Source organism: Maribacter sp. 1_MG-2023 (assembly GCF_030547005.1).
GTDB lineage: Bacteria > Bacteroidota > Bacteroidia > Flavobacteriales > Flavobacteriaceae > Maribacter.
On the sequence record NZ_JAUOPN010000022.1, the window covers coordinates 1 to 48,394 of the forward strand.

39 protein-coding genes and 1 tRNA gene are annotated in these 48,394 nt (G+C 34.8%); 21 read left to right on the top strand and 19 right to left on the bottom strand.

The features are described 5' to 3' along the window. Positions 1-261: 261 nt before the first annotated feature. From Q4500_RS17530 to Q4500_RS17540, 3 genes are all read right to left on the bottom strand, one after another. Positions 262-2,253 carry a putative porin gene (locus Q4500_RS17530; RefSeq protein ID WP_303600875.1) on the bottom strand — a complete coding sequence of 664 codons (1,992 nt, stop codon included), beginning with the start codon at positions 2,251-2,253 and terminating at the stop codon, positions 262-264. 1,172 nt (positions 2,254-3,425) lie between these two features. Next, positions 3,426-4,844 carry a hypothetical protein gene (locus Q4500_RS17535; protein WP_303600876.1) on the bottom strand — a complete coding sequence of 473 codons (1,419 nt, stop codon included), beginning with the start codon at positions 4,842-4,844 and terminating at the stop codon, positions 3,426-3,428. 15 nt (positions 4,845-4,859) lie between these two features. Continuing rightward, complete coding sequence (locus Q4500_RS17540) at positions 4,860-7,673, bottom strand: TonB-dependent receptor (protein ID WP_303600877.1); 2,814 nt, start codon at positions 7,671-7,673, stop codon at positions 4,860-4,862. Between the two features lie 207 nt (positions 7,674-7,880). Between Q4500_RS17540 and Q4500_RS17545 the strand changes: the two genes are divergently transcribed. The 3 genes from Q4500_RS17545 to Q4500_RS17555 all read left to right on the top strand — a co-directional run bounded on the left by Q4500_RS17545 (position 7,881) and on the right by Q4500_RS17555 (position 11,769). Next, positions 7,881-8,462 (top strand): ribonuclease HII, encoded by a 582-nt coding sequence (locus Q4500_RS17545; RefSeq protein ID WP_303600878.1) that lies wholly within the window; start codon positions 7,881-7,883, stop codon positions 8,460-8,462. 42 nt (positions 8,463-8,504) lie between these two features. After that, on the top strand, positions 8,505-10,958 hold the full coding sequence (locus tag Q4500_RS17550) for a ribonuclease HII (RefSeq protein ID WP_303600879.1): 2,454 nt from the start codon (positions 8,505-8,507) through the stop codon (positions 10,956-10,958). A 118-nt stretch (positions 10,959-11,076) separates the two neighbouring features. Next, on the top strand, positions 11,077-11,769 hold the full coding sequence (locus Q4500_RS17555; RefSeq protein ID WP_303600880.1) for a hypothetical protein: 693 nt from the start codon (positions 11,077-11,079) through the stop codon (positions 11,767-11,769). A gap of 33 nt (positions 11,770-11,802) precedes the next feature. Here Q4500_RS17555 and lipB read toward each other — a convergent pair whose 3' ends face one another. Genes lipB through Q4500_RS17570 form a run of 3 tightly spaced genes read right to left on the bottom strand, consistent with a single transcriptional unit; the run spans position 11,803 to position 13,447 of the window. Beyond that, on the bottom strand, positions 11,803-12,516 hold the full coding sequence (gene lipB, locus Q4500_RS17560) for a lipoyl(octanoyl) transferase LipB (protein ID WP_303600881.1): 714 nt from the start codon (positions 12,514-12,516) through the stop codon (positions 11,803-11,805). Between the two features lie 26 nt (positions 12,517-12,542). Beyond that, positions 12,543-13,280: a hypothetical protein gene (locus Q4500_RS17565; RefSeq protein ID WP_303600882.1), complete on the bottom strand. Its 738-nt coding sequence runs from the start codon at positions 13,278-13,280 to the stop codon at positions 12,543-12,545. Positions 13,281-13,291: 11 nt separating this feature from the next. Beyond that, the gene (locus tag Q4500_RS17570) at positions 13,292-13,447 is read right to left on the bottom strand and encodes a YqaE/Pmp3 family membrane protein (protein WP_073240341.1); all 156 of its coding nucleotides are present in this window, start codon (positions 13,445-13,447) and stop codon (positions 13,292-13,294) included. Positions 13,448-13,543: 96 nt separating this feature from the next. On the opposite strand from Q4500_RS17570, the gene Q4500_RS17575 reads away from it, so the two are divergent. From Q4500_RS17575 to Q4500_RS17615, 9 genes are all read left to right on the top strand, one after another. Beyond that, positions 13,544-14,596 carry a helix-turn-helix transcriptional regulator gene (locus tag Q4500_RS17575; protein WP_303600883.1) on the top strand — a complete coding sequence of 351 codons (1,053 nt, stop codon included), beginning with the start codon at positions 13,544-13,546 and terminating at the stop codon, positions 14,594-14,596. Positions 14,597-14,702: 106 nt separating this feature from the next. Further along, positions 14,703-15,266, top strand: a complete 564-nt coding sequence (locus Q4500_RS17580; protein WP_303600884.1) for a thioredoxin family protein — start codon at positions 14,703-14,705, stop codon at positions 15,264-15,266. 103 nt (positions 15,267-15,369) lie between these two features. Further along, positions 15,370-16,080, top strand: coding sequence for an SGNH/GDSL hydrolase family protein (locus tag Q4500_RS17585; RefSeq protein WP_303600885.1), 711 nt, complete (start codon positions 15,370-15,372; stop codon positions 16,078-16,080). Between the two features lie 39 nt (positions 16,081-16,119). Beyond that, positions 16,120-17,811: a lysine--tRNA ligase gene (lysS, locus tag Q4500_RS17590; protein WP_303600886.1), complete on the top strand. Its 1,692-nt coding sequence runs from the start codon at positions 16,120-16,122 to the stop codon at positions 17,809-17,811. A 55-nt stretch (positions 17,812-17,866) separates the two neighbouring features. After that, the gene (locus Q4500_RS17595) at positions 17,867-19,297 is read left to right on the top strand and encodes a DASS family sodium-coupled anion symporter (RefSeq protein ID WP_303600887.1); all 1,431 of its coding nucleotides are present in this window, start codon (positions 17,867-17,869) and stop codon (positions 19,295-19,297) included. Positions 19,298-19,490: 193 nt separating this feature from the next. Further along, a complete protein-coding gene (locus tag Q4500_RS17600) occupies positions 19,491-21,980 on the top strand; it encodes a zinc-dependent metalloprotease (RefSeq protein ID WP_303600888.1) in 2,490 nt (829 codons plus the stop codon). Between the two features lie 180 nt (positions 21,981-22,160). Beyond that, a complete protein-coding gene (locus Q4500_RS17605) occupies positions 22,161-22,340 on the top strand; it encodes a hypothetical protein (RefSeq protein ID WP_303600889.1) in 180 nt (59 codons plus the stop codon). 162 nt (positions 22,341-22,502) lie between these two features. Further along, a complete protein-coding gene (locus Q4500_RS17610; RefSeq protein ID WP_303600890.1) occupies positions 22,503-22,958 on the top strand; it encodes a hypothetical protein in 456 nt (151 codons plus the stop codon). 254 nt (positions 22,959-23,212) lie between these two features. Next, positions 23,213-27,142 carry a DUF2194 domain-containing protein gene (locus Q4500_RS17615; protein WP_303600891.1) on the top strand — a complete coding sequence of 1,310 codons (3,930 nt, stop codon included), beginning with the start codon at positions 23,213-23,215 and terminating at the stop codon, positions 27,140-27,142. 75 nt (positions 27,143-27,217) lie between these two features. Here Q4500_RS17615 and hemL read toward each other — a convergent pair whose 3' ends face one another. From hemL to Q4500_RS17635, 4 genes are read right to left on the bottom strand one after another with little or no spacing between them, the layout of a single operon-like run. Next, complete coding sequence (gene hemL / locus Q4500_RS17620; RefSeq protein ID WP_303600892.1) at positions 27,218-28,498, bottom strand: glutamate-1-semialdehyde 2,1-aminomutase; 1,281 nt, start codon at positions 28,496-28,498, stop codon at positions 27,218-27,220. A gap of 20 nt (positions 28,499-28,518) precedes the next feature. Continuing rightward, the gene (locus tag Q4500_RS17625; protein ID WP_303600893.1) at positions 28,519-29,340 is read right to left on the bottom strand and encodes a glucosaminidase domain-containing protein; all 822 of its coding nucleotides are present in this window, start codon (positions 29,338-29,340) and stop codon (positions 28,519-28,521) included. Beyond that, a complete protein-coding gene (locus tag Q4500_RS17630) occupies positions 29,337-30,242 on the bottom strand; it encodes a 1-aminocyclopropane-1-carboxylate deaminase/D-cysteine desulfhydrase (protein WP_303600894.1) in 906 nt (301 codons plus the stop codon). The genes Q4500_RS17625 and Q4500_RS17630 overlap by 4 nt, the downstream gene beginning before the upstream one ends. Positions 30,243-30,253: 11 nt before the next feature. Then, positions 30,254-30,583, bottom strand: a complete 330-nt coding sequence (locus tag Q4500_RS17635; RefSeq protein ID WP_303600895.1) for a hypothetical protein — start codon at positions 30,581-30,583, stop codon at positions 30,254-30,256. Positions 30,584-30,779: 196 nt separating this feature from the next. Between Q4500_RS17635 and Q4500_RS17640 the strand changes: the two genes are divergently transcribed. After that, positions 30,780-30,938, top strand: a complete 159-nt coding sequence (locus tag Q4500_RS17640; protein ID WP_166638585.1) for a DUF5522 domain-containing protein — start codon at positions 30,780-30,782, stop codon at positions 30,936-30,938. Between the two features lie 72 nt (positions 30,939-31,010). Continuing rightward, positions 31,011-31,583 (top strand): DUF4136 domain-containing protein, encoded by a 573-nt coding sequence (locus Q4500_RS17645; RefSeq protein ID WP_303600896.1) that lies wholly within the window; start codon positions 31,011-31,013, stop codon positions 31,581-31,583. A 57-nt stretch (positions 31,584-31,640) separates the two neighbouring features. Here Q4500_RS17645 and Q4500_RS17650 read toward each other — a convergent pair whose 3' ends face one another. Next, entirely contained in the window at positions 31,641-32,108 is a 468-nt protein-coding gene (locus tag Q4500_RS17650) for an Lrp/AsnC family transcriptional regulator (RefSeq protein WP_303600897.1), read from the bottom strand. A 168-nt stretch (positions 32,109-32,276) separates the two neighbouring features. On the opposite strand from Q4500_RS17650, the gene Q4500_RS17655 reads away from it, so the two are divergent. After that, positions 32,277-34,034, top strand: coding sequence for an aromatic amino acid hydroxylase (locus Q4500_RS17655; RefSeq protein WP_303600898.1), 1,758 nt, complete (start codon positions 32,277-32,279; stop codon positions 34,032-34,034). Here the strand turns inward: Q4500_RS17655 and Q4500_RS17660 are convergent. The 5 genes from Q4500_RS17660 to alaS form a co-directional block, all read right to left on the bottom strand. Continuing rightward, a complete protein-coding gene (locus Q4500_RS17660) occupies positions 34,024-34,638 on the bottom strand; it encodes a DUF4230 domain-containing protein (RefSeq protein ID WP_303600899.1) in 615 nt (204 codons plus the stop codon). The genes Q4500_RS17655 and Q4500_RS17660 overlap by 11 nt on opposite strands. A 5-nt stretch (positions 34,639-34,643) precedes the next feature. Next, entirely contained in the window at positions 34,644-35,591 is a 948-nt protein-coding gene (locus tag Q4500_RS17665) for a GSCFA domain-containing protein (RefSeq protein ID WP_303600900.1), read from the bottom strand. Beyond that, positions 35,588-36,442, bottom strand: a complete 855-nt coding sequence (locus tag Q4500_RS17670; RefSeq protein WP_303600901.1) for a tetratricopeptide repeat protein — start codon at positions 36,440-36,442, stop codon at positions 35,588-35,590. Before Q4500_RS17670 ends, Q4500_RS17665 begins: the two co-directional genes overlap by 4 nt. Positions 36,443-36,591: 149 nt before the next feature. Continuing rightward, positions 36,592-37,635 carry a hypothetical protein gene (locus Q4500_RS17675; RefSeq protein ID WP_303600902.1) on the bottom strand — a complete coding sequence of 348 codons (1,044 nt, stop codon included), beginning with the start codon at positions 37,633-37,635 and terminating at the stop codon, positions 36,592-36,594. Positions 37,636-37,707: 72 nt separating this feature from the next. Beyond that, positions 37,708-40,323, bottom strand: a complete 2,616-nt coding sequence (alaS, locus tag Q4500_RS17680) for an alanine--tRNA ligase (RefSeq protein ID WP_303600903.1) — start codon at positions 40,321-40,323, stop codon at positions 37,708-37,710. A 105-nt stretch (positions 40,324-40,428) separates the two neighbouring features. Between alaS and Q4500_RS17685 the strand changes: the two genes are divergently transcribed. The 5 genes from Q4500_RS17685 to Q4500_RS17705 are packed head-to-tail and all read left to right on the top strand — an operon-like array spanning position 40,429 to position 43,564. Continuing rightward, a complete protein-coding gene (locus Q4500_RS17685; protein ID WP_303600904.1) occupies positions 40,429-41,406 on the top strand; it encodes a M23 family metallopeptidase in 978 nt (325 codons plus the stop codon). After that, entirely contained in the window at positions 41,406-41,735 is a 330-nt protein-coding gene (locus Q4500_RS17690) for a MerR family transcriptional regulator (RefSeq protein WP_027066328.1), read from the top strand. The genes Q4500_RS17685 and Q4500_RS17690 overlap by 1 nt, the downstream gene beginning before the upstream one ends. A gap of 10 nt (positions 41,736-41,745) precedes the next feature. After that, positions 41,746-42,345 carry a LemA family protein gene (locus tag Q4500_RS17695; RefSeq protein WP_073240363.1) on the top strand — a complete coding sequence of 200 codons (600 nt, stop codon included), beginning with the start codon at positions 41,746-41,748 and terminating at the stop codon, positions 42,343-42,345. A gap of 6 nt (positions 42,346-42,351) precedes the next feature. Next, complete coding sequence (locus Q4500_RS17700; RefSeq protein ID WP_303600905.1) at positions 42,352-42,789, top strand: TPM domain-containing protein; 438 nt, start codon at positions 42,352-42,354, stop codon at positions 42,787-42,789. After that, positions 42,770-43,564: a YgcG family protein gene (locus Q4500_RS17705; RefSeq protein WP_303600906.1), complete on the top strand. Its 795-nt coding sequence runs from the start codon at positions 42,770-42,772 to the stop codon at positions 43,562-43,564. The genes Q4500_RS17700 and Q4500_RS17705 overlap by 20 nt, the downstream gene beginning before the upstream one ends. A 630-nt stretch (positions 43,565-44,194) precedes the next feature. Here Q4500_RS17705 and der read toward each other — a convergent pair. The 3 genes from der to Q4500_RS17720 all read right to left on the bottom strand — a co-directional run bounded on the left by der (position 44,195) and on the right by Q4500_RS17720 (position 47,817). Beyond that, positions 44,195-45,499, bottom strand: a complete 1,305-nt coding sequence (der, locus tag Q4500_RS17710; protein ID WP_303600907.1) for a ribosome biogenesis GTPase Der — start codon at positions 45,497-45,499, stop codon at positions 44,195-44,197. Positions 45,500-45,581: 82 nt separating this feature from the next. Then, positions 45,582-46,466, bottom strand: coding sequence for a GTPase Era (gene era / locus Q4500_RS17715; RefSeq protein WP_303600908.1), 885 nt, complete (start codon positions 46,464-46,466; stop codon positions 45,582-45,584). Next, positions 46,453-47,817 (bottom strand): sodium:alanine symporter family protein, encoded by a 1,365-nt coding sequence (locus Q4500_RS17720; protein ID WP_299323156.1) that lies wholly within the window; start codon positions 47,815-47,817, stop codon positions 46,453-46,455. The genes era and Q4500_RS17720 overlap by 14 nt, the downstream gene beginning before the upstream one ends. Positions 47,818-48,011: 194 nt before the next feature. Here Q4500_RS17720 and Q4500_RS17725 point away from each other — a divergent pair. Continuing rightward, positions 48,012-48,084, top strand: a tRNA-Met gene (locus Q4500_RS17725). The last annotated feature ends 310 nt before the right edge of the window (positions 48,085-48,394 follow it).

Genomic DNA, 48,394 nt, shown 5'->3' on the forward strand with positions numbered 1-48,394 from the left:
TATGAACCTTTTTCCAACTAACGATTCAGAACTTATCTTCCTCGTTTGCGGGGTGCAAATGTACACACTATTCTTAATATTACAAGCCTTTTTTAAAATAAAAAATGAAAGTTTTTTAACCATAACATAACACCATGATTTACCGAACGTTAGAAACTACGGAATTCACATAAAAATCAACACCCTGTACCACAGTTACTTAAGTAGCAATATATATTCAAATTATTGATTATAAGCACATTAAACTAATCAATCTTTACGTTAAGAGAAGAAATTCCACACTAAACCAAAGCGTATAACAAAATCACGGTATGGATAATTAGGCGCAGCATAATAGTCACGCCCAGAAAAAGACGCATTAAAGTGTTCTGCCTTCAGATAAATTCTCGTTTGTTTAATTCTGGCATTAATAAAGAAATCTAATAAAGGATATCCCCCCAACTCTTCTTTATTCTGCACATAAAACTCACCAAGAATAGGATTATATCCATTCATGTTATAACTGGAGAAATATTTAAACGTAATACCTGTTTGCAAGTACATTGCTTTCTTAAATACATCTGAAGAAAAATACAATGTATTTCGAGTTACTAATTGAGGTACATTCAATACTTGCGTATCTTGGATTACATTCTGATACATCACCGTATTATTCAACGCGAACATACCAACCTTAAACTCTTTCTCATATTTAACTTTTAAATGCGATACACTATTACTCTCTTGTAACGGTTTTATAAATGCATTCTCCATATCATCCCCTATTTCACCATCTGAGACTGGCGCAAAATATGTGTAGTTGTCTAAACTACTATACTTCACCATAAAGTTACCCCATGTTTTTGAAAGCAACTCGCCTTTTAAACTACTGGCACGTTCTTTCTCGAACACTTCGCTATTGTTCCAATTATAATTAAGGTATTCGCTTTGATATAATAGGTAATTGAAATTTGGCATTCTACTTGAAGTATGCAAAGAGAATCTCAACTTATGGTTTTTATTTATGGTATATGATGCAGCCGCATTAAAAAGGTTACCCGTTAATTCGCCTGAAATATTGTATTTCAAATCAGCGTCAAAATCAAATTCGCCTATCCGCTTTTCATATTTCCCCACTATTCCAAACTCTGTTCCGTTTAACCTACTTGGAATTATAGTACCATCTTCTTCTGTAAGTCGACTATTGAAATAATAATCATAATTATACACGTTAACACCCCCTGACAACTTACCTAGAGTTCTATTATAGAACTCAGCAGTTACTTCATTATAGAACGTTTTTAAAACTGCCTTGTCATTAATAGTGTTAAGAATAGCATCACCAAACAAGGTATCACTAACTGTCTCTACAAATTGATAATATTTAGTCTCATAATCAAAAGTATGACCTATAGAAAGTGACGTCTTTTCAAAGCGAGTTGAATCTAACTGCCTTCTAACCAATTTATAGGCATGATCCATAAAATACCTTTTACCTAAAATCTTATTATTTGCGTCATCTAGGTATACATCTACTCTTGGTCTGTTAGTAAAATCTGAATCACCTGATTCAAACTGCGCCTCTTTATCAGACAAACCTCCATTTTCCTCTGAGGAAATATTCTGCGCAGCTATATGCGCCCTTAACGCATACCTTCCATTTTTTGATAAAAAATTTGTTGTAGTGATAAAATTACCAGATTCTATTTGCGCATTGTTATACTTACCTAAAGAACGAAAACCAATATATCCAATAGAAAAATTTAATCTTCTAGAAGTATTAAACGCCAAGTTAGCATCTAACAACTGACCTTCTTCTAAAGTTGTTTTAAAGAACAACTCAGTCATTGGCGTCGCAACGTTGTAGTAATTGATCTGCTCTTTCTCTAAATACTTGCGGTCTTTTGCAATTGCCCCTAAATTTGGATAGCTAGCTACTCTTTCAAAATCTACACCCAATTCATTATATGCCTGACCAATATTAGAAAATGACATTAATTCAAAATCGTCTTCACGCAAGTAATTGTACTTATACTCTTTTTGAATAGTAAGTGTAGTATCTAAAAAGGTAGTGTCTCTCTTAAAAGAAATAATTCTATAATCTTCTATCGTTAAAATGATAGAATCATTTTGCAGTTTGTCTTTTGGATTTACCGGCTTCGTCTTTTTACCTAGAGGAAGCGAATCTTTCTTTTTCTCAGACTTTTCGATTACATCTTGACCTAAAACAATCGAAGATGTTAAACACAATAAAACTAGAATTATATATTTCATGAAGCATTGTTACCCTTGCAAAGTTAATTTTTTTGTTGCTAAGTAAATGTGAAAGTTTGAACATACATATAGAAGACTTAAAAATAAAACAAAGCTATAATAAAACAACGCACCAAAGGCTTAATAATCAAAATAGGCAATAGCGGATATTTCGAATAAATAGTGATTATCAAAATTCATAATGAAATAATGATGCTTAAATTTAAAAAAACTCCATCATCTAAATTATTTAGAAATTGACCTAATAAAATCCATCTCAAGTAAACTCTCGAAATACCCTAAAATAATTATTCTATTTCCATTACATAAACGAACTGATGCAGAAACTCCTAGTAGCAGCCATCTTCTGAGAAATTACAAACTATATTCCGCTAATAATTCTTATCTGAAAGCACATTCTACTAATTTCGAATTTCAATATTATTAATAATGATTGTCTCGAATCATTATTTCCGAAAATCTAAATTAGTTAGTTACCAGCACCCTCTCATCAATTTCCAATACACTAGAAATTTACATATTATAAAAAAAAGGAGGTTGTGTAATTCCTCAAAAATTAATGATTTCTAACTATTACGGAGAACTTTTTAACATCGGTTAACGACCCACCTACTTAGCTCCATAGTTAAATATTTAAATGCCCTTTCACAAATTAACTAAAATTATAGTCAGAAGTTTATTTCTTAAGAGACTATAACAACCTTATGTCGTATAATATTTCAACAATAAAGATTTATTGAAGATTGAAATTACAATTGATTCATCACAAACGGAGAATCTTTTATATAATAAAATAATGTAATCAGTAGCTTTCTTAAATATTGATTACATACGTATCAAAACTTACTTCATCTACACTGCTTCGAGATAAATAATTTCATTAACCCATAAGTTTAAAATTCCTAAAAAGAATCAGATACAACTACCGATTCCTCTACAACCATTCTAACACAGTCATTTTACAAACAACCTATTGTACCCAAAAAATCATAGATTATTTTGTTCAAAAAAAAATCTTCTAACCTAGTTATAGCTATAATTATGTTTAGGTATTATTTTAAAAAAGAAAATCAAATTATACAATAAAAATTACTCCCATAGATATATTAATCTTTTTCACATAAAAAAAGCCTCTATAAAAATAGAGGCTTTAAATTAAAAATTATTAAAATTTACTCAAATGGTACCACCTGATCTGAATTTTTATTAGAAACCAAAACGTCATTCAAATTAATTAAAGTATTCGCAACACCTGCGGCTTTATCGTAAGTAAATGCATCTAAATCAACAACTATAGTAGAAATAAAAGGTGGAATAACGGCAGTTGTTCCTAAATCACCTTCATTAATATTTTCGTTAATCAAAATTTCATTCTCATCAATAACCAGTTTTACTCCCATGTCAACCATGCGTAGTCCTTCAGCTATAAAAACTTCTTGTCTAGTTCTATATAACATAGATAAACCTGCATCATTATCTTGCATTGTAGAAATATCCTCAAAAGTTAATGAAGTTCCTGAAACCGAAGGAATATCTACATTACCATTTTGACGATCCAAAACAAGACCTGGTCTACCATCCACGATAACAGAAGCATTATCAGGTCTTGAACCTTCATCAACTTGAGATCGTTGTTCAATTGAATCATCAATATTTCTAACCTCTCTTGAAGCAATTAAATCTAACAAAGCAGTTAAATTTTCTCTAGCTGCAACAATGTCATTATCTGCTAAACCGGCTTCCGCTAGAATTAAATAAGCTTCTTCTGCCTTCAAATAATGAACCGGTGCGTCTTCGTTCGGAGTTAAAAATGAATATTTAGGATCTAAAAAATCAAGCGTAGGAAGAGGCTGAAGATCATCAAAAGTAGCTCTTTCATATAATGCATCTTCAAATGTATTGCTTGGTCCATTAGATTCATCGAATTGAGCTATTCTATCAAAAGAACCATCTAAAGATAATGCTGCGGTTGCCGCGATAACAGCTTCAGACTTATTTCCTAAATAGTAGTTCGCTCTTGCTTTTGCCAAGTAATACTCTGGTTTAGCATTAATAGCTATAGCAGCATCAATGGCAATAATTGCATTTTCATAATGTTCTACAGATGATATAGGAACGCCAACTGGCTCTTGTGGTAATGCTGAAAAATACATCCCAGAGAACAAATAAGATAGTCCCTCAAAATAATTAAATTCAGCTTCAGTTTCACCATTGTAATTTGGATCACCTGGTCCAACTTTTTCTAAGCCAAACAATGCCAATTCCCTTAAACGCTGAATTTGTCTTTGAGTATCCCTCATATCTGGATCAGTTATCTGAATAAGTAATTGATCCATAAACTGATTGAAAAAGGTTTGGGTATTCACATAATTATCAGACCCTAATTCTGATAACACCAACGTCTCATTAAATACGTTAGCCAACTGTCTTTCTAGACCTGTAAGCCAAATAGATGCTGAATTAGGTTGACCTACAACCGATTCTTCTGAAAGATTAGGGTTCTGCACATCTTTATAATTGACAACATCACCAAAGTCTCCTGTACAACCAAATATCAAGATGGCTGTAGAAAATAATATTATTTTTTTCATTTTTACAATTTTTTATTAAAATTCAAACCTTAAAGAGGCTATGTATGTTCTAGGCGCAGACTCAGTTCCATAAGCAAATCCACCACTAGCAAATCCATTTTGTGCAGAAATACCTGAACCAGTAGTTTCTGGATCAAAATTACCTGCTGTCCAGTTAAATGGATTTGTAACCGTAGCACTCAATCTGATATTACTAAACAATGGCTTTGCTATGTCACCAAAGTTGTAAGAAGCACCAATATTTCTAATTTTCAAATAATCACTATCAAAAACAAAGAAATTTACATAATTGAATGGTGAAGTTGCCCCAATTAACTCTTCAGGAATACCAGTATCATCCGTACCTCTTAAATGTCTTAACAAGAAACTTAAATCAGTAATGCTACCTCCAAATTGATAGTCAGCTGTTGCAAAGAAATTAAAATCACCGTATGTATAATTTAAGCCCATAGACCCAAAATTAGGCGCAAATGTATCTCCTAAAGCGGTATTAGCTTCAAAAGCATAAGAACCATCGTCTTGCAAAATTGCTGCCGTACCTCTAAGATAACCCAAACTTTGTCCTTCCTCAACAACTGATCCCAAGACCGTAAAACCACCTACAACAAATGGTGGAGCACCCCCTGAGTCAGTTACCAAGTTATCAACTGTATTATAAGAAAGGTTAAAACTCAAACTATGCTTACCTGTTTGAATTGGTGTTGCAGTAAGAGCAAACTCATACCCTTTATTTTCAACTTCTCCAATATTTTGAATCTGATTTAATTGACCAGAAGATGGAGCAGACTGAGGTGTAAAAAGTGCATCTTCAGTTACACCAATAAACCTTGTTCCACTAAAAGACAATCTATCTCTAAAGAAACCAAGTTCCAAACCAAATTCGATAGTCTTAACACGTTCTGAAACTAACTCATCGTTACCTGGATTATCAAAAGTAAACGAAGGAGATCCTAAAAATGGATTTTGAGCAAATGTCCTGTCCTGATCAAATGGTTGCGCAAAATTTGTTGCCTCGCCATAGTTAGCTCTTAACTTAATTGTAGAAATAGTATTACTTATACCAGCATCTTGATAAAAATCATGATCGCTCAGATTATAGGTTATACCTACCTTAGGCAATAACAAGGGACTTGTATTTGAACCAGAAACAGTGGTCTTATCAAGTCTTCCTCCAAATTCCAAGAACGCTACATCATAAATACCTACATTCTCCAAAAAGTACAAACCGTAATTTGCATTTTCTAATACAAAATCAGAAAAAACTTGTTCGGAAAAATTATTCAACGACCTCGTACCATCTACACCACCAGAACCTTCTAATCTATTCTGTCTATCTGAAGACCTAAAAAATTGCCCTCCCAAAATACTAACAAATGAAAAATTATCCGTGTATGCTTTGTGAGTCAAATTTAAATCTGTCGTTACTGTAAATGCAGATCTTAAAACCCTAGTAAGTTCACCTTGATCCGTAGTACCTTCTGCAATAGTTCCCAATTCAACCTGTAAAGCATTGCTTAACAATTCTTCTTGAACCGTATTTCTATTATCAATGCCGATCGTTGCATTCACCTGAAAATTCTCATTAACATCGTATATAAACTTATTCGATGCAGTAAAACGATTAGTGGTACTGGAAATATCAACTAACTGACCTATTTTCTTATATCTCGCAAGTTCATCTTGCCATTCAGCATCAGTAAATTCATCTGTAGCACCTCTTGCGGATCCTTCTAAACCAGAAAACCTAGAAAAGCTAGTGTTTGCATTATAATCAAGGTTAGATTCAAAGTTTACATAAGAAAAAGACCCCTGATACCTTAATTTATCCGTTACACGAGCTGTAAGTCCAAAAGTAAAAGTTCTTCTAATTTGTTCATTTATATCATTATAACTATCATCTTTATACAAACTTCCACCAAAATTATATGAAAATTTATCAGACCCACCACTTAACCCAACTCTATACTGTTGAGACCAACCTGGCTGAAAAATTGCTTCAGCAGTTCTATCATACTTTAGAAAATCTTCAGTTGCTTTAATAGCACCTACGCTACTTTCAAAATATGCAGAGCTTTTTCCATCTTTACCTTTTTTCGTAATTATCTGAATTATACCATTTGCAGCATCAGCACCATACAAAGTTGTTGCAGCCCCACCTTTGATGTATTCGATTCTCTCAATCGACTCCATTGGTATATCAGCCAAAGCAGAAACATTTGCCCCACCGGTACCTATACCTAGTTGTGGATTTGAATTTAAATTATCCACTCGAATACCATCTATAATTACAACAGGAGTTCCCGATGAAGCTGCTGAAATTGGACCACGTGTACGAATAATTGCCGCAGTACCTGGTTGCCCAGAACTTAAACGAACTTGAGCACTTGGTGCTGTTGATTGAAGTAATTGATCTATTTGATTTGCAGGCAATTTATCAATATCCTCCGAATTCAAAACATCAACCGTAGTTGATAATTTTCTAAGGGCAATACCTGAACCTTGTCCGGTAACAATTACTTCTTCTAATGCCTCAGCATCTTCTTCTAATTGTACATTAATTGTGTTTGATGCACCAACAGTCATTGTCACTGTTTTTTGCCCCAGGTAAGAAAACTTTAATTTCCCACCTTGATTAACATTAACTGCATAGTTACCATCAAAGTCTGTTTGAGACCCGTTAGTTGTTCCAACAACTACAACGGACACTCCCGGTAGCGGTAAACCGCTTTGATCGGTTACAACACCGGTCACTGTTTTTTCCTGTGCGTAGGAAAATGTAATGAAGAGCACCAACAAAGGTGTCAACATCCACGTTAACTTCTGTTTCATAAAATTTGTTTTTGAATTAGCTTGCGGTAAAATTCCAAAAAAAAGGCTGCCATTCCAAAAGGTATCTTAATCAAAAATTAATAAATGTTAAAAAAACATTTAATATTATTTAATTCATAATTAATCTAATTTTTTGGCAAAAAAAAACCAGCTTTTTAACTATTTTTCAGATTTTAAAATTCCAAAATTTAAGTTAAAAATATCTTAATGCTTCTAAAATATTATAAAAACCTTAACGAAACCGGAACCGATGAAGCCGGAAGAGGCTGTTTAGCAGGACCTGTTACTGCTGCAGCCATCATTCTACCAGAATCTTTCGAAAACTCCATTCTAACAGATTCAAAGCTTTTATCTGAGCGTAAAAGAGAACTACTAGAACCTCTTTTAAAGAATGAGAGCATATGCTTTGGCATTGCTCATATTCAACCTACGGTAATAGATGACATCAACATTTTAAACGCTTCAATTCTGGCAATGCATAATGCTATAGATTCACTATCTAAAATACCCGAGTACATAATTGTAGATGGTAACAGATTTAAACCTTTCAAAAATATAGACCACTCTTGCATTATAAAAGGTGATTCGAAGTACCTAAGTATTGCAGCAGCTTCTGTATTGGCAAAAACTGCACGTGATGCCTACATGCTCAAACTACATGATGAATACCCTATGTACAACTGGAAAAAGAATAAAGGATACCCTACTAAAGAACACAGAGCAGCAATTAAAAAATATGGTACTACCAAGTACCACAGAATGAGTTTTAAGCTTTTACCAGACAACTAAAGTTTATTTAACAAATAGTATAACTTTGCACAAACTTTTCGCATGAGGCTTACTTTATTATATGCTTTAATTATCCTTTTAGGCATATCTTGTACATCTAAAACAAAATCGGAGAATTCTATCTTAGATTTAATTCCCCCTAATGCCAATATAGTTTTTAAAATAAATGATTTTGAAACGCTTAATGATGAGCTTTCGAGTAATGAGATTCTGAATGCACTAGAGTCACAAAAACCATTTATTGATGTAAAGAAAATTCTAACTCCGATTAACTATCTTACTGATCATAAAAAAGGGCTATTAGCTTTATCAGCTGATAGCATTAGCATAAATTACACCTACATATCAGCAGATAGTTTAGTGATTAATAATGGTGATTCTATTTCGAACAAAAGTATTGAAACGCTTAATTATAATGATGTAGCCATCACCACATACGAAATTGAAAAGGATACTTTTTATAGTACATTTATCGAGAAACATTGGGTTTTAAGTTCTTCTCAGCCACTATTACAAAACCTAATCAATACTATTGAAAACCCAATCAAAAGTGGTGCAATAGAACGCTTTTACGAAGTTTCGAACACTGACAAGGTTGTAAATATTTGGATTGATATTGAAAGTAGCGAAATGCTATTTCAAAAACTACTTTCTGATGATCAGCATATTTCAAATTTCGGTAGTTTGATGTCTCTAGACTTATCCCTAAATGACAACGAAATCATATTGAACGGCGTAGCTGAATCAAGTGTAAGTAAAAATCTATTCCTTAATCTATTCAACGAAACAAAACCTATTCAAAACAAAACATGGAATTTAACACCTAGCGATGCCAACAATATGACATCATTTGGTTTAGATGATTTTAAAAAATACGCTCACAACAAAACATTGAACAACTACCCCACTGCGGTTTTAGATTCACTTCTTAGTACCGTTGAAGAAATTGGAATCGCCGAGTATAACAATGAACACGTTTTGTTTTTGAGAACATACGGTACCGAAACACTACTTGATTATATTAACGAAGAAAAAATATCTACCGAAGAATTTAGCAGTAACGAAATCTGGGGATTAAAACCTAATCTTGAAATATTTGACCCGCTAACGCCTTTAATTGGAGAACATACTTTCGAATTTGCGAGTATTGTTGAGAATACTTTTCTCTTTTCTAAGTCAAAAGGCACGCTTGAATCTGTAATCACCAAAATAAAAACGGGTGATACTTTTGACAAAACAACCTTATTTAAAAATGCAGAAAACAATCTAACTTCTTCATCGAGTGTAGTGTCCATTTCCAATTTAAAAGGTTTTGTTACCGCAATGAACGAATCGGTTTCTATAACCCTGAGCAATTCATTTGCCAACAGCAAATTAGACGATTATGTTTTTGGCTCCCAGATAATCGCTGATGCAGGATTCTTTCATACCAATTTCTTAATAAAAAAAATCGCAAAAGAAGAGGAATCAAATTCTGTTTCTTCTGCTTTTGAAGTCAAATTCGATACTGATCTGACAACCTTACCACAATTTGTAACGAACCACAGCAATAGAAGAAAAGAGATTATAGTACAGGATCAAGAAAATATTCTCTATTTAATCTCTAATAGCGGAAAAATTCTTTGGAAAAAACAACTTAACGGAACTATACAAGGTAAAGTTCAACAGGTTGACCTGTTTAAGAATGGAAAATTACAGCTAGCATTTACTACGAACAACGAGTTCTTAATTTTAGATAGAAATGGAAAAGAGGTTCAACCATTTACCAAAAAGTATACTGATGGCAACTTAAACCCACTAGCCGTATTTGACTATGAGGGTCGTAAAAATTATCGCTTTGTTGTTACTCAAGATAAAAACGTATTCATGTATAACGGTAAAGGAGACATTGTCAAAGGTTTTACGTATGATACTGCCGAAGCACCCATAGTAGCCGCACCTCAACATTTTAGAATCGGTAAAAAAGATTATATCGCTTTTAAATTAGAGAACGGTCAATTAAAAATAACTAATAGGGTAGGTAAAACCAGGGTCAACGTTAAAGACAAGTTCTCATTTTCTGATAATGACCTTAAGTTGTATCAGAACAAGTTCACATTTACTTCTGACGACGGTATACTGTATCAAATAGATGCAAAGGGTAAAGTTTCATCAAGTAATTTGAATCTAGCCAAGGACCACGGTATGGATGCCACTTCAAGAACTTTAGCAATCATGAACGACAATACCTTACAGATTCGTAACAAGAAGGTGGAGCTTGAATTAGGTGTTTACTCAAAGCCAACTATTTTTTATCTAAATGATAAAATTTATGTTTCAGTTACCGATATACAAAATCAGAAAATATATCTCTTTGATAGTCAGGCGGAATCAATTCCAAATTTTCCCATTTTTGGCAGCTCAGTAATTGATATGGAAGATATAAATGCAAATAAAAAACCAGAGTTTGTATTTAAAGACCAAGAAAATAGCATTAAAGTTTATAAAATACGATAATACACCTGATGGTAGAATTCACAAGTATTTAAATACCGAATACACATATCATTCAAAATAGTGAATTGATTTTTATATATTTAAGCAGTTATTAATCAGAACCTTAACTATGTCAAAAATGAAAATTAAATTACTCAACGCATTATTTTTTTTAATTGGAATCGCATTCGTTACCGCTCAAGACAATTGTAGCACATTCTACCCTATGAACGAAGGTGTGTCAATGGAGTACACCAATTACAATAAAAAAGGAAAAATTGAAGGTGTTAGCAACTACAAAGTTATCGAGGCAAACCATACTGGTGATACTACTACAGCCACTATGTCTATAAACTTAAAAGACAACAAAGGCAAAGATATTTATAGCACTAGCTACAACTTAGCTTGTAGCGGCAGTGCGGTTACTTTAGATTACGAATCTTTATTACCTACTGAAATGATGGAACAATATGGCGATATGGATATTGAAATCTCTGGCAATGACATTGAAATACCCAATGAACTTACCGTAGGACAAAATCTCAAAGATGCTAATGTTGCCATGAAAATTGGCATGAGTGGTATTAACATGAATATGACCGTTGACATGACCAACAGAAAGGTTGAAAAGAAAGAAAGTGTAACTACCACTGCTGGCACATTCGATTGTTTTGTTCTATATAGCGAAAATCGTTCTAAAATGATGATGGCTAACCAAGTGTACCCATCTAGAGTTTGGCTTGCAGAAGGCATAGGCATGGTTAAACAAGAAACCTATAAGAAAAACGGAGACGTAATGAGTAGCACACTGCTTACGGCACACAGCAAATAATAACTTAACCAGACACCAACTTTGAACCGAGGCTTACACCTCGGTTTTTTCTTTTATTTCCGCTTCAAAAAGCTCTTGAAAATGCTTCAATAATTTCTGCTTCACCTCATCTAAATCAACCTCTTTTTTTCCTAGCTCTACATTTAAAGAAGTCACGGCTTTTCCTTTTATTCCGCATGGGATCATCATATCAAAATATCCTAAATCGGCATTTACATTTAATGCAAAACCATGCATAGTCACCCATCTACTGGCTCTTACTCCCATAGCGCATATTTTACGTGCAAACGGAGTACCTACATCCAACCACACTCCGGTTTCTCCTGGTGATCGTTCAGATTTTATTCCATATTCAGCTAAGGTCATGATGACCATTTCCTCTAAAAAACGAAGGTATTTATGAATATCAGTAAAGAAGTTATCTAAGTCTAATATAGGGTAACCCACTATTTGCCCAGGACCATGATAGGTGATATCTCCTCCCCTATTTATTTTATAAAAAGTAGCTCCTTTAGCTGCCAAGACTTTTTCATCTACTAACAGATTAGAGATGTCTCCACTTTTACCAAGTGTATATACATGTGGGTGCTCAACAAACAGAAAATGATTAGGAGTCTCTAAACTCAATTCTTCTCTTCTATTTCGAATTTTAAAGTCTAGGGTATCTTTAAATAATTGCTCTTGGTAGTCCCAAGTCTCCTTATAATCTTTCAGACCTAAATCTTGTACGTGCACCTTCTTATTCATCTTACAAAGATATGAAAAGGAATATCCTATTTTTCTAATTCTACTTCGATGACCATAGATTCTGGATCTTTCATCATCTCTAAGAAATTAACTTCATGTACCATGGTTTTTCCATCCATAGAAAAAGTTGCTTCTTCAATATTGGTAGACTTTACACGTCTTGGAAAATGATACTTAAAAGTGTAGGTAGAACTAGACAAAAACATTTCTGCACTAGCCAAACTATCTAAACTTTTTTCAAATAATTCTTGATTTAAAATTACCGTCTCACGTTTAAATTTGTTCTTATCAAAACTGTAATTCACAGTTGTTGTTTCTTCTGTTGCACCAGCTGGCATTGATTTACCGCCTGCAACAGGACCTATAGCGCTAGCATTTTGAAAAGCATTAAATGCATCATTAACCTCAGACACTTTTTTGAAGTCTGTAAACATATTAAAATTCATGACTCCGCCTTCTGGATCTACAACCATACGTAAGCTGAAAGGTTCTAATCTTTTAAGCTTAGCTTGCTCCTCTGGGGATAGCTGCGCTATACTATCCTTTTTTTCTCTTAATAAGTCTTTAAAGACTAAAGTAGAATCTATTGCTTTATCCAATTCTGTAGAATCAGTTTCTGGTATCATTTGCATCATTTCATTACCGTCGAAAAGAATGCTCATTTTACCTGACCCGTCTTCATTGAAATAAATTTCTTCAGTAAAATTACAGGCAGCGAAAAGTACTGTTATAATAACAACAGATAGAATTTTAAAAAGTCTCATGTATTTTGGTTCTAGTTAGGATTATTCAATATAACTAATGCTGCGATTACCCCTGGTACCCAGCCGCAAAAAGTCAAAAGTAGAACAATTACAAAAGAACCACAACCTTTGCCTAAAACTGCTAAAGGAGGAAAAAAGATAGCAAGCAATACTCGAATTAAACTCATTTGATTATTATTTTGATTGATTGATGTATCTTATAGGTCGCAATTGCAAACGCTTTGTTACAAAATCTATTAATTTTAATATCCACAAACTAATCAATGTTCAGAACAGTATTTTTAATCCTTATTCTTTTCTCTTGTTTTAAAGGTTTATCTCAATATAGTTTCGAAGGTCAAATTGCCGATGAACAAAGTGGAAAGACCATTTACCTATCTATCATTGAAGATTATAGGAAGTTTGGCAGAATTTCGATGGAACAGATTCTTAAAAAAACTACTACCGACTCGTTAGGATATTTTAGTTTCAGAGGCAATAACCTCAACGATGACAATAGAATTTACAGAATTCATTTAGATGATTGTTCTGACGCTTCTTCAAACTCTGAACACTTTTTTGGTAGTTGCGAGTTCAGCAAAAGCATTTTATTTATAGCCAATAATAACGACACCATTACTTTCCCTACTTCTTTTGCAAATGAAGTTCTCTGTGAAATTGCCTCAACAAACAGTAAATCATCTTCCTTTTTAGATATAGATGTTTTAAAAGAGGAAATGGCTTTCGATTTTAATGACTTTAGAAGTGATGCCAATAGAAAGCTGAATTCTAAAAAGTGGTTCTCGACCTTGCAGGATTTCGGAGAAGATATAGATGAACCTTTAGCCGAACTCTATATTTTCAACTTTTTGTCAGATAAAAGACATGACACCTACAGCTATTACCTAAAAAATATTAGCAAGACTAATTACTATAACGAACTTGGCGAGCGATTACTTTCGAAATACCCAAATGCGCCCTTTACCGATTTGTATTTAAATGAAATAGCTATTGACCAACAACTAATAGATGATAATTCACCAAAATCTAATTTCTGGAAATGGTTACTTCTTGCCCTACTTCTAATCTCTATATCGCTGAACGTATACTTTGTTTTCAACCAAAGAAGTACATCAAGAAACTTGCAAAACGATTCTCTTGCGAAGCTCACCGAGCAAGAACATAACATTGTTCAACAAATTCTTGATAACAAAACCAATAAGGAGATTGCAGCTGCCATGTTTATCAGTGTAAGTACTGTAAAGACCCATATTAACAATGTTTACAAGAAATTAGAGGTGTCATCGAGAGACGAAATAAAGCAACGTTTTCAATAATCTTTTAAATTTCCACCTAGGGTCTAGTACCTATTTCCACCCCAAAAAATCAATTTTCTTCCCGTAATTTCTAGAATTTTCAGGTCTAATATAAAAACTGAAAATCATGAAATTATCATTTTTAATGACCACTCTTCTTTTAAATTTCTTCTTAACTACCTTCTCTCAGAATACAAACCATGAGGTTGTTATTGATAATCAACAACCTTTTTTATTGGGAGAAATAACTGTTGGCGGACTCTCAACTAACTCCTACAAAACATGGTTTGAACCTAATTATGAAAATTACGAGACCAATCAAAGTCAAATTGATTTATTAAAAGAAAAAATAAGCTCTTACAAAATTCTAATCTTCATGGGTACCTGGTGTGGTGATAGTAAACGAGAAGTACCTAGAATCATCAAAATCCTAGAATCAGCAGATTACCCAATGGAGAACTTAAAAATAGTTGCTCTTGACCATCGAAAAGAATCGTACAAGAAAAGTCCGCAGGGTGAAGAATGGGGATTGAACATCCGTAGGGTTCCAACATTTATTTTTTACAAGAACGGAAAAGAGGTGAATAGAATTATTGAAACGCCTGTTACCTCTTTAGAAAGTGACATATTGCAAATTGTTTCTCAAAAAGAATATATTCCTAACTACGCTTCTTCATTACATTTCGACTAATATTATTCATCAATCAAAAGCATGTGGATAATAGCGTATTTTATAGTAACTTTTAAAACCTTTATAACCGCTATTACGTTAGATTACTATGAAATACGCTCACATGCATTATAAATTAACCTTAATTATTTTTCTTTTCAGCTTTATACCATCATGCAGCCAGACTGAAGAAATAAGATCTGAGCAATTAGTAGACGCCCCAAATAATCAAGAATTTATCACCTATTTAGCACTTGGCGATAGTTATACCGTAGGGAAAAGTGTTGATTTTGATAATAGTTTTCCTGCTCAATTGAGTACAAAAATTGAAGAAAATAAAAATCTTCAAGTCAATACATCAGTAATTGCACAAACAGGATGGCGAACAGATCAGCTCATTTCAGCTACTGGTAGTCGCGAATCTGCAGATTATAATTTAGTTACACTATTAATTGGTGTAAACAACCAGTTTCAATCTAGACCTTTTTCTCAATACGAAAATGAGTTTACCGAATTATTAAACAAAGCCATTAATCTAGCTGGTAATGAAGCTAACAAAGTAATCATACTTTCAATACCTGATTACTACTACACACCATATGGACAAAGTAATGGAGACGATCTGATCTCTTTGCAACTGGACAAGTATAATAATTTCGCCAAATCTATTGCAAAAGAAAAGGGAGTTACTTTCCTCGATATTACAGATATCACGCGAAAAGGTTTGGATGAACCGGAATTGGTGGCTGATGACGGATTGCATCCTTCTAGGCTTGCTTATGAAAAATTTGTAGAAAGACTCTATCCTTTAGTGTCTACAAGATTGAAAGATTAATACATATCGATTATATTTGCCAGCTAAATAAACGACGGCATGCAATTATCGGAGCAAGAGCTTATCAGAAGAGAAAAATTAGAAAAATTAAGAGCACTAGGTATTAATCCTTATCCAGCTGCTTTATATCCTGTAGATGCTACATCTGCAAGTATCAAATCTAATTATGTGGAAGGCAAGCAGGTTATTGTTGCTGGAAGATTGATGTCTCGTCGTATTCAGGGGAAAGCATCTTTTGCCGAACTACAAGATAGTACCGGTCGTATTCAGGTTTATTTCAATAGAGATGAAATTTGTACTGGTGAAGATAAAACCTTGTACAACGATGTTTACAAGAAATTACTTGATATCGGTGATATCATTGGTATAGAAGGTGACCTTTTTACCACTCAGGTAGGTGAAAAAACGATTATGGTAAAGAAATTTACCATGCTTAGTAAATCGCTAAGACCTTTACCATTACCTAAAAAAGATGCCGAGGGTAAAATATATGATGAATTCAATGATCCTGAGCTACGTTACCGTCAACGTTATGTTGATTTGGTGGTAAACCCAAAGGTGAAAGAAACCTTCATTAAAAGAACTAAAATAACCACTAGTATTCGTGAATTTTACAATGCAGCTGGATATTTAGAAGTAGAGACTCCAATTTTACAACCTATACCTGGTGGTGCAACTGCACGTCCGTTTTTAACGCATCATAATGCATTAAATATTCCTTTATACTTAAGAATTGCAAACGAACTTTACCTTAAAAGGTTAATTGTGGGTGGTTTTGATGGTGTTTATGAATTCTCAAAGGATTTTAGAAACGAAGGAATGGACCGTACCCATAACCCAGAATTTACTGTAATGGAATTGTATGTTGCATACAAAGATTACAACTGGATGATGGATACCACAGAGAAACTATTGGAGAAAATTGCGATGGATTCTAACGGTGCTACTAAAATTACTGTTGGCGAGCATGAAATTGAATTTAAAGCTCCGTATGCACGTGTGCCTATTTTAGAAGCGATAAAGATACATACTGGTTATGAGGTTGCTGGTATGCCAGAAAGTGAACTACGTGAAACTGCCAAGAAATTAGGTCTTGAAGTTGACGAAACTATGGGCATCGGTAAATTGATCGACGAGATATTCGGTGAAAAATGTGAGCATTTCTACGTGCAACCAACGTTTATTACCGACTACCCTAAAGAAATGAGTCCGCTAACGAAAGAACACAGAGATAACCCTGCATTGACAGAGCGTTTTGAGCTTATGGTAAACGGTAAAGAGTTGGCAAACGCTTACTCTGAGCTTAATGACCCTATTGATCAAAGAGAGCGTTTTGAAGATCAATTGAAGCTTTCTGAAAAGGGAGATGATGAGGCTATGTTCATTGACCAAGATTTTCTTAGAGCTCTTGAATATGGTATGCCCCCAACTTCTGGTATTGGTATTGGTATTGACCGTTTGGTGATGTTGATGACCAACAATGCATCTATACAAGAAGTATTGTTTTTCCCTCAAATGAGACCAGAAAAGAAGCCTTTACAATTATCTGAAAACGAAAAGGTAATTTTCGATATTCTTAAGGCGGAAAAGAAAATGGAGCTTGACTCCCTTAAAGCTAAATCTGACCTAAGTAACAAAGCTTGGGATAAAGGCATTAAAGGGATCACGAAGCAACAATTGGCTAAAATCTACAAAGAAGACGACGTTCTTTTAGTAGAAATTATAAAATAGTCATTTCAAAGGACGTTAAAAAATAGTAGCTTAGAAGCTGGCAAAACCAACCAGCATGAATTTAAGTAGTAAAATAGGTCTGTTTACAGGTCCTATCATATTTTTCATTATTTTTTCTTTACCAAATGTACTCATCTCTGAAAATGCAGACGCTGTAATTGCTGTTGCTCTTTGGATGGTAATTTGGTGGGTAACCGAGGCGGTTTCTATTTCTGTAACCGCGCTACTACCTTTGCTTCTATTTCCTATTTTGAAAGTGATGCCCATTGGCGATGTTGGCGCAAATTACGGGAGCCCCATAGTTTTTTTATTCTTTGGTGGTTTTGTAATGGCATTGGCTTTAGAAAAAGTTAATCTGCATAAGCGTATTGCCCTAAACATCATTAGAATAACAGGTACAACAGCTAATAAAGTGGTACTTGGTTTTATGATCGCTACCGCTGTTTTAAGTATGTGGATCAGTAATACGGCTAGTACCGTAGTAATGCTACCCATTGCCATGTCGGTTATTAACCTACTGATTGAAGATGAAGACGGTTTTACAAAACGAGATCGAAACTTTGCCTTAAGTGTGATGCTAGGCATTGCTTTTGCTGCTAACGCTGGCGGTATTGCAACTGTTATTGGTACGCCACCAAATTCAGTTCTAATTGGCTTATTGGAAAATGAATACAATATTGAAATATCATTTTTAAAATGGATGGTTATAGGACTTCCGTTTTCCCTGATCATGATTAGTATTTGTTACTTTGTATTGGTGAAGGTATTTTTCCCTACTCACGGCTTAAAATTTAAAGCATCAAAAACTATCATTCACGAAGAACTTCACAAATTAGGCCCAACATCTGGTAAAGAAAAAATGGTTCTTGCCATATTCGGAGTAACTATTTTTCTTTGGGTTTTTCGAACTTTAATCAATTCTATATTTCCAAGTTTAGGGTTGTCAGATACACTAATCAGTATTTTTGCCGCCATTACACTTTTCGCACTTCCATATAATCTTAAAAAAGGAGATTTCATACTGCAATGGAAAGATACCCAAAAGCTCGCATGGGGAATTCTTATTTTATTCGGTGGCGGACTCTCATTAGCCAAAGGTATGTCTGTCTCTGGTATTGTAGATTTGGTAGCTGAAGTTATTGGGCAGAGTGATTTAAGCATCTTACTCACTGCGTCTTTATTGATTTCACTAATGTTGTTTATGACTGAGCTAATGAGCAATGTAGCACTTGTTGCCGTACTTGCGCCTGTAGTTGCGGGTATCGCGATTGGTTTAGGCATACCCATTACTTATTTATTGATACCTATTACCATTGCCAGTAGCTGTGCTTTTATGCTACCCATGGCTACACCGCCAAATGCCATTGTTTTTGCCAGTGGTTATATTAAGGTTCATGAAATGGCGCGTGCGGGTGTCATCTTAAACCTAATTGCAGTGGTATTATTAATAGCTTTATTTCAATTTGTTCTTCCGCTTTTGTTTTAAAATTTCATTAAAAAAATAAAGCCCTTGCAGATGCAAAGGCTTTATAATCGACTAATTCAGAAATGAAAAAATGTTTATTCCTACTTAATAGACGCCTTTCTCTCTGCATTGTTACAAATAGGCTTAAGAAATTATTAACTATTTGTTCCAGATATTATTTCAATCTTTGAAAGATTACCTAACTAACTCACAAATGAAAAGAAAATTACTAGTAAAATTATTGCTGTTTGTTTGCGTTTTCGGCTACCAGAATGCCGAAGCTCAAATTTTTAAAAAGAAGAAAAAAAATACTGAGCAAGAATCTAAAAAACCTTCAAAAGATAAAATCCAACCTTACAATAAGGTTATCACTAAAGATGCCGTTAGCGATGCGGGACTTTTTACTACCCACTTAGTTGACGAGAACCACTTTTTTGAAATTCCAGATTCACTATTCAACAAAGAAATGTTGATGGTAAGCCGTATCTCTAAAACTGCCTCAGGTATCGGTTTTGGTGGCGGAAAAATTAATACACAGGTTCTACGATGGGAAAAGAAAGACAAAAAAGTACTGCTTCGTGTTGTATCTCATGATGTGGTTGCTGCAGACTCTCTTCCTGTTCATGAAGCTGTTGTAAACTCCAATTTTGAGCCAGTTTTATACTCGTTTGATATTAAAGCTGTCAAAAAAGATTCTCTAAACCCAACTACGGTTATAGAGGTCAATGATATTTTTATAAAGGATACCAAAGCTTTTGGTATGCCAGATAGATTTAGAAAAAGATATAAAGTATCTCGTTTAGATGAAGGCAGAGGTTATATTGAATCAATCAAGAGTTACCCCTTAAATGTAGAGGTACGCCATATTAAAACATATTTGGCAAGTGCCGCACCTAGTAACCAAAGTTTGGGCTCTATATCTGTAGAAATCAATAATTCTATGGTATTGTTACCTGAAGAACAGATGAAGCGACGTTATTTTGACGAACGTGTTGGCTGGTTTGCTCGCGGTCAAGTAGATTATGGCTTAGAAGCTCAAGAGAGCAAGACCATCAAATTTTTAGACAGATGGCGTTTAGAAGTAAAAGATGAAGATGCCGAAAAATTCAAGAACGGCGAATTGGTAGAGCCTAAAAAACAAATCATCTATTATGTAGATAGAGCTACACCTAAAAAATGGGTGCCGTTTATTAAACAAGGTATAGAAGATTGGCAAGTTGCTTTTGAAGCTGCAGGTTTTAAAAATGCAATTATCGCCAAAGAAGCTCCGACTGAAGAAGAAAATCCAGAATGGTCTCCTGAAGATGTTCGTTATTCTGTAGTGCGTTATTTAGCTTCACCAATACCCAATGCAAACGGACCACATGTTAGTGATCCACGCAGTGGTGAAATATTAGAATCTGATATTAATTGGTATCATAATGTAATGACTCTTTTAAGAAACTGGTACTTTGTACAAACAGCAGCTATTAATCCGGCGGCTAGAGGCGTTTCTTTCGATGATGATGTAATGGGTCGCTTAATCCGTTTTGTATCTTCTCACGAAGTTGGACACACTTTAGGTTTACCGCACAACATGGGCAGTAGTGTGGCATACCCTGTAGATTCGCTACGTTCTAAATCATTTACGGAAAAATACGGCACTGCTCCATCAATTATGGATTATGCGCGTTTCAACTATATAGCACAACCTGGTGATGAAGGCGTGGCTCTAATGCCAGATATTGGTGTATATGACAAGTATGCTATTCAATGGGGATACAAGCCTATACCCAATACAACTGCAGAAGAAGAAAAGTCTATTTTAGATAAATGGATTAAGGCACATGCAGGTGATCCTTTATATCGCTTTGGTCACCAACAGGTAGGTGACATTGTTGATCCAAGTTCACAAACTGAAGATTTAGGTGATGATGCCATGAAAGCTAGTAAATACGGTATTGCCAACCTAAAAAGGATTGTTCCGAAATTAATTGAGTGGACAGCCGAAGACGGTAAGACTTATAAAGACCTAGATAAATTATACGGACAAGTATTCTCTCAATTCAATAGATACATGGGTCACGTCTCAAATAACATTGGTGGAGTATATGAAAACCATAAGACATATGATCAAGAAGGTGCTGTATATACTGCTGTACCAAAAGCGAAACAACAGAGAGCAATGGTTTTTCTTCACGAACAGCTTTTTGAAACCCCAATGTGGATGCTGGATCAAGATATTTTGGAACGTACAGAGTACTCAGGCTTCTTAGAGCAAATGCGCTCAATGCAAGTACGTACATTAAACAATGTATTAAGCTTAGGTAAAATGGCGAGGTTAATTGAAAATGAGACCATAGATAAGTCTGAAGCATATTCTCTTGCACAAATGATGAGCGAATTAAGAAAAGGCATTTGGTCTGAAGCTAAAAACGGTAAAGCCATAGATACCTACAGAAGAAACTTACAAAAAGCACATATAGATCGTTTAGATTATTTATTGACAGCAGACAATCAAGCTAAAGCTTCTGATTTCGGTGGCTACAGAAAATCAACAGTTGTCAACACTAGCCAATCTGACATTAGAACTATCGCAAGAGCAGAACTGAACATTTTAAAGCGTGATATTAGAAATGCACGCAATAGAACCTCAGATATGATGACAAAATATCATTACGACGATGTTTCTGAGCGTATTAACGTCATTCTTGACCCTAAATAAGAAGTCAAAAAAAGATCGATTAAATGCATCTATCGATGAACAACCGATAACATCGATGAATGAATTGTATTAACCACATTTTAAATATCCTAGACATCAAAAAAAGCCCATTACACAACAATGGGCTTTTTCGTGCGTTATTCTTTTTTAGATTAGCAATGAATTTAAAACCCCCAAATCATGACCAGTAAATTAAAAAGTCTTATTTATCTAGCTTGTTTCATTTTCGCTTCAGTAGTATATCATCAAAGCACAACTGAAACTAATCAGAAAGAAATTGTAACTAACACTTACGAACAAGAAGCTGATATCGTAATCAACCCTTACAAAACAATGGAGGGAAGAACACCAGCGAATTAAAATATTAACAAAATTTACCTACTTAAAAGCGCGGCTACCTACAGCCGCGCTTTTTTATTTTAAGCACTCTATCTAGCCGTTAAACTTTTACTAAAAAGAGATTCCACTTTAAACCTTTTTGAAATATTCATGTCAAAGAAGCAAATAATAAAAATAATAAACATGAAAAAAATAATAATGGCCATTTTAGTAATGGCGACAATTTCAGCAACTGCACAAGATCATAACATGAAAGGTAAAAGAGGCGACATGAAGGATTTATCTCCTGAACAAGTAGCTACGCTGAAAACAAAAAAAATGACCTTGGCATTAGATTTAAATGAATCGCAACAAGCTAAAGTAAAAACTATTCTTACCGAAGATGCTACTGCTAGAAAAGCAAAAATGGAAGAGCGAAAAGCTAATAAAGAAGATGGTAAAAAAGTTTTGACTACAGATGAAAAATACGCTATGCAAAATGAGCGATTAGATCATCAAATTGCACGTAAAGAGCAAATGAAATCTATTCTTAATACGGATCAATACGAGAAGTGGGTAAAGATGGATGCTAGAAAAAAAATGCGTGGTAAAGGAAAAAATCGTGGTGACAAAAAAGAAAAACGCTCTTCTAAACAATAGGTTTTTGATAATAAAGATTAAAAAAAGACTTGCTTTTAGCAGGTCTTTTTTGCATTTAATCGATTACCCATTTTACATCAATCCTAATAAAACACAGCATTAACCACATAAATGATTCATTCATGGATGAATTTGAATACTTAACCAATAAATTTTATGATAGCGCTATTATTAAGGTACTTAGTTTGTTCAAATACGAGACTAGTTTAAGTTTGAACCATTGGTCTCTTTTTTGAATTTCAAGACACCAAACCATGATAGCAAAAAAATTAGGTTATTTATCACTTCTTATAGCCTTTAGTTTATTGACCAGTTGTCAACAAGAACTATACAAGTCTAACAACAAATTTAATATTCCGGAAAAAAGTACTGAAGAACCTCTTGTTCAGTTTTTAATTGAGCCTACAAATTATAGCGCTATTCTTGAAACCGAGAATTTAGCAAAGGCTTTTGACTATTCTAAAATTGCCCATAAAACTTTGTGGGTAAACCAATTTAACGAGAAACTTAATATTGCACCAACTACAAGGGTTGTAACAGTACATGAAACTGCCGGTCTAAGTACCATTGCCATAGATAGCCTTTTAAAGTTCGTCTCTAAAGGTGGTACGTTACTAATTACAAAAGCAGCCAAAGATGGACGTATGTCTTACTTTTTTGGAATGACACCTGATGCTGACTGGAGTACAAACAGAGAGGCTTCTGGTCTTTTCTTCAATAAAGCTCTTTTTCCTGGTATGCAAGGGCGTGGTTTTGATAACAAAACGGTTCATCTTGGCTTTGACAGCTCTAATTTTTCTAGTAACATCAATGTTTTAGTCGCCGCACAAAACAACCAAGATTATCCGGTGTTAATTGAAAATAGAATTGGTAACGGAAAAGTGATTCTGTACAACTCATCTCAAATTCTTAAAAAAGAAATGAGAGGTCTACTATTTTCCGCAAGTTTATTAGGTCTAGAAGGTATTCCTTACCCTATTGCAAATATTGGAACATTATTTCTTGATGATTTTCCTTCGTCCATGTATAATGATAATGGAAAAGCAATCAACGTACAACAAGGTATCAGCAAATCTGAAATGTTAAAGGCTGACTGGTGGCCAAAAATGAAAGCACTTGCACAAGAAGAAGATATTAAATACTCTGCTTACGTAACTTTTAATGCCAACGAGAAAAATAACGGCGACCCCACTTTTAAAAGTTGGGACCAAACAGGTTTGCTAGACGGTAAAAATGAAAGTGGTACTAATAAGTGGCTTACAAATGAATTTACCAATAGAGGTCATGAGCTTGGTTTTCGTGGTTATAACGACCTTCCCCTATCTAAAAAATTATGGAAAGACACGGACCTCATTTTAGACAATGCCAAAGCATCTAGAGAAAAGTGGGAAGATGATGTATCAAAAACACTACCTAGTTCATACGTTGCTCCAGATAATCAAATAGACAGTCTAGGCCTTATAGCTCTAAAGAAAGGATTTCCTAGTTTAAACTTTTTACACACTTCTTTCTTAGGAGATGTATATGAAGGTGGCAATAGAGAATTTGACCCTGACCCTTTAAATAACAGATTTTTTGATTACCCTCGCTTAAGTAGCGGCTATACCATATCACAAAAAGAACAATGGGCAATAGAATCTACATACTTATATACCGGTATTTGGTCTCATGTTTTACATACTAAAGATATTTTAAAGATAGGTAGTACAACAAATGCTATTGGTGAATTAAAAAAGCACATTGTTGATTACAAAAAAAGACACCCATACATGAAGTATCTAACTGCCAAACAGTCTACAGAGGCAGCAATGAACTGGCGTTACCAAAGTATTCGCCATTTAAGTTACGAAGGGCAGTATGAAGTTTCCAGCTCTTTAAATACCGATGAAAAAAAGGATTCTTATTGGCTTATGTATGTTGAAGAAAACAACAATGTTAAAGTACATGAATCACTGTCTCTTGATCAAGCAGAATTTTCTTCCATTCCCTTATTGAACGGCTTTCTTTATAGTATAAAAACAAAATCGCCTAATATAAGCGTACCAGATATTCGCCCAGAAATAAGAACTCTTATAGGTAATACCTCTACTTTAATCACTAACACAAAAAGCGATTATAAATCTTATAATAAGAGTAAGCAAACTATGGTTCCGTTGAAACAAAAAATCGATAGGTTGATTGTTGAGGAAAAAACAGAAGAGGCAACAAATTTAATGGAGAAGTTATTTAAGGATAACAAATTCATCAACGCTCAACAGATTGTCACCTATGCCGAAGGGATGGAGTCACAAGGTAAAACCGAGCAACTTTGGTCTCAGTTAAATGGATTGTATTTAAAAAATCCTTCTAGCTCATATGCTGATTTTTCTAGAGATATAAGCACCGTAAGTAATTACCCCTCACCTGCCGTTAAAAAAATGTGGATGGAGAGACAAATGGAATGGGCACAAAATGATGTAACTATTTTAAAAGAATACTATAAGAATTTCAATACTGACGATAACACTGAAATTATTGAACAGGTTTTAGAAGTTCTTTACACAATAGAGCCAACGGAAGAGAACAAGTTGACGTATTACGAATTTCTAGTAAACTCTAATAATGAAAACCTTCTATCAAAACTAGATGACATTGAACCATGTAGTATTTTAAATAGAGATTTAGCTACATCAATTAGTCAAGTCTATGCAGACAAACTTAATTTTGAAAGAGCAGAGCAATGGCAAAAATGTGGTAATATTTCTCCAGAAACCGTTAAAGAATGGAAAGAAAAAACTAGAACTATAGAAAGTAAGAAATTTACAGATTTTGAATATTATGTAAGATACTTATTGGTTAATGACCCAGACAAAGCGGTTACAGAGTTAAGAGAAATTGAAACATGTAGACCTGACCTAATAAGAGTATCTAAAAACATAGCATTTCTATTTGCAGATTATACTCAATATCAAAAAGCTTTGGATTGGAGCACTTGTACAAATACTGTACCTGTAGCTAAATTGCTAGACTGGAACTTAGAATTTGCTAATGGCAGATACTTAAAGAAAGTGTATGCTAAGCATATAGAGAAAAATCCTAGAGATTATAACACCATGAACCACATGGCTAAAATCTTATTATTAAAAGGCGATATAAATAGTGCCGGTGAAATTGCAGTAAACATACCACCAGCCAAAATTGATTCCGATTTTAAAATTGCATTTAACAATGAAGTAAAAGCAACATCTGAAGAAAAGCAATCTTTGTACATAAGCAAGTTCAAAATGTTAATGGATGATGCCATCGTAAAAAAATCAGAAATTGAATCTCGAAAAAAGAAAGGTCATTCCATTGGGCTTACCTCAACGGCTATAGCAGATAAGTTTAACCCTACACTTTTCAATAATGCATTTCACTTTGGTTTTTATAATAAGAATTTAGATTTTCACCAATTCTCTATTGTTCAAGGTACGGCATATACCATTTTAAAAGATACGATTGTACCTAATGATGTTGGTAGAGATTTATTAGGTATAGAATATGTCTATAAAAAAGAATCTGACCAAAAAAGCCCGTTTTATGTTGGAGCAAGAGTTGAGATGGATAACTTTAATAAAGTATTCTTCCATTTTAAATCTGGTATAGATTTTATCGGTGATACCAGCAAATCTTCTTTAGCACTAAACGCACACCCGGTTACAACTGGCCCTGGTTATGATTTAAACATTTACGATATACAAGTGAAAGCGGCACAAGAGTTTGAATACTCATCTAACTTAAACCATGAATTCTATGTAAAAGCCGATTATTATACCGATAGTCAATATTATGCCATTGGTGGTACGCGAGTAGAATATAACCTATTGAATTTAGATAAATTTAAACTAGGACCGTTAGTTGAAGGTGCTTACGGTGTTGGCTCTGAAGATAGAAGAAACGGATTTCCATATTGGCTAACAGAAGACAGACTTTTTGCCGGCGGCGGATTGCAATTTCAACTTGGCAATGATAATTCTGATTTTAACCTAAAGAGCGATTTCTCTCTTTTTGCAGAACAAGATGAAGATAGCTTTCAACGCTATGAAGGTGAACTATCATATAGAATTAAAAACTTCACCACTATTAATCTAAACTACTCTTACTTTACTATTGACCAGTTTTTCTCGAATGCTGTTCAGTTAGGTATTCAGTATAACTTTAAATAAAAAAATAACTAACTCAAATTAAAAGAGCCCTCATATGAGGGCTCTTTTTTATATATTACATTTAATATACTTACACTAAAATTCTATTTCTTTCAACGCATTTATAGTAGCATCTAAATCTTCATAACTTAAAGCATCATTTAAAAAATAACTTTCAAAAGCACTTGGTGGCAAGTAAATACCGCGTTCTAACATACCATGAAAGTATTTCTTGAACGTTTCATTATTACCCTTAGCGGAAGAGGCAAAATCAACAACTGGCTCATCAGTAAAATGTACAGATATCATACTGCCATAACGGTTAATTTGATGAGCTACCTTTTTCTCGATCAACACTGTTGCAATGCCTTTATGTAGGTATTCTGCCTTATCAGCCAGACTTTTAAATACTTCAGAGTTGTTGTTCAATTCGGTCAACATAGCCAAACCTGCGCTCATGGCCAACGGATTTCCACTTAAGGTACCAGCTTGATAAACTGGACCATCTGGAGCAAGAAAATCCATTATTTCTGTTCTTGCCGCAAAGGCACCTACTGGTAATCCACCTCCGATTACTTTACCATAAGTAACGATATCAGCCTTTATATTCAGTACTTCTTGGGCTCCACCTTTCGCTAAACGAAATCCGGTCATTACCTCATCGAAAATCAATAGAATTCCCTCTTGGGTACAAATATCACGTAGCCCTTTCATAAAAGCATTCGAAGGTACAATACAACCCATATTACCGGCAATTGGTTCAATGATGATAGCAGCTAATTCTCCTTTATTTGCCGCTACCAATTCTTTCACTCCGGCTAAATCATTATAATCTGCCAACAAAGTGTCTTTTGCTGTACCTTGGGTAACACCAGGGCTATTAGGACTACCAAAAGTAACCGCACCACTACCCGCTTGAATCAAAAACGAATCTGAGTGACCGTGGTAGCAGCCTGCGAATTTTATAATCTTATCCTTACCTGTAAATCCCCTTGCCAAACGAACTGCACTCATACAAGCTTCTGTACCGCTGTTCACAAACCTAATTTTATCCATATTAGGCACCATAGAAATAGCCAGTTTCGCAAGCTCTGTTTCTATTTCAGTAGGCATACCAAATGAAGTACCGTTCTGTGCCTTTTCTACAACAGCGTTGATTACAGGCTCATAGGCATGACCTAAAATTAACGGCCCCCAAGATGCTATGTAATCAATTAATTTATTACCATCCTCATCATACAAATAAGCTCCTTTGGCTTTTTTTACAAAAATTGGATCACCACCAACAGCTTTAAATGCGCGTACTGGTGAATTTACTCCGCCAGGTATATATTTTTTTGCCTCTGCAAACAGGGCGCTACTTCTTTGATAAATCATTCTCTTAATAAATTTTACTATTATTTGACTTTAATAGGCTGCCCAATAGACAAATCTGCACTTCGCAAATTATTCAACTTCATCAGTTCATCGACACTCATATAGTACTTTCTTGATAATGAATATAAGGTATCACCTTTTTGTACCGTATGTATGTTATTAGAATCTGTTGTGACTACCGCTGTATTGTTATAATTGACTTTTCTGGCATGTTTATCATATTCATGCAAATCGTACTTTTCTATTAAATAGATAAGCTTTTGTGGATATCTTGGATCCGTTGCATAACCTGCCTTTCTTAAGCCCCTTGCCCAACCTTTATAATCGGTATGTCTTAAATTAAAAAGAAATGCATATCTGGACCTTGTCGTCAAGAAAATACTATGATCTCTAAAAGAATACATAGGGTGGTTATATTTTCTAAAGCACTCTCCCTTTTCGTCATCATCATGAAAATCATAATCACCTTCCCAACCTTTATGACATTTTATACCAAAGTGATTATTGGTTTTCATTGCCAATTCTCCTTTTCCGTTACCACTTTCTAAAAGCCCTTGTGCCAAGGTAATACTCGCAGGTATACCATACCCCATCATCTCTAATTGAGCGGTCTCTGCAAATGTGCTTATGTATTCGGACGGAGAATCAATATTGAACCTAACAAATTTAGATGGCTCTGCAGGCAGACTTGCATTTGCTTCTTTTTTAGAAATATCTGTAGTTGATTTTCTATGTTCGTTTTGAACGTTTTTCGTGCGTAATTGGTCTGAGTATCTTTTTTTAGATTTACAGGACGATAAACCAATACCTATTAACAAAACCAATAAAATTATCTTTTTCATATATGCAACAAAGGTAAATTTTTCTTTTTCAGTACACTATTCATGCCAGCAATACCTTGCAAACCACCTGTATGTATTGCTAAAATTTTTGTTCCAGGCACAAAAATATCGCGCTTTATCATATCGAACAACCCAAAAATCATTTTTCCGGTATAAATTGGATCTAAAGGAATACCTGTTTTTTCTTTAAACTCATTTATAAATAGAATTAGTTCTTCGGATGTTTTTGCGTAACCCCCAAAGTGATAATCGGTCAATAGTTGCCAACGTTTATTATTGATCAATTTATCAATTTCATCTTTCAAAAAATCACCTTTCAATGTCGAAAAACCCAAAACGTTCTGATTTGGAAAAGATGCATTTATTAATCCGGATACTGTACCTCCTGTACCTACGCTACTGCAAACAACAGCAAATTCTTCATCATCTTTGGTAATAATTTCTTCGCAACCTTTTATGGCCAAACTATTTGTACCACCTTCTGGTACTAAATAAAAATCACCAAACTCAATTTTTAAATCTTCAATAAATGCGGCAGATTCTTTTTCTCGATAATCGCTTCTACTTATGAATTTAAAACGCATTCCATCGTCATACGCCTTCTTTAATGTAGTGTTTGTTTGCCAAGAATGTTCAAGCTCTTCGCCACGTATAATTCCTATCGCATCAAAACCTTTTTCTTTTGCCGCATAAGCCGTAGCCGCAATATGGTTTGAATATGCTCCTCCAAAAGTTAATATGGTATTTTGATTATCTGCTTTAGCAGCCAGTAAATTGTATTTGAGCTTTCTGTACTTATTACCAGAAATGAAAGGATGCAGTAAATCTTCGCGTTTAATAACAAGAGTAACTTGCTTTTCTGCTAATAACGGATATTCAACAAGTTGATTGATGCTTTGCAAGTAGGGCGAATTTAACGCCAAAGATATTTAATAAAGCTGAACGTTCTGCGATTCGCTAGATAATCCATATCATTTTCATGGATATAAGCCTCACGTTCAAAACTTATATTTTGGTACGCCTTATACGTATCTAAATAGCAAATGGCACGAATTACCCATTCAACCAAATAGAAAAAGTAAAAAGGAAGAATCAATAATTCTTGTTGCTGACGTAAATGTATTTTCTCATGATTTATGAGTACATCATCATTTTTTAAACTTCCATTTTTTAAAAATATAAAGGGCCATAGTGAAAGCCCCACATAATTTTTATAGAAGAAATGTCTAAAAACCAATATCATAGATTTACTTTGGTGATACTATTACAAAGATAAAGCCAAAATTAGGTTGTCAGAAAATTACTAGTTTTTGTTGCCAACAAAACCGTTCAATGGCCATTTTATGGCTTAAGCGCTTTTATACCTATCTTCTAAACAACTTGGCTTTAGGTTATCAACAGAAAGAAGTAACTTTATACTATTAAAAGGCGTCGGTTACATGAAAGAGATAATACCCATAGAGGAAGGTGATTTTTATTGGTCTGAAAATGGATTTAGAGTCTTCACAAAACAATTTCACCTTAAACGAGGATATTGTTGTGAAAGCGGCTGCAGACATTGCCCTTATGGCTATGACCCAAAAACAAACATGCAATAAGTTTTAACATACCTCGGCATGATATTTGTAATTAATTTAATAGAAAATTGAGTACTTAAAAAATATAACGTTATGAAAAACATCAAATTACTTGGCTTACCGCTACTACTTTTAGTTTTTATTACTTCTTGCTCATCAGTTAGTGTACTTTCCGATTATGATCAAAAAGCAGATTTTAACGGTTACAAATCTTACGCCTTCTTTAAAACAGGTATTGATAAAGCACAAATTTCTGATTTGGATAAAAAACGAATTCTAAGGGCTATTGAAACTGAAATGAGCTCTAGGGGCTTTGTAAAGTCTGAAACGCCAGATATATTGGTAAGTATTTTTACTAAAGAACAAGAAAGAGTTGATGTTTACAATAACAACTATGGTTGGGGCGGCGCCTGGGGCTGGGGTTACAGCCCTTACTCATGGGGACCTGGTTATGGCTGGGGTGGCGGTACTAGTGTAAGTACAAGCACACAAGGATCTCTTTACATTGACCTTATCGATAATAAAACAAGCGAATTAGTATGGCAAGGAAAAGGTGTAGGCACACTTTCTAACACCAAGAACATCGCCAAAAAAGAAGAACGCATTAGAGAATTTGTTTCTAAGATTTTAGAGCAATACCCACCTAGCAATGTTGCAATGAAATAACAAATGTTTACTGTTTAAAAGGGGTTGTAGATGTGTTCATCTACAACCCCTTTTTATTTATAGTAATGGAAAATGAGTATCATTTTTTACTTCATTTAAAACGAATGCACTTTTAACTCCGCCAATACTTGGTAACGAAGCTATTTTAAACTTGGCGAAATTATAATAGGCATCAAGGTTTTTTACAATTACTTTTAATAGAAAATCAAATTCACCACCCACAACAAAACACTCTACCACTTCTGGGTATTTCATCACCTGCTCAAAAAAATCATCCATCATAGCACCTTTTTGAGTCTCTAATGACACAAAGCTAAAGACCGTAATACTTTCTTCAATTTTATCTTTATTTAAGATAGCTACATAGTTCTTGATAAACCCATCTTGCTCTAATTTTTTAATGCGCTCATAAACGGGAGTTTTAGTCAGTCCCAATTGTTCTGCTATGGACTTTGCCACCGTCTTGGCATCTTTCTGTAATATTTTTAATATGGCTCTATCTATATCATCTAATTTCTCTGTCATAACTTTTTCCTGTTTTATGATTATAAGCTACATCTAAAAAGAACTTATTCCTTTAATAATACTATTCAAAAGTCATATTTCCTAATTTAAATAATATTAACAATTAATTGGACTGTAAATGATATATTTAATAGAAATATTGGGACTCAATAATTGAAAACTAAGCGTATGAATACTTCTGAATATGAAAGCAATCCTATTTTAGATAAGCTTCCTAAGCACTTACGACAATACATAAAGCCTCAAAACTACGAGGACTATACGCCTATCAATCAGGCTGTGTGGCGCTATGTAATGCGCAAGAATGTAGATTACCTTAGTAAGGTTGCACATAAATCTTATTCTGAAGGGTTACGTAAAACAGGTATTTCAATTGACAACATCCCCAATATGTACGGTATGAACCGTATTCTGAAGGATTTAGGTTGGGCTGCTGTTGCCGTAGACGGATTTATACCACCCGCTGCTTTCATGGAGTTTCAAGCATATAATGTGCTGGTAATCGCGTCAGACATTCGCCAGTTAGAAAATATTGCTTACACCCCTGCTCCAGATATTATTCACGAAGGTGCCGGGCATGCCCCCATTATTGCCAACCCCGAATATGCTGCTTATTTAAGACGTTTTGGTGAAATAGGATGCAAAGCAATATCTAGTGCTAAAGATTTTGAACTGTACGAAGCGGTACGCCATCTTTCGATTATTAAAGAAGCCAAAGGCACGCCTATAGAAGAAATTGAAAAATCTGAGAAGCATATAGAATTTCTTCAAGATAATATGGGCAATCCTAGTGAAATGGCTTTCATTAGAAACCTGCATTGGTGGACGGTTGAATACGGGCTCATAGGCACTCTAGAGGACCCTAAAATATATGGCGCAGGACTTTTATCTTCTATTGGTGAAAGTCAGTGGTGCATGACAGATAATGTCAAAAAACTACCTTACTCTATTGAAGCGGCAAAGACCTCTTTTGATATTACCAAAAAACAACCGCAACTATTCGTAACTCCAGATTTTGCATTTTTAAGCCAGGTATTAGAAGACTTTGCCAATACTATGGCATTACGAAGGGGCGGACTCTCAGGTTTACAGAAACTTATCGACTCTAAAGAATTAGGTACAATCGAATTAACCACTGGCTTACAAGTATCTGGTAATTTCGAATCATTGATTTCTCATGAAGGCAAACCTATTTACTTTCAAACGAAAGGGAAATCTGCTCTGGCATACCGAGAAAAAGAATTGGTTGGGCAAGATGTCAATCAGCATGAAACTGGTTTTGGCTCCCCTATTGGTAGACTTAAAGGAATTAACATTCCTATTGAAGATATGAGTCCAAGAGATCTTAAAGCATATAAAATCTATGAAGGAGAAATTATTTCATTAGATTTTACAGGTGGTATTAATGTTACCGGTAAAATTATAACCGGTACGCGTAATCTTCTGGGTCGTATAATTCTAATCACCTTCGAGAATTGTAAAGTGACACATAAAGGGTTTACACTTTTTGAATCTAACGAAGAATTATATAACATGGCTATTGGTGAAGAAATTGTTTCTGCTTACCATGGTCCTGCAGATTTAAAGAGTTTTGACCTTCTAGACCATTCGCTAAGTACCGGTAGCCAAAATAACGACCTAGTAGGTTTAAGTGAACTCGAATCGTACTATAAACTTATTCGCGATTTTAGAGAAGGCAACAACACCATTATCTCTAGAACAAAGGTTTTTGAAGTAATACAAGAAAAATATCCGAAAGACTGGCTATTGCTGATTGAAATTTATGAACTGGCAATTTTAAGTAATGAAAAAATACTACCAGAGAAAATAAAAGCACATCTTGAAAACATTAAGCTAGATCAACCTAACCTTGGGCAATTAATTGATGACGGATTAGAATTGGCAGCTATAAAATCTAAGGTTTAAGAAGTTGTAAGCCATCTAAAGATTCAATGGTTTGTTCTTGATACGTCAATCTCCAACCCATAGAATTGGTGAGAATATAGAATTTCTGCAATTCGCCAATAAGCCTATTTTCAGCATTGGTACGCAACGCAGAAGCTTCTACCTTTTTCATTAAAGAAGCCTTCACTGTTTTCTTTATTTTGTTATAATCTGCAGCATCAAACTGGTTCAGGTAATCTGCGGTTACGTCGTAATATTCAAAATCTGGATTCAGATTAATTTCTGCATCTGGTATGCTTTTGATCTTTACCGTTTTGGTTGCCTCGTCAATTTCAAAATCAATCTTACTTAAATCATAAGCGACGGTTACATCTGCATTTACAACTACTAATGCCTCTTTCTCTGCTCGTAACAACGGACCAAAAAGTTCTTTTGAGTCTTTATAATTATAGACCTCAGCAAAATGCCCCTCTGTTACCACTAATTTAGAAACATTGGTAATTTCTTGCTGAATGAGCCTAGAATTTTCTTCTAAAATAGATTTATCTTCTTTATTATCTTGACAAGAACGAACAATGAAAACTAATGCCAAGGTGATTAAAACGCCTGCTACAAATTTTCTCATGCCTTTTAAATATTAAAATCCATAAACGGATATTCCTGCTTTATAAGCGCAATTTTCTGCGCTAACGATTTTAAAAAATTTTGATGAGCATCTCCTTCAGGATTAAAAGCTCTATGTTGCAAACCTCGCTGAACCTCATCAACCTTTCTCATTTGGGCAGTAGTATCATCAATCCATACCTCAATAAATCTTTCCCAGATATAATCTATTGCCACTTCATTTGGGTGAACCATATCTTTAGCATAAAAACGATAATCTCGAAGCTCATCCATCATTAGTTCATAACTAGGGAAATATGAGATTATATTCTCCTCTAAAACTTTATGAATAGCAGAAATCAAGTGCGATTTGCTTAATTGATTTTCTACAAAACCGTCTTTCAAATGCCGAACAGGAGAAACAGTGAAAATAAATTGGGCTGAAGGATTTACAGACTGTACCAAGGCAATAATTCGTTTTAAACTTTCGGCTACCTCATCAACACTTAACAATTCTTTCGTAAAATTGGATTGTGGTACTTTATGGCAATTTGCGACAACCTGATTACTAGATGTATTTCGATACACCCACGCTGTACCTAAAGTGATGATAATATGGCTGGCTTTTTTTACTTGAGCTGAAGTACTTTCTACAGCATCATTTATATCTGTAATAATTTTTTCTTTGGACCGATTACTTAGGCAAGAATGCGCATCGAAACTATGCCATTGCTCATTCTCATTAAACACATCTTTTTCAGTAATTAACTCTTGATGAACGGACTTTTGAATCAGTTTTTCAATTGCCAAGGGATGAAACAATATCCCAAACGGATTCTGTAAACCCTGAAATTTATAGTATTCTAATTTTGCTCCAATATTCTCAGAAAAACAGGAACCCAAAAGCAACAACTGACCTGAATAGTCAATCGGATTTTTCGATTTCGATAATGGTATTTTGGTTAAAAGATTCATTTAGGTCTTACATTCTCATTTAACTTATGAAACAATTGATACGGGTAAATTTCATAAATAGCATTATCTTCATTAATAGTGTTATCTGCGTTTTCAAAAGCTTTTTTCTCCCACTCCGCTCCTTCTTCATTTCCCAACTTCGTCATACTTCTTCCCTTAAAATAAAGTGCATCGGCAAAATTATCGTAACCCATTAACGACATATCAAAAGATACAATTGCCTCCTTATAATTACCTAGCTCAAAATCTGCGATTCCCAAATAATACCAATCTAAGTAATGACAGGCTTCTTGTGGCGAATCCTCAGGGAAATCTTTAAATTGCTGCTCTTTACTTAATAACAAGAACTCTTTAGCTTTAGAGAATTGGTTTAATTGAAGGTAATCTAACCCAATATAAAAGTTATAAGTATGATCCATTACATAACCATCACCGTACTCTTTTTTGACCCGCATAAATTCAGATATCGATTTTAGGTAGTCTTTTGAGAAAATACATCTCATAAAACCACTATAATCTAAATATTTTTCTGGATCGTGTTGAACTGCCTTTTCTAAAAATGGCCTACCTAATTGATACTTTCTAGCTTTATATAACGGCATTGCTTTTTGCTGCCAAAGCCAAGCATTTGCCGGATCTATTGTAAGTGCAGAATCTAAATACTTCTGATGCTCTAGAGAATGTAACGGAGTTTGAAAAGATTTTTCAACATACTCCCTAATATGCATTGAGTCTATACCAGTTAAGACTTCTGACTCTAAATTTTGAGTACTTTTTACAACATCTTTATTTTTATTCGAAAGATTACAACTCCAGATAAACAGTAATAATAAGATGATATATTTTTTCATAAACCTATCTAATCATATGGGAACTTCAATTTAGTCTAGTAAAGTTAGGATAATATTTTCTGAAGATAGTTTTAATAATTTAAGATGCTAAATCCGATTTCAGATTTTAGCATCTTAAATTTCTGCAAAGAATATCATTTTAAATGATACTACTTTGCCAATTTCTTTGCAGATTTAGCTATTACATCACTTAGTTCTCCCAAATTTTTAGCTTTTAAATTATAACTTAACCCGGTGATATATTCTCTATAAACCACTTCTCCTGTTTTTGAATTCACTACCTGTAAAAACCGTTCTGCATTGGCTCTCGCATAACGCAAATAATAGAATTCTTTATTTTCCTCAATTGCTTTGTCTAAATCTTCGGTAGAAATAAACTCATAGTCATAATCATATTTACTAAAAAGTTTCTCGACTTCTTTATCTTCACCATCAGAAATTTCTGCGGTAAAAGCATTTGTTCTTTGCGTGATATAGTTTGGCACATATAATTTAGAAGTAGTCAAACCTGCAATCTTTTTAGGATCATGATCTTTCTCATACATCCAATATGTTTCACCTTTGTCTATAAGATCGTTTGTTTGTTGAAAGTAATTTTTCAGAAATCCTGTTGAATAATTAAAGAAAACGTTTTCAGTATACATTTCTTCTACAATAACTTCCTTCTCTTCAGAAAGAGCAGTATTTACAAAATCTGATGTTGGAAAAAGATAAATTTTAGCTATCGGCTTTTTATTATTTCTGAAGATCTCATTAATCTTTTCTTCTCTTTTCTTCTCTTTTTTCGCTTTAACCTTAGACAACTTTTCATCTATGGTTTCAGCATCATACAATCCGATATTAATATAGGTATGCAATGAATGCACAACACTACCCATTTTGGTAGTTTTAGAACGCTTGAACCCAACAAGTTCTGCTATAGAGTAATTTTTATTATAATACTCTTGTAAATCATATTCACTTTGAGGAACTATTTTATAAGGGGTCACTGTCCAAGTTTCCTCTAAAATTTTAGCGTATTTGTCGGCGTCAATAACATCTGATAAGACAAAAATGGTTGTTGATGCTTTAAATTCTTCTAAAGCTTTAGGTTTTAAATCTGATGGCTTACCTACATGGCGTGCACCAAAAGAGACTTGTGAAAAGCCTGAGAAACTTATGAACGTCAGTAATAATAAAAAATAATTCTTCATGATTAAATGTTTAATTGGTTGATATAGAACCACATTTAACCATGATTATTGTATTTTATGTCTCTTTAGAACTTACCCCAAATAGCTTTCAGCCTTCGCCAATGCCTCTTCTATACCTGCCGGATTCTTACCACCTGCAGTTGCAAAGAAGGGTTGACCACCACCGCCACCTTGTATATACTTACCAAGTTCGCGAACAATAGTACCTGCATTCAAATTCTTAGAAGCCACTAATTCTTTAGATACATAACATGATAATAATGCTTTACCATTCTGCTCTGTACCGAACAGCAAAAACAAATTATCTTTATTAGCACCAATTTCAAAACTTAAGTCTTTTATACCGGCAGCATCTAAATCTATCTTTTTTGCTAGAAATTGAACTCCGTTTACCTCTTTAAGTTCTGATAGCAAATCTCCTTTTAAGTTCTTCGCTTTGTCTTTCAATAATTCGGCTACTTGCTTTTTAAGACTGTTATTTTCATCTTGAAGACTTGAAACCGATTTTATAGGATCTTGGGTGTTACCCAGAACAACTTTTATTTTCGACAATAACTTATCATTATCTAAATGCAAATCTTTAACTGCGTCGCCTGTAATTGCCTCAATTCTTCTTATACCTGCAGCTACGGCACCTTCTGACTTAATTTTAAATTGCCAGATTTCGCCCGTGTTCTTGACATGTGTACCACCACATAATTCTATTGACTGACCGAAACGTATTGTTCTTACCGCATCGCCATATTTTTCACCGAACAGTGCCATGGCACCATCTGCAATTGCAGATTTCATTGGTACATTTCTTTCTTCCTGAAGTTGTAAATGCCCGTCGATACGGGCGTTTACAAAACTCTCTACTTCTTGCAATTCTTCTTGTGTCATTTTAGAAAAATGCGAAAAATCGAATCGTAAGTATTTAGAATGTACCGATGAACCTTTTTGCTCTACATGAGTACCTAATACCTCTCTTAAAGCCTGATGCAATAAATGTGTAGCCGTATGGTTCGCTTCGGTTCTACCGCGTTGTTTTTTATCTACAACCGCCTTAAAACTCTCGTCAATGTGTTTTGGTAGGTTTTTAGCAAAGTGTATGATTTCGTTATTTTCTTTTTTGGTATCGGTAATGTATACGACATCGCCATGTGTATCCTCTAAATACCCTTTATCACCTACTTGACCACCACCTTCTGCGTAAAACGGAGTCAGATTGAATACTAACTGAAATTGGGTTCCGTCCTTTTTAGAAACTACTTTACGATATTTAGTAATCTTTACCTCAACATCAAGCATATCATAACCAACGAACTCTTGTTCGTTATCATCCTGTAAAACTTCCCAGTCTTCTTTTGAAACTACAGATGCAGACTTTGATCTATTCTTCTGCTGCTGCATTGCTTCATCAAAACCAGCTTCATCTAACTGATACCCTTTTTCACTAAGAATCAAAGCAGTTAAATCTATAGGGAAGCCGAAAGTATCGTACAATTCAAAAGCTTTTCTACCATCGACAGTTTTTCCTTTCGTATTTTTTATAATTGTATCTAATAGCAACAATCCTTGATCTAACGTTTTTAAGAAAGAATGCTCTTCTTCTTTAATTACGTTTTCAATTAATTGCTTTTGATTTTTTAATTCTGGGTATGCATCTCCTAAAGAATCTGTCAACACATTTACCAAACGGAACATAAAGGGTTCTTTGGTATTCAAAAATGTGAAGCCGTAACGTACAGCTCTTCTCAATATTCTTCTGATTACATAACCTGCGCCGGTATTACTTGGCAACTGACCATCTGCAATCGAAAATGCTACGGCACGTATATGATCACTGATAACACGAATAGCGACATCAACTTCTTCATTTTTACCGTAATCGGAATCAGTAATCGTTTCTATTTCGCGAATTAATGGTGTAAATATATCTGTATCGTAATTACTCTTTACTCCCTGTAAAACCATACACAAACGCTCAAAACCCATACCGGTATCTACATGCTTCGCCGGTAAACTTTCTAACGACCCATCTGCTTTACGGTTGTATTGCATGAATACAAGGTTCCAAATTTCTACCACCTGCGGGTGATCTTGATTTACCAAACTTGCTCCCGAAACTTTTGCTTTTTCTTCCTTAGAACGAATATCTACATGAATCTCTGAACATGGTCCGCACGGACCTTGATCACCCATTTCCCAAAAGTTATCCTTCTTGTTACCCATGATAATTCTATCTTCAGGCACAATACTTTTCCAAAGCTCAAAAGCTTCAGTATCTAATTCTAATTTATCTACATCTTTACTTCCTTCAAAAACAGAAACATATAAACTGTCTTTATCAATTTTAAGAACCTCGGTCAACAGCTCCCATGCCCATGTAATGGCTTCCTCTTTAAAATAATCGCCGAAACTCCAATTACCTAACATCTCGAACATGGTATGGTGATAGGTATCTTTACCAACCTCTTCTAAATCGTTATGCTTACCGCTTACACGTAAACATTTTTGAGTATCTACCACTCTAGAACTTTTAGGTTGACTTATACCTAAAAAGTATTCTTTAAACTGGTTCATGCCCGCATTTGTAAAAAGCAGGGTCGGATCATCTTTAATGACCATTGGTGCAGAAGGCACGATTTTGTGTTCTTTACCTTTGAAAAAATTCAGAAATTGAGTTCTTGTATCTTTGGAATTCATCTAAAATGCTAAGCTTTTACAAATTTTAACGGTTTATATAAAACTATCTTTATATTTGTTTGTTCCCTAATAATTGAAAAAACAAAAATAGGATAAATAACATTCATGTCTAAGGTAAAATACTATTACGACCCAGACACGCTGTCGTACCGAAAAATAGAACCCGAAAAATCTAAACGTTATAGAAATATAGCCTTCTTTATTTTGGGGTCATGCATTTTTGGTTTTTTAGCACTTATTCTTCTACTTAACACCAACTTAGTCAATACACCAAGGGAACTTTCTTTATCTCGTGAAGTCAAAAATTATGAACTACAGTACGAGCTTTTGAACAAGAAAATGGAACAAATTGAAGAGGTTCTAGGTAATATCGAAGACCGTGACAACAATATTTACCGTCTATATTTTGAAGCTAACCCAATACCAGACGAGCAGCGTAAAGCTGGTTTTGGTGGTATAAACCGATATAAATCATTAGAAGGTTTTAATAATTCTGAAATGATCGTTTCTACTACAAAGAGACTAGATATCATTAAAAAGCAAATGGCCATTCAATCTAAATCTTTAGATGAGATTACGAAGCTGGCTGAAGAAAAAGAAAAATTACTAATGTCGATACCGGCTATTCAGCCTATTAATAATGAAGACCTAAAACGTATGGCTTCTGGTTATGGCTGGCGTTCAGATCCTTTTACCAAGGCTAGAAAAATGCATTACGGTATGGATTTTACCGCTCCTAAAGGCACACCGATATATGCGGCAGGTGATGGCAAAATTACTAGAGCCGACAATAACTCATCTGGATACGGAAAACATATTCGTATTGAACATGGATATGGATATTTGAGTCTATACGCTCACTTAAGCCAATACAATGTTAAGAAAGGACAAAAAGTAAAACGGGGCGATTTAATAGGTTTCGTAGGAAGCACTGGAAGATCAGAAGCGCCACACCTTCATTATGAAGTATGGAAAGATAAGGATAGAATCAACCCTATGAATTTCTACTATGGTAGTTTATCGCCAGAAGAATTCGAGAACATGTTAAAATTCGCTAATCAAGAAAACCAATCACTGGATTAATGCAGATAGAACTCCCTGAAAAAAGATATTATGGTATTGGCGAGGTCGCCCGTGCCTTCGGCGTAAATGCTTCACTAATTCGTTTTTGGGAGAAAGAATTCGATGTGCTTCAGCCGAAAAAAAATGCAAAGGGAAATAGAAAATTCACCCCCCAAGACATTAAAAATCTTCAATTAATATATCATTTGGTCAAAGAAAGAGGTTTTACTCTCGATGGCGCCAAAACTCACTTAAAAGAAGAAAAACAAAAAACACTTTCTAATTTTGATATTATTCAAAAGCTTGAACGCGTAAAAGCAGAATTAAATAAAATTAAAGACCAATTATAACACAACCATTATGAAAAAAGGACTAATTGCATTAATCGTCATTGCTGTCATAGCATTCGGACTATACCAGTGGGGAGTTGGTTTCAACAACACTGCTGTCGCCTTAAAAGAAACATCTACAAAGACTTGGGCAAACGTAGAAAGTGCTTACCAACGCAGAAATGACTTAATCGGGAATCTTGTTAAAACAGTACAAGGTGCTGCAGATTTTGAAAGAGGTACATTAACAGATGTCATCGAAGCTAGAGCAAAAGCAACCTCGGTTAGCATTGACCCTACCAATATTACACCAGAGCAATTAGCTCAATTTAACCAAGCTCAAAGCGGATTGAGTGGTGCATTGAGCAAATTATTGGTAACCGTAGAACGCTATCCTGACTTAAAATCTAATCAGAACTTTCTAGAGCTACAATCGCAATTAGAAGGTACAGAGAACAGAATTAATGTAGCAAGAGATAGATTCAACGCTACTGTTGAGCCTTACAACCTGCACATTAAAAAATTTCCAAATTCTATTTTAGCAGGCATATTCAACTTTGGAGAACTTGCTTACTACAAAGCAGATTCAGGTTCTGAAAATGCACCAGACGTAGATTTTGATTTTGATTAATAATATATGTCAAGAGTAGAAGATTTTTTATCGGCAACAGAAGAGCAAGAGGTAGTAGAGGCTATTCTTAAGGCAGAAAAGAATACTTCTGGCGAAATTAGAGTACATATTGAAGCTCACACCCGTAAAAATCATTACGAGCGTGCTAAGGAGGTTTTCCATTTATTGAAAATGGATAACACTAAACAAGAAAACGGAGTCTTGATCTATGTAGCCGTAACTGACAAAAAATTTATTATCTGTGGTGATAAAGGTATCGACAACGTGGTACCTAAAGACTTTTGGCAAACTACTAAAAATAGCATCCAAACACATTTTGAAAAAGGAGCGTTTAAAGACGGTCTCGTTGCTGGAGTATTAAAAGCCGGTGAAGAATTAAATAGTCATTTTCCTTGGCAATCAGATGACACCAACGAATTAAGCAATGAGATATCTAAAGGTTAGCCTTGCAATTCTTTTTCTTTGGTGCACTCCGTCATGGAGCCAGTTTGAAATACCTGAAAAACCGGCATTAGAAACCAGTGTTTACGATTACACCAATCTTCTAACCGATAAGCAAAAAGTGGCTTTAAGTCAAAAACTGGTTCGTTATTCCGACAGTACTTCTACACAAATTGTAGTTACTATTATTGCTAGTACTAACGGAGAAAACATTAATTACCTAGGTGCAAATTGGGGTCAAAAATGGGGTATTGGGCAGGAAGGAAAGGACAATGGTATTCTCATTATTCTAGCAGAAAACGACAGAAAGGTAGCTATTAGTACCGGATACGGAGTGGAAGGCTCTTTAACTGATGCTCTTTCTAAACGAATCATTGAAAATATAATTCTCCCTGAATTTAGAGTCGGGGATTATTACGGAGGTCTAGACAAAGGGTCTGATGTTATTTTTCAAGTTTTAACCGGTGAATTTCAGGAAGACAGAACTTTTGGTGATAATAGTGGCACTCCATTTTCATCTCTTTTACCATTTATCATATTTGCAGTAATCCTTTTTATTCTTTGGAGTCGAAAAAATGACGACAATGATAGTAATGGCGGCAGAAGACGTGGCGGTCTTAGTCCGTGGGATATGATTATTCTCAGCAACATGGGTCGCTCAAGCGGTTCTAGTGGCGGATTCGGTAGCGGCGGAGGCGGAAGCTTTGGCGGTGGCGGATTCGGAGGAGGCTTCGGCGGTGGCGGCTTTGGCGGTGGCGGTGCTTCTGGGGGGTGGTAGTTTTGTTACCAGAAGAGTTATTTCATTTCTTTTACCTAAAATATTTAATTCAAGTTAGAAACCGTTCCTCTCTTGGCAGGAGCTAGGGGTGGGTTCTTGTTTGTGAGTTTATTACAATCTTCATCATCGTAATACCCACCCCTTTGTCCCCTCCCGAGAGGGGAAGATTACCTTTTTTTATTTTGAGATTGTTGAGTGCTGAGAGCAATGTTTCTACAAGTATCACTTAACCTGCTTTATCTAAAATGAATAATTCAAGTCAGAATCTGTTCCCCTCCTGGGAGAGGCTAGGGGTGGGCTCTTGTTTGTGAGTTTATTACAATATTCACCATCGTAATACCCACCCCTTTGTCCCCTCCCGAGAGGGGAAGATTACTTTTTTTGTTTTGAGATCATTGAGTGTTGGGAGCAATGTTTCTACAAGTATCACTTAACCTGCTTTATCTAAAATGAATAATTCAAGTCAGAAGCTGTTCCCCTCCTGGGAGGGGCTAGGGGTGGGTTGTTGGTTAACAACTTAAAAAAAATGGTCAAATAATTCCGCAGCGCAAAATATTTGACCATTTCTTGTTTCTCTACCTGATGATCAGAGTATATTCTTAAACCTGATTAACTGAATTCCAAAGGAACCTACTTCTTTCTCATAAACACAGTGATAGGCACACCAGAGAAATCATATTCTTCACGAATTTTATTCTCCAAATAACGCTTGTAAGGCTCACGCACATATTGAGGCAGGTTACAGAAGAATGCAAACTGCGGATACGGAGTCGGTAATTGTGTACAGAATTTAATTTTAACAAATTTACCTTTATACGCAGGTGGCGGATAATTTTCAATTATCGGCAACATGGTTTCATTGAACTTACGGGTAACAATCTTTTTGTTACGTTTATTATAAACCTCAACCGCAGTTTCTATAGCTTTAAAAATACGTTGTTTGGTAAGTACAGACACAAAAAGGATTGGAACATCTGTAAAAGGCTCTATTGCCTTTTTTATTTTATCTGTGTAATGCTTTATAGTATTAGTTTCTTTTTCTTCTACTAGATCCCACTTATTCACAAGAATAACTATCCCCTTATGATTTCTTTGAGCCAACCAGAAGATATTCTCTACCTGACCATCAAAACCTCTTGTGGCATCTAATAACAAAATACACACATCGCAATGCTCAATAGCTCTTACCGAGCGCATTACAGAATAAAATTCTAAATCTTCCTTCACCTTCGCCTTACGACGAATACCTGCTGTATCTACAAGATTAAATTCAAATCCGAATCTATTATACTTGGTATCAATACTATCTCTAGTTGTACCAGCTATATCGGTAACGATATATCGATCTTCACCTATTAGGGCATTGATAAAAGATGACTTACCAGCGTTAGGTCTACCAACTACTGCAAATCTTGGCAATTCACTTTTTTCTTCAATAACATCTGGTAATTTCTCAACCAAATCATCCAGCAACTCACCAGTACCACCTCCATTAATACTAGATAGCGTGTAATATTCACCTAAACCTAACGAGTAGAATTCAACAGCATCTTCTGCCCTCTTAGCATTATCTACTTTATTGACCGCCAAAAAAACAGGTTTTTTAACGCGTCTTAATAATTTAGCTACATCTTCATCCATACCGGTTACCCCAGTCTCGACATCAACCATAAAGATGATTGCATCAGCTTCTTCAATTGCTAATTCTACCTGCTTATCGATTTCCTTTTCGAAAACATCATCACTACCAACAACGTACCCGCCGGTATCAATAATTGAAAACTCTTTACCGTTCCAATCACTCTTACCATAATGGCGATCACGAGTAACACCGCTAACGGCATCAACAATAGCCTCACGTCTTTGAATTAATCTATTAAAAAATGTTGATTTTCCTACATTAGGTCTCCCTACAATGGCAACAATAGCACCCATAGCTTAAATTTGCCGCAAAGGTAGTATAATCCAAACAATAGTTGCCTGATTACCTTAGCTATATATAAAATTATCGTTTTGACTACTTATTATATCCAAAACGCTTCAGTTGACGTGCATTGCTACGCCAGTTTTTATTCACTTTTACATATAATTCTATATGGACTTGTTTGCCGAAGAATTTCTCCAAGTCTTTTCTAGCTTCTACCCCTACTTTCTTTAAAGCCGAACCTTTATGACCAATAATAATACCTTTTTGAGAATCGCGCTCTACCATTATTACTGCACGCATGCGAATGATATCTTCATCTTCAAAAAACTCTTCGGTCTCAATCTCAACTGCATACGGAATTTCCTTTTTATAATTCAATAGGATTTTCTCGCGGATGGTCTCATTTACAAAGAAACGTTCTGGCTTATCTGTTAATTGATCCTTAGGGTAATATGCAGGTGACATCGGTAACAATTCTATAATGCGCTCAAAAACACCTTTTACATTAAAATTAGACAATGCAGAAATAGGATGCAACTCTACACTTGGCAACATTTCTTGCCAATACTGAACTTGCTCTTCTAACAACTCTTGTGTAGCGGTATCTACTTTATTCAAAAGTAATAAAACAGGAATCTTACTATTCTTTATTTTCTCAAAGAACGCTTCATCTTTCAATGCCTTCTCTCCTATTTCAACCATGTACAGAAGTACATCAGCATCTTCAAAGGCAGATTTTACAAAATCCATCATACTACTTTGAAGTTGATATGCCGGTTTAATAATTCCAGGAGTATCTGACAAAATCATTTGGAAATCATCACCATTTACAATACCTAAAATACGGTGCCTCGTTGTTTGCGCCTTTGATGTTATTATGGATAATTTTTCACCCACAAAAGCATTCATCAACGTTGATTTACCAACGTTAGGATTACCAATAATATTTACGAAGCCTGCCTTATGATCTGCCATCCTTATACTTTAATATATATTTCTTCAATTCCACATTTACCTTTGGAGCCAACAAAAGTACGGCAATCATATTGGGTATCACCATTAGTGCATAAGACAAATCAATTAAATTCTTCACCAACTCTAATGATGCTACTGCCGCAAAGACTATCATAATTACAAAATACCAGTTGTAAAACTTACCTATTTTGGCATTTGTCAAGAACGATAATGATTTTACACCGTAATAAGAATAGGTAAATAAGGTAGATAATGCAAAAGCAGTTACGATCACCATTAACAATACATCTCCCCAACCAAACAATGTTCTTTCAAATGCAGACAAAGTCATTACGATTCCACTAGAATCTTCTAAATAAGCTCCACTTAATATGATAACGATTGCCGTAAACGTACATACTAATATGGTATCGATAAACGGACCTAACATAGCCACCAAGCCTTCGCGAATAGGTTCATCATTTTTAGATTGCCCATGATACATTGGTGCACTACCTAAACCTGCCTCATTAGAAAACATCGCTCTACGCACTCCGATAATAACAAGACCCCAAAATCCACCAGTTGCCAGCGATTTAAAATTCCAGGCTTCTGTAATTATCATTTTTAAGGCTGGTAGTATTTGTTCAGAATTCAGTGCCATTACTACTATTACCGCAATTAAATATACAGCCACCATAAAAGGTACGATAGCAGATGCTACTTTAGCTATATTTTTTAAACCTCCAAAAATTACCAAAGAAGTTATGACAGCTAAAACAATACCTATCGTCCATTTCCAATTTACTTCACTCATTTCAAATAATGTAGATGATGGCTTAACTACACTCATAAATGTCTCGGTAAATTGATTTGCGGTAAAAACCCCTAAAAATCCAAATAGACCACAAACAGCAAAAAATATAGCTAACGGTCGAGCTTTTTCACCTAATCCTTTGGTGATGTAATACATTGGCCCGCCTTGTAAATTACCATCCGAATCTGTTCCTCGATACATAATCGCCAAACTACAAGAGTAAAATTTTATGCACATACCTATTAAAGCGGTCATCCAGATCCAGAAAACCACCCCCGGACCACCATCATGTATTGCAATGGCAACACCAGAGATATTCCCTAACCCAACCGTAGCGGCAACCGCTGCCGATAAGGCCTGAAAAGAACTCACATCTCCTTTTGAGTCTTTATTATCATATTTACCCGCAGTAATTGCGATTGCATGACCAAAAAAACGGTACGGCATTAATTTTGAATAAAAAACAAGAAAGAGTCCGCCTCCTATTAATAAAAGGAACATTGGCCACTCTGTATACGGTAGTGCGCTGGCTATAAAGTCGTTAATTGTATCCATAGAATTGTAAAAAACCGAAGTTATGGATTTAATGTTTTTTAAAAGATAATGCTCTTAAAAAATATTATTTAAATAAGTTTTGAATATAGAGAAAATGTGTTGTATATTTGCAGCCCGTTACAAATAGTAGCGCACCTTTATCTCGTCAGCTTAATGACCTGAAGTCGCAAGACAAGTGAGATAAAAACCCATATCGCGGGGTAGAGCAGTAGGTAGCTCGTCGGGCTCATAACCCGAAGGTCGCTGGTTCGAGTCCAGTCCCCGCTACTAAGTTTAAAGTATTTAAAGAAAACGGTTTAGTGAAAACTAAACCGTTTTTTTGTACCTAATTTTAAGCAGTCAGTTACCAGTGAATACGAAAGTGTATACGATTTGTCTGTAAAAATAAATTTTTCAGACCCGAAGATATATTCTGCCAGCGGCGATTTATAAAACGCTGGTATGTCTATTTTTCTTTCCGTGATCCTAAAAGCGGGAGATTAAAGCGCCATACTCCTTTCTACTGTAGGCTTCCCCTTCTTAGGACACCTCTAAATTCGATAAATAATTATTATTTAGGTCAGATTTGATGAAGAAT

Coding starts and splice junctions, on each gene's coding strand:
- era (WP_303600908.1), bottom strand. CDS start 46,466: ATGGCAGATCATAAGGCAGGCTTCGTAAATATTATTGGTAATCCTAAC.
- der (WP_303600907.1), bottom strand. CDS start 45,499: ATGGGTGCTATTGTTGCCATTGTAGGGAGACCTAATGTAGGAAAATCA.
- Q4500_RS17570 (WP_073240341.1), bottom strand. CDS start 13,447: ATGAGTTTAATTCGAGTATTGCTTGCTATCTTTTTTCCTCCTTTAGCA.
- Q4500_RS17695 (WP_073240363.1), top strand. CDS start 41,746: ATGAAAAAAGGACTAATTGCATTAATCGTCATTGCTGTCATAGCATTC.
- Q4500_RS17720 (WP_299323156.1), bottom strand. CDS start 47,817: ATGGATACAATTAACGACTTTATAGCCAGCGCACTACCGTATACAGAG.
- Q4500_RS17575 (WP_303600883.1), top strand. CDS start 13,544: ATGTTCAGAACAGTATTTTTAATCCTTATTCTTTTCTCTTGTTTTAAA.
- Q4500_RS17540 (WP_303600877.1), bottom strand. CDS start 7,673: ATGAAACAGAAGTTAACGTGGATGTTGACACCTTTGTTGGTGCTCTTC.
- Q4500_RS17530 (WP_303600875.1), bottom strand. CDS start 2,253: ATGAAATATATAATTCTAGTTTTATTGTGTTTAACATCTTCGATTGTT.
- Q4500_RS17645 (WP_303600896.1), top strand. CDS start 31,011: ATGAAAAACATCAAATTACTTGGCTTACCGCTACTACTTTTAGTTTTT.
- Q4500_RS17555 (WP_303600880.1), top strand. CDS start 11,077: ATGAAAATTAAATTACTCAACGCATTATTTTTTTTAATTGGAATCGCA.
- Q4500_RS17605 (WP_303600889.1), top strand. CDS start 22,161: ATGACCAGTAAATTAAAAAGTCTTATTTATCTAGCTTGTTTCATTTTC.
- Q4500_RS17665 (WP_303600900.1), bottom strand. CDS start 35,591: ATGAATCTTTTAACCAAAATACCATTATCGAAATCGAAAAATCCGATT.
- alaS (WP_303600903.1), bottom strand. CDS start 40,323: ATGAATTCCAAAGATACAAGAACTCAATTTCTGAATTTTTTCAAAGGT.
- Q4500_RS17685 (WP_303600904.1), top strand. CDS start 40,429: ATGTCTAAGGTAAAATACTATTACGACCCAGACACGCTGTCGTACCGA.
- Q4500_RS17640 (WP_166638585.1), top strand. CDS start 30,780: ATGAAAGAGATAATACCCATAGAGGAAGGTGATTTTTATTGGTCTGAA.
- Q4500_RS17585 (WP_303600885.1), top strand. CDS start 15,370: ATGCATTATAAATTAACCTTAATTATTTTTCTTTTCAGCTTTATACCA.
- Q4500_RS17635 (WP_303600895.1), bottom strand. CDS start 30,583: ATGATATTGGTTTTTAGACATTTCTTCTATAAAAATTATGTGGGGCTT.
- Q4500_RS17675 (WP_303600902.1), bottom strand. CDS start 37,635: ATGAAGAATTATTTTTTATTATTACTGACGTTCATAAGTTTCTCAGGC.
- Q4500_RS17705 (WP_303600906.1), top strand. CDS start 42,770: ATGAGATATCTAAAGGTTAGCCTTGCAATTCTTTTTCTTTGGTGCACT.
- Q4500_RS17670 (WP_303600901.1), bottom strand. CDS start 36,442: ATGAAAAAATATATCATCTTATTATTACTGTTTATCTGGAGTTGTAAT.
- Q4500_RS17615 (WP_303600891.1), top strand. CDS start 23,213: ATGATAGCAAAAAAATTAGGTTATTTATCACTTCTTATAGCCTTTAGT.
- hemL (WP_303600892.1), bottom strand. CDS start 28,498: ATGATTTATCAAAGAAGTAGCGCCCTGTTTGCAGAGGCAAAAAAATAT.
- Q4500_RS17690 (WP_027066328.1), top strand. CDS start 41,406: ATGCAGATAGAACTCCCTGAAAAAAGATATTATGGTATTGGCGAGGTC.
- Q4500_RS17650 (WP_303600897.1), bottom strand. CDS start 32,108: ATGACAGAGAAATTAGATGATATAGATAGAGCCATATTAAAAATATTA.
- Q4500_RS17625 (WP_303600893.1), bottom strand. CDS start 29,340: ATGAAAAAGATAATTTTATTGGTTTTGTTAATAGGTATTGGTTTATCG.
- lysS (WP_303600886.1), top strand. CDS start 16,120: ATGCAATTATCGGAGCAAGAGCTTATCAGAAGAGAAAAATTAGAAAAA.
- Q4500_RS17600 (WP_303600888.1), top strand. CDS start 19,491: ATGAAAAGAAAATTACTAGTAAAATTATTGCTGTTTGTTTGCGTTTTC.
- Q4500_RS17700 (WP_303600905.1), top strand. CDS start 42,352: ATGTCAAGAGTAGAAGATTTTTTATCGGCAACAGAAGAGCAAGAGGTA.
- Q4500_RS17535 (WP_303600876.1), bottom strand. CDS start 4,844: ATGAAAAAAATAATATTATTTTCTACAGCCATCTTGATATTTGGTTGT.
- Q4500_RS17580 (WP_303600884.1), top strand. CDS start 14,703: ATGAAATTATCATTTTTAATGACCACTCTTCTTTTAAATTTCTTCTTA.
- Q4500_RS17655 (WP_303600898.1), top strand. CDS start 32,277: ATGAATACTTCTGAATATGAAAGCAATCCTATTTTAGATAAGCTTCCT.
- Q4500_RS17595 (WP_303600887.1), top strand. CDS start 17,867: ATGAATTTAAGTAGTAAAATAGGTCTGTTTACAGGTCCTATCATATTT.
- lipB (WP_303600881.1), bottom strand. CDS start 12,516: ATGAATAAGAAGGTGCACGTACAAGATTTAGGTCTGAAAGATTATAAG.
- Q4500_RS17610 (WP_303600890.1), top strand. CDS start 22,503: ATGAAAAAAATAATAATGGCCATTTTAGTAATGGCGACAATTTCAGCA.
- Q4500_RS17550 (WP_303600879.1), top strand. CDS start 8,505: ATGAGGCTTACTTTATTATATGCTTTAATTATCCTTTTAGGCATATCT.
- Q4500_RS17565 (WP_303600882.1), bottom strand. CDS start 13,280: ATGAGACTTTTTAAAATTCTATCTGTTGTTATTATAACAGTACTTTTC.
- Q4500_RS17545 (WP_303600878.1), top strand. CDS start 7,881: ATGCTTCTAAAATATTATAAAAACCTTAACGAAACCGGAACCGATGAA.
- Q4500_RS17660 (WP_303600899.1), bottom strand. CDS start 34,638: ATGAGAAAATTTGTAGCAGGCGTTTTAATCACCTTGGCATTAGTTTTC.